The organism is Rhizobium rhizogenes NBRC 13257 (assembly GCF_000696095.1).
GTDB classification, from domain to species: Bacteria; Pseudomonadota; Alphaproteobacteria; order Rhizobiales; family Rhizobiaceae; genus Rhizobium; species Rhizobium rhizogenes.
This window is the reverse complement of record NZ_BAYX01000009.1, coordinates 112434-167121: the sequence shown is the minus strand read 5'-3', so window position 1 is coordinate 167121 and position 54688 is coordinate 112434. Positions and strand designations below refer to the sequence as shown.

Here is a 54688-nt window from a genome sequence, read left to right as displayed (position 1 = left end):
AAGAATGACGTCAATTATCGCTCTCCGCTCGCTCAGGCCGACAGCGGCCGCAACCGCAAGACGGAAGTAGAGCAGACGGCAGCCTATCGTGCCGCGCGTCAGGATCAGGCCGGCACCTACGATCAGCGCCGCTATCTGATCGATCCGCCGCAGCAGTATCGCCAGGTCTCCGACCCGGCCGCACTGAGCGACGTCGGCACGCCCGAAAGCAAGAAGGAAAAGCAGCGCAAGAAGGACGCCGAGGCAGCGCAGCAGTCCAACAGCAGCAGCTGGTGGAAGCCGTTCCAATAAGTCTTTCCGAGCATGAAGCGGCGGCCTGAACCGCCGCTTTTTTAGTCTTCCTGCCGTTTCAGTTGGAAGAATTCCCTGAGAATGTCGGCCGCATCCCGTTCGGCAATACCCGAATAGACCTCCGGCGCGTGATGGCAGGTCGGCTGGCGATAGAAGCGCACGCCATTGTCCACTCCGCCACCCTTCGGATCTTCCGCGCCGTAGTAGAGGCGGCGGATGCGGGCAAATGAGATGGCCGCCGCGCACATGGTACAAGGCTCCAGCGTCACATAGAGATCGGCGCCCGTCAGGCGCTCCTGGCCGAGCGCCTCGCAGGCGATGCGGATCGCGGCGATTTCGGCATGAGCGGTGACGTCGTTGAGTTCGCGGGTGCGGTTGCCGGCCTTGGCGATGACGGCATTGTCGAGCACGAGGACGGCACCGATCGGCACTTCACCACGCGCTCCGGCGCTGCGTGCTTCGGCGAGCGCCAGCTTCATGAAGTGATTTGTATTCGCCATTTAAGATTTTCCACTTAACCGCAGGGGCGTGACCTGATAGGAACACGCCTTAAAAATTCAGGCAAACAACAAATGACAATGAATGACAAGCCCAAGCGGCCTGGGCCAAAACCCTTTACCCGCGACACCAACACGAAGCCGGCGATGAAACGCGACGACGCCAAGCCGCTGAAGGCAGCGCCCGCCAAGGCGGCGGCTGAGACCGACGGCGGTGACGGAAAGGCCGAGCGCATTTCCAAGTTGATGGCGCGCGCCGGCGTGGCGTCCCGCCGCGACATCGAGCGCATGATCATGGACGGCCGTGTGCGGCTGAACGGCGTACTGCTGGACAGCCCGGTCGTCAACGTGACGCTCGCCGACAAGATTGAAGTGGATGGCATGCCGATCCGCGGTATCGAGCGCACGCGCCTGTGGCTCTACCACAAGCCGGCCGGCCTGGTGACCACCAATGCCGATCCCGAGGGACGCCCGACCGTCTTCGACAATCTGCCGGAAGAATTGCCGCGCGTCATGTCGATCGGCCGTCTCGACATCAACACCGAAGGCCTGCTGCTGCTCACCAATGACGGCGGCCTTGCCCGCGTTCTGGAACTGCCGACCACCGGCTGGCTGCGCCGCTACCGCGTGCGCGCCCATGGCGAGATCGATCAGGACGCACTCGACAAGCTGAAGGAAGGCATAGCCGTCGACGGCGTGCTCTATGGCTCGATCGAAGCAACGCTCGACCGCACGCAGGGATCCAACGTCTGGATCACCATGGGTCTGCGCGAAGGCAAGAACCGCGAAATCAAGAACGTGCTCGGTGCGCTCGGCCTCGAGGTCAATCGCCTGATCCGCATTTCCTATGGCCCGTTCCAGCTCGGTGACTTGCCGGAAGGCCGGGTGCTGGAAGTGCGCGGCCGCACGCTGCGCGATCAGCTCGGCCCCCGTCTGGTCGAAGACGCCAAGGCGAATTTCGATGCGCCGCTCTACAACGCCTCGGCGCCCGCCGGCGAGGATGAGGCTGAGGCCAAGCCGGAGCGTGCCGCGAAAGAGGAACGCCCGAGGCGCGACCGCGAGCGCCCCGAGGATAAGCGCGAACGCGCCTTGGGTCGTCTCGACACCAAGCGCGACGATCGTCGTGACGAAGGACGCCGCGAAGGCGGCCATAAGGAAGACGACCGCCCGAAGCGGCCACCGCTCGGCGCGCGCCGCAACGCCAATGTCTGGATGGCGCCCGGCGCCCGTCCGCTCGGCGAGAAGGCTGCCGCGAAAGCGGCCAAGAATACCAGGACTGCCGCTAAGCGCGGTGAGCCCGAGCGCCCACAGCGTAGCGGTTTCGACCGTCCGGACGAAGGCCCGCGCGTTCGCGTTAACCGCGTTGCCGAGGCGGATGGAGAATGGATCCGCTCGAGCGAGGAAGCACCGCGCACGGGTCGTGGCGATGACGACGGCTTCGACCGCAAGCGCTCCGACCGTCCCCGTGGCGATCGCCCGCCGCGCGGCGACCGGCCTTTCGGCGACAAGCCCCGTGGTGATCGCCCCTATGGTGATAAACCTCGTGGAGATAAAGCATTTGGCGATCGTCCGCGCGGCGAACGTGGCTCGCGGCCAGAGGGTAGCGATCGCCCCCGTGCGAAATCATTCCAGGGCGAAGCACGCTCTGAACGTCCGCGTGGCGATCGACCCTTCGGTGACAAGCCGCGCGGTGACCGCCCTTATGGCGACAAGCCCCGTGGTGACCGTCCGTATGGTGATAAACCCCGTGGCGATCGTGCGTTCAGCGATCGTCCCACCGGCGACCGTCGGCCGCGCGCCGAGGGTGACGAGCGTCCTCGCGCCCGGTCTTTCGATGGCGAGCAGCGCTCGGAACGTCCTCGCGGCGATCGCCCATTCGGTGATCGGCCGCCGCGTGGAGACCGCCCGCAGGGTGATCGGCCGGCTGGCAAGTCTTTCGGCAAGAAGCCGGGCGGCGGAAAGTCCTTTGGTGGCGGCAAACCGGGTGGAAAGCCCGGCGGTGCACGGGGCTTCTCGGGCAAGCCCGGTGGCGCTGGACGTCCGTCGGGTGGTGCTGGCCGGAGCGGTCCGAGCCGTGGCGGCCCCGGCAAGGGCGGCCCCAAGGGCGGAAGGGGTTAACGCGCGGTGCGGATCGTCGGCGGTGAGTTTCGCGGTCGGTCGCTTGCGGTTCCGAAGTCGAACGATATTCGTCCGACGGCGGACCGCACGCGCGAGAGCCTGTTCAATATTCTGACCCATGCCTATCCCGAGGCGCTCGATGGCACCCGGATGATGGATATCTTTGCCGGCACCGGTGCGGTCGGCCTGGAAGCCGCCTCGCGCGGCTGCCGTCATGTCCTCTTCGTCGAAAGCAGCGTCGAGGGCCGTGGCCTGCTCTGGGAAAATATCGATGCGCTCGGCCTTCATGGCCGCACGCGCATGATGCGGCGCGACGCCACCGATCTTGGAAGCGTCGGCAATCTCGAGCCTTTCGATTTTCTCTTCGCGGATCCGCCCTATGGCAAGGGGCTGGGTGAGAAGGCCTTTGCGGCGGCTGCCGCCGGCCGCTGGCTGGTGCCGGGGGCGCTGGCGATCCTCGAGGAACGCGCCGACGTCGCGGTGACCGTCGCCCCGGATTTTCTCTTCCTCGAAGAGCGGACCTTCGGCGACAGCAAGATGCATTTCTTCCGTTATCAGCCCCGGCAGGCCTAGCGGCGGAGGGAGACGACCATGGGCGATTACGCTGATTTTGTCGGGAGCGACCATACGCTCGCGACATCAAGCACGCCGAGCGTCGCGGTCGCCTTCGGTTGCGGCGGCGCGCGTGGTCTTGCCCATATCCACATCATCGAGGCGCTGGACGAACTCGGCATTCGCCCGGTTGCGATTGCCGGCGCCTCCATCGGCTCGATCATGGGCGCGGCGATGGCGGCCGGCATGAGCGGCGCGGAAATCCGCGATTATACGCTCGCAACCGTCGGTAATCGCCCGGCCGTGCTCAACAAGATCTGGAGCCTCAGGCCCGCGAGCGTTCGTAAATTCCGGTTCGGCCAGTTCAACCTCGAACGCATCCTGCGCGCCTTCATGCCGCCGGCCTTTCCCGAGGATTTTTCCGAGCTGCACATCCCGCTGAAGGTGGTGACGACGGATTATTACGACCAGACTGAAGTGGTGACCGAAAAAGGCGAGCTCTTCCCGGTGCTGGCCGCCTCCGCGGCTATTCCCGCCGTCTTCATGCCGGTCAAGGTCGGCGAGCGCGTGATGATCGACGGCGGCATCATGAACCCGGTCCCTTACGAACATCTGGCCGGGCTTGCCGATATCATCATCGGCATCGACGTCGTCGGCGGGCCGGAAGGCGACGGCACCCAGTTTCCGAACCGCATCGAGAGCCTGTTCGGCGCCGGCCAGCTGACCATGCAGTCCAACATCGCCTTGAAGCTGCGGCTGCTCGCCCCGCAAATCTTCCTGCGGCCGTCCGTCGGCCGCACCGGCGTGCTCGATTTCCTGAAGGCCCGCGAAATCCTCGCCATGTCGGCCGGCGTCAAGGACGAGTTGAAGTTCGCCCTTGACCGGGTGATCACCGCGAAGAATTAAGCCCGTTCCGGCTCTTCCTCCGGTAATGCCGAGAGATCGTCGTCGTCGCTGAAGACGTCGGCAGCGCGCTTGGGTTTGACGAGCGGTTCCGGCTTGACCGGCCGTGAGTAGAGCATGTCGCGGCCTGCCTGCAGGCCTTCGCTTGCCTGCAGCACCAGCCGCTGTTCGTCACGCTTGCGGATATCCTCGCCGATCTCAAAGGCCTCGGCTTCACTGACGCCGAGGGCTTCCAGCGTGCGGCGGCCGAAGAGCAGGCCGGATTCCAGCGTCTCGCGCAGCTCGTAATCGACGCCCTTGTTGCGCAGTTCGATCGAGTGGATGCGGTCATAGGAGCGGACGAAGAGGCGTGCATGCGGATAGTCCGTCTGCACCAGTTCGACGATCTTGTCGGTGATCTCGCGGTGATGCGTGCTGACGACGACGATCTTGGCGTGGTCGATGCCGGCCGAGCGCAGCACATCCTTGCGGGTACCATCGCCGAAATAGATGCGGAAGCCGAAGTTGGAGGCCTGGCGGATACGGTCGGCGGAAAAGTCGATGACGGTAACGTCACGGCCACCGGCCAGCAGGATTTGTGCGGCGATCTGGCCGAAACGCGAGAAGCCGATCATCAGCACGTCGGAGCCCGCACCCTCGAAATCCTCGTCCAATTCCTCATGCGTATCGCCGCTGAGCAGGCGCTTGGAAAGCGCCGAGCCGAGCGGCGTCAGCGCCATCGAGAGCGTCACGATTGCGATCAGCATCGAGGCTGTGCTGGCCGAGAATAGCCCACCGCTTGCGCTGGCCGTGCTGAACAGCACGAAGCCGAATTCACCGCCTTGCGGTAGCAGGCAGGCGATGCGGATGGCGTCGTTGTGCGAGGAGCCGGTCACGCGGCAGAGCACGTAGATGACCACGCCCTTGATGACCATCAGGACCGGGACGGCAAGCACGATCAGCACCCAGTTGTCGACAATGACGTCCAGCTTCAGCGACAGGCCGACGGCGATGAAGAAGATGGCGAGAAGCACGCCGCGGAAGGGCTCGATATCCGCCTCCAGCTCGTGGCGATAGGAGGATTCGGCCAGCATCACGCCGGAAAGGAAAGCGCCCATGGCCATGGAGAGGCCGGCGATCTGCATCAGGGTCGCCGAACCCATGACGACCAAAAGGGCGGCCGCAATCATCGCCTCGCGCGCGCCGGTGCGGGCGATGACCTGGAACAGCGGCGTCAGAAGGTAACGGCCGGCAATGATCATCGCCGCGACCGCGCCAACGGCAATGGCAAGGTCCGGTATCGGATTGGTAGCTTCCTTCGGTCCGTCGAGCACGGTGACGAGGGCAAGCAGCGGCACGATCGCCAGATCCTGCAGCAAGAGCATGGAGAAGGAGCGCTGGCCGTATTTCGTGTTGACGTCGCCCTCCTGTTCGAGGATCTGCATCGCGAATGCCGTGGACGACAGCGCCAGGCCGAAGCCGACGATGATACTGCCACGCCAGCCGGTGATATTGGCGAGATAGGCGGCGAGCGTCAGCGCCAGTCCGCTGAGTACGACCTGCGCGGTGCCAAGGCCGAAAATGTCGCGCCGCATCTGCCACAGGCGCGACGGCTTCAATTCCAGGCCGATGATGAACAGCAGGAAGACGACGCCGAGTTCCGCCACCGCAAGCACGGCTTCGCTGTCACCGATGCCGTGCAGCACCGGGCCGATGACGACGCCGGCGGCGAGATAGCCGAGCACGGTGCCGAGCCCCAATTTCTTGAAGATCGGCGCCGTGACGACGGCGCCTCCGAGCAGCATAAGGGTTTCGGTAAAGAGGGCATTCGGCGCGGACATCGTCTGTTTCTTTCTGTGGGGCAGGCGGTGTTGCAGTACATGATCGTCGGAAACAACCATGCGTGACGACATTCGGACAAGAATCGGCTTCGCCGCCCTTGTAGCTTTATGTAGTGCACAATAAATGGAACGCGAAGGAAAGGCCAAATCATGTCCTCAGAAATCGATTCCGCCACTCTGCTTTCCCGCGCCAGCCAATTGATCGACTTCGCCCGGAAAGCCGGGGCGGATGCGGCCGATGCGGTCGTCGTACGCTCGCGTTCGCAATCCGTCAGCGTTCGTCTCGGCAAGGTCGAGGGTACCGAATCCTCCGAAAGCGATGATTTTTCGCTGAGAGTGTTCGTCGGCAATCGTGTCGCCAGCGTTTCGGCCAATCCCGGCTTCGACCTGCAGGCGCTCGCCGAGCGTGCCGTCACCATGGCCACGGTCTCGCCGGAAGATCCCTTCGTCTGCCTCGCCGACGAAACTGATCTCGCCAAAACCTATCCCGATCTCGACCTGTTCGATCCGACCGAGGTTTCGTCGGCCGAGCTGCGCGAGGCGGCCCTTGCAATGGAAGAGGCGGCGCTTGCCGTTCCTGGCGTCAGCAATTCTTCCGGCTCGGGTGCATCAGCCGGCATGGGCGGCATGGTGCTTGTCACGTCGCATGGTTTTGCCGGTCACTACATGGGCTCGCGGTTCAGCCGCTCCGTCAGCGTCATTGCCGGCGAAGGCACCGGCATGGAGCGGGATTATGATTTCGACAGCCGCCTCTATTTTGCCGATCTGGATGCGTCCGAGGAGATCGGCCGCCGCGCCGGTGAACGAGTGATCAAGCGCGTCAATCCGCGCCAGGTTCCGACCGGCAAGGACGTGACCGTCGTTTTCGATCCGCGCGTGGCGCGCGGCTTCGTCGGGCATATCGCCGGCGCGATCAACGGCGCGTCCGTTGCCCGCAAGAGCAGCTTCCTGCGCGACAAGATGGGCCAACAGGTGCTGAAAGCCGGCCTGTCGATCACCGACGATCCGCTGATCGTGCGCGGTTCCGCCTCGCGTCCTTTCGATGGCGAAGGTGTAACCGGCAAGCGGCTGGTGATGATCGAGGACGGCGTGCTGAAGCAATGGTTCCTGTCCACCTCGACGGCCCGCGAAATCGGTGGTCTCAAGACCAACGGTCGCGGCGCGCGTGGCGGTACCTCGGTGTCTCCGTCTTCTACGAATCTGGCGCTGGAGCCGGGCGACATCTCGCCGGAAGAGCTGATCCGCAATGTCGGCAATGGTTTCTACGTCACCGAGCTGATCGGGCAGGGCGTCAACATGCTCACCGGCGAGTACAGCCGCGGCGCCACGGGCTTTTGGATCGAGAACGGTGAATTGACTTTCGCGGTTTCGGAGGTGACGATCGCCTCCAACCTCAAGGACATGTTCATGCGCGTGACGCAGGCAAACGATATCGACCGCGATTTCAGCGTTGCCGCGCCGACACTCGCCATTGAGGGCATGACGCTGGCCGGGCGTTGACTGTGATCCCGAAAAGCGCGCAGTGGTTTTCGGACAGGATCATGGCCAGCACATAGCAAGCCGGAGATTGGAATCTGGGAATGAACGATAGCCGGAAAGGTGACGCTCTGAGCGACCTGAACCTGATCGTCGAGGCGGCGCGTCAGGCCGGCGAAGTCGCTCTTGGCTTCTTTCGGCAGTCGCCCGAGGTCTGGTGGAAGAACGAGGGCCGGTCGCCCGTCAGCGCCGCCGATTTTGCTGCCAATGAGACGCTGGCTTCCATCCTGCGCCCGGCGCGGCCCGGCTATGGTTGGCTTTCCGAAGAGACCGACGACGATGCCGAACGGTTGGCGCATGAGACCGTTTTCGTCGTCGATCCGATCGACGGCACGCGCGGCTTCCTGTCTGGGCTTGATTTGTGGTGCGTCAGCGTCGCCGTGGTCACCAATGGACGACCGACCGCGGGCGTGCTCTACGCACCGGCATTGAACGAATTGTTCGTGGCAACCACGGACGGTCCGGCGCTGAAGAATGGCGAGCCTATCGCCGTTTCCGACCGGACGGGGGAGGCCGTTCATAGGCTGGCCACCACCGAAGAAGCACTTCACGGAGTAAGCCCGGATTTTCGCAAGACCATCCAGCGGGCGAAGCATGTACCCTCGCTCGCCTATCGTCTTGCCATGGTCGCCGACGGCCGGCTTGAAGGGACGATCGTCAAGCGCAACTCCCACGATTGGGATTTGGCCGCCGCCGATCTTATCCTGGAACGGGCGGGTGGCGCGCTGGTCGACCTCTCAGGGCAACCGCTCAATTACAACCGCGCCGATGTCTCCCACGGCGAACTCTGCGGCGCACCGGCTGTCCACTTGTCGGAGCTCCTGCGCCAGCTTGCCCACAGACGAGACAGTTGACGTTTGGGTCAAAATCCCGCAGAGGAAGTGCGGAGGGGGACGACAGCAGAAAGAGACGAAAATGACTGTTACCAGCGACAAAAAACAGCTCCTGCACCTCGTATTCGGCGGGGAATTGGAAAATCTCGAAGAAGTACAGTTCCGCAATCTGAACGAGCTCGACATTGTCGGCATGTATCCCGACTATGCGACCGCGCTGACGGCCTGGAAGTCGAAGGCGCAGCAGACGGTCGACAACGCTCATATGCGTTATTTCATCGTCCATCTGCATCGTTTGCTTGATCCGGACAAGGCATCCTAAAGCCGCGTTTCGCTCCATTTAATATTTGATATTGCCGTCCGGAGGGGCATTGTTGCTTTCAATCCGGTTATCACACGGTATTTTTGACGCAATCGGAACCAAGAATCGGCCGAACTTTCGGCCGTTGAACAATTGGGATTTGGCATCGATGACGATCAGCTTGGATCGGAGGCAGTCGAGATGAGCAGCCTCAGGGCGCGCCTCGCTTTGGGTGCCTACCGCTTTGGCGGCATTGCGATCTATCCGCTGATCGGACCTTATCTCGCGTTCCGCGCCGCCAAAGGCAAGGAAGACAGCTCTCGCCGGCTGGAGCGATCCGGCTATGCCAGCGCCAACCGCCCGCAGGGGCCGCTGGTCTGGTTCCATGCCGCAAGTGTCGGCGAAACTTCGGCGGTCGTTCCGTTGATCCGCGAAATCCGCCGCCGCGATATTCACGTCATTTTGACCACGGGAACGATGACGTCGGCCAAGGTGACGAAGGAACGTCTTGGCGACGAGGTCATCCACCAATATGTGCCGCTGGACCTGAAGCCGGCCGTCAGCCGCTTCCTCGAATACTGGCAGCCTGATTGCGCCATTTTCGCCGAATCCGAGATCTGGCCGGCAACCGTGCTGGAACTCGAGCGCCGGCGCATTCCGCAGATCCTCGTCAATGCCCGCATGTCGGATCGCTCCTTTGCTCGCTGGAGCGGCCATCCGTCACTCTCCGAGGCGCTGTTCGAAAAGCTCGCGCTGGTCGTTGCCCAATCCGATCTCGATGCCGAACGCTTCCGCGATCTTGGTGCACTGCAGGTCATCAAGTCCGGTAATCTCAAGGTGGATACCGACGCGCCGCCCTATGATGCGCCGACGCTCGCCCGCTATATGAAGCAGATCGGCAGCCGCAAGACCTGGGCCGCCGTCTCGACCTTCGAGGGCGAGGAAAATGCCGCCGCCGTCGTCCACAAGACGCTGACGGAGCATGACGGCCAGCTCACCATCATCGTGCCGCGCCATCCCGAGCGCTGCGACGCGATCGAGGCGATGCTCGTCGAGCAGGGGCTGAAGGTTGCCCGCCGTACCCGCAACGATGTGCTATCGCCGGATGTCGATGTTTTTCTCGGCGACACGATCGGCGAGATGGGCCTCTATCTGCGCCTGACCGACGTTGCCTTCATGGGCAAGTCGCTTTTGAACGAAGGCGGGCAGAACCCGCTGGAGCCGGCCATGCTCGGTTGCGCCATCCTGACGGGCGGCCATGTCCAGAATTTTCGCGACGCCTATCAATTGCTCGCCCGCCGTGGCAGCGCCCGCATGGTGCGCGACACCGAGATGCTGGCGCGCGGCGTGCACTATCTTTTGACCAACGACGCGGCGCGGCGCGGCATGATCGATGCCGGCTTCATCGCGGTGCATGAGATGCGCGGGGCGCTGGCCGCGACCATCAAGGGGCTGGAGCCCTACATCAATCCGCTGACCGTGAAGGCGCGGCTGATGCCGAAGACAATGGCGCAGGGGTAAGAGGGGAGCATTCCATGGGAGCGGTGAAGCTGGAGGCGATCGCGGGCATTCTGTTCGACAAGGACGGCACGTTGCTCGATTATGACGCGAGCTGGTTGCCGGTCAATCGCGAGCTTGCCCGCATCGCGGCTCAAGGTGACGCAGCGCTTGCCGATCATCTGCTTTCAGCCTGCGGCATGGATCCGGTTACCGGTCATATCGTGCCCGACAGCCTGCTTGCCGCCGGCAATACCCGCCAGATTTCGGAGGGTCTCGTTGCCGCTGGTTCCAAGGTGGACGTGGCGGAGCTGACGGAAAAGCTCGATGCGCTCTTTTCCCATGCTGCCGATTTCTCCGCGCCAGTCACCGATCTCGCCGCGTTCTTCCGTCGGCTGCATGAGCGGGGCTACAAGCTTGGCGTCGCCTCCAGCGACAATGAGCGCTCGATCCGCCAGACGGCCCGCCGCTTCGGCTTCTTGGATTATGTCGATTATATCGCCGGCTACGATAGCGGTTTCGGCACCAAGCCGGAGCCAGGCATGGTGCTCGGTTTTGCGAAAGCGACCGGTCTTGCCCCCGTGCAGATTGCCGTCGTCGGTGACAACAATCATGATCTTCACATGGGGCACAATGCCGGAGTGGGCCTGAAGGTCGGCGTGTTGACGGGCACCGGCTCGCGCGAATCGCTGGCCGCCGCCTCCGATTATTGCCTGAACGACATCACCGAGCTGGAAAGCCTGTTGCCGGCCGCCCAGCCGGCGTAAGTTCGGCACAGGCTTGCTTTTTCATCTGATCTGCCCTTTGTTGCCGCCTTGCTGAGATCGTATGGGGCAACAGCCTACGCGAGACGGGATTAGAGCATGGTATCGGAAGCACCGCCGTTCTGGTGGCGGAAGCCGGATTGGCGGGCCTGGGGGCTTTCGCCCTTTTCCTTCCTGTACGGCCGCGTGGCCGGCCATCGCATGGTGCATGGCCGCCGCGCCTCCGTTCCGGTGCCGGTCATCTGCGTCGGTAATTTCACGGTTGGCGGCGCCGGCAAGACGCCGACGGCGCTGGCGCTTGCCCGCGCTGCCAAGGCCAAGGGGCTGAAGCCCGGCTTCCTCAGCCGCGGCTATGGCGGTTCTCTCGACGTGACGACCGTAGTCGATCCCCATGATCACCATGCGACCGCCGTCGGCGACGAACCGCTGCTGCTCGCCCGCGAGGCGCTGACGGTGATCGCGCGCCGCCGTGCCGATGGCGCGGAGCGGCTGGTTCGCGAAGGCGCCGATCTGATCATCATGGATGACGGTTTCCAGAGTGCGCAGCTCGCCATCGATTATGCCTTGGTCGTCATCGACGCCACGCGAGGCATCGGCAACGGGCATCTCGTCCCCGGCGGTCCGGTGCGCGCGCCGCTGCGGACGCAGCTGGGTTACACCTCGGGACTATTGAAAGTCGGCGATGGCAATGCCGCCGACCGGATCGTGCGGCTGGCGGCAAGAGCCGGGAAGCCATTCTTCTCCGCATCGATCAAGACGCTGGGGCAGGAGGATCTGCGCGGACGCAAGGCGCTCGCCTTCGCCGGCATCGCCGATCCCATCAAATTCTTCCGCACGGTCGAGACGCTGGGCGCCGGTATCGCGGTTCGCCGCTCTTTCGGCGATCACGAGCATCTGGAAGAGGATGAGATCGCCGATATTCTCGACGTTGCAGATCGAGATGATCTCGAGATCGTCACCACCTCCAAGGACTATGTCCGTCTGATCGGCCACCACGGTCGCGCCGACGAACTCCTGGCACGCTGCCGCGTCATCGAAATCGCGATGGTCTTCGATGACCCTCACGCGCCGGAGCTGATCATCGACCGGGCGATCGCCGCGGCACGGGAACGCCGGCTGCGGGAAGGTTGGACTGGAAAAACCCTTCTCCCCAGCGGGGAGAAGGTGCCCAATAGGGCGGATGAGGGGGGCGAGGTGCCATAGCGCCGCGCGACCTTATTTCCGGTGGAGAAAGAGACTACCGCTTCTGGTTCGGAAGCACGCCGGCGCGTTTGTCGGCTTCGAGCGACGACATCACGTCGGCATAGGGTTCCTGCCGGGCGACGCTCCAGTAGCGCAGCTCGTCGAGCGCGATATGCTGGCCGGTCATGGCGCAAACGACATAGGACCCCGGCATGAGGATCTGGAAATCGCCGTCGAGATAGCGAACCTTCGCCTCGCGGTTTCCATGTCCCTCAAAAAGATTCATCTGCTGCCGTCCTCAATATTGGTCACTTGTTTGCCATAACGCGCCAAGCCGGACTTTTCCAGCTCTTTTGACGATACTGGTGCTCAGCTTCGTCCGAACAGCCGTTCGATGTCCGAGAGCTTCAGCTCAATATAGGTGGGCCGGCCGTGATTGCACTGGCCAGAGCCCGGCGTTGCCTCCATCTGGCGCAGGAGCGCGTTCATCTCCTCCGGCCGCAGCCGCCGGCCTGAGCGCACCGAGCCGTGGCAGGCCATGGTGGCGGCGACATATTCGAGCTTCGCGGCAAGACCGGAGGCCGTGTCCCACTCGGCGATCTCGTCGGCCAACTGCCGGATCAGCCCTTGCGCATCCACTTCGCCGAGCATGGCCGGCGTCTCACGAACCGCGATTGCGCCGGGGCCGAAGCGCTCGATGGCAAGGCCGAGCTCGCCCAGCTCATCGGCAAACACCATCAGCCGGTCGCAATCCTCTTCCGGCAGATCGACGATCTCGGGAATGAGCAGGACCTGTGAAGACAGGCGCTTGGAATGCAGCGCCTTGCGCATCTCCTCGAACACCAACCGCTCATGCGCCGCGTGCTGATCGACGATGACGAGGCCGTCATCGGTCTGCGCGACGATGTAATTCTCATGCAACTGGGCGCGGGCAGCACCGAGCGGAAAGCGGGCCGGCTCTTCTGACTGCGTCGGCTCGACGAATGGCGTGCTCTCGGCGCGGGCGGTCGGCATGGTCAGGCCGTCGAAGGCGGCTTGCGGCCGTTCCCTGAAACCATATCCGTTGGTCGCCGCCGGCTGATAGGGCCGCGATGGCGAAGCCTCGGGCGTCCAGGGCGCGCTCGGAACGGATGGCCGCCATCCCGGCTGGAAACCGGAGGTGAAGGCACGCAGCATACCGTCGGCGCCTGTCGTGGCGGCGCGGTCGCCCTCGCGCGCTAAAGCCTCGCGGATGGCGCCGACGATCAGGCCGCGCACCAGGCCCGGATCGCGGAAGCGGACATCGGATTTCGCCGGATGCACGTTGACGTCGAGGAGGGCCGGATCGAGGGTGATGGACAGAACGGCAATGGGATAGCGCCCGGACGGGATGGTCTCGGCATAGGCACCGCGGATAGCCGACAGGATCAGCTTGTCCTGCACCGGCCGGCCGTTGACGAAGGCATATTGATGCGCCGAGTTGCCACGATTGAAGGTCGGCACGCCGGCAAAGCCGGTGAGGCGCACATCTTCACGTTCGGCGTCGAGCTCGATCGCATTGTCCTTGAAGTCCTTGCCGAGCACCTGCGCCATGCGGGCGAGACGGTCGTCGCCGGTCGCGGGGAATTCCAGTGTCGAACGGTCGCTGCCCGACAGGACAAAGCGCACCTGCGGAAAGGCGATCGCCATGCGCTTGACGACTTCGGTGATCGCCGCTGCCTCAGCCTTTTCGGTCTTCAGGAATTTCAGCCGCGCCGGTGTCGCAAAGAACAGATCGCGCACCTCGACGATCGTGCCCGGATTGGCCGCGGCCGGGCGCAGATGCAGCACCTTGCCGCCCGCCACCGCGATCTCGGCACCGCCGGCGCTGCCGACCCTGCGGCTGGCGATCGACAGCCGCGCCACCGAGCCGATGGAGGGTAGGGCCTCGCCGCGGAAACCGAGCGTACGGATATCGTCCAGAGTGTCGGAAATCTTCGAGGTGCAATGCCGCTTGATGGCAAGCTCAAGATCCGCCTGTTCCATGCCGGAGCCGTTGTCGCTGACCCTCAGCAGCGCCTTGCCGCCACCGGCCGTCGCGATTTCGATGCGGGTCGCGCCGGCATCCAGGGCATTTTCGATCAGTTCCTTGGCAGCGCTCGCCGGCCGCTCGATGACTTCGCCGGCGGCGATCTGGTTGATCAGGGTTTCCGAGAGTTGTTTGATGGTCATCTTTTCATTTTCGTGGATTCGCGACGAACTGGAAAGAGAAAACGCTATTAGCCTTTCGTCATCCACCCGATTCAGGTTGGGGGCTTTGTTCACCAATTTAATCAATGATTAAGGGAAAGATGACAGGTTGCCCTTGGAAAACTTGAAATGATTGCAGGTGGCGCGCTTTTTGCGCGCATACGGCTCTTGGCGGCAGGTTGGTGGCCGTCATCTCTTCATGAGCCGGCTTCCGCCTGTTTCAAGCACCCATGCCAGCATGATGTTTCCACAAATTGATCTCGAGAGCTATCGCGGCTCTCAAGCTTTGGCGTGCCGTAATCGGATAGATGTAGGAAGCGGACGAATGACTGCCGAGATTGGCAAGGCAGCCTTTGCAGTGATGACTGAAGATGTGCCGTCGGACGGCAATCTGCAGGCGGCGCTGTTCGATGCCGTCTGCGACGGGCTTTCCAGCGCCGTCCTCGTCTATGACAAGAACGACCTGCTACTGTTTGCCAGCCGCCACGTCCTGAGTTTCTTCCCGATCCCGCCGCAATTCCTGCAACCGTCGACACGTCTGCGGGATTATCTCGGCGCGGTTTTCGATACCGGCGTGCGGCATCCGAACGGCCAGACGAAATCGACAGTGACGCGCGACGATTGGATCTCGCAGCGCATTGCCTCCCATTGGCGCGAGCGGTTCGAGACGACGGAGCGCCTCGGCGCGGATCGCTGGGTCCGCTTCGTCAAGCGCCGGTTGCCATCGGGGTTTGGCGTCTGCATTCTCTCCGACATTTCCGAGGTGAAAAAACGCGAGGAGCAGTGGCGCATCGATATGGAGCGCGTGCAGCTCACCGAGGATATTCTCGATAACCTGCCGTTTCCGCTGTTCGTCAAGGACTGCAACATGGTCTATGTCGCAGTCAACAAGGCTTTCAGCGACAAATACCAGACCACGCCGGAAGAGGTGCTGGGCCGGAAGGGCGCCGATCTCTTCTCCACCGACCTCGCCAATCGTTTCGAGGAAAGCGACCGGCATGTCATCGAGACCGGCGAAATGTCGATCACGCACCAGCGGCAGATCTCCCGCGATGGCATCGAGCGCGACGTGGTCACCAGAAAGCAGCGCATCGGCAAGCCCGGCCGTTATTTCCTCATTGCCACTATGCAGGACCTGCCGAAGGACGGAGCCGATTTCGACGAATTCGCACTCGCCTCGGAAATCAAGGAGAATAGCGACCGCTCCTACCGGCGCGCCTATGTGCCGATGGCAGCACTTCAGACCTTATCGCGCCGCCCTCCGGCCATGGAGACCTTCGTTCCAGAGAATTTCTCCGGCCGCAAGATCCTAGTGGTGACCAGCGATCTCGCCGCCGAAACGGCCGCGCTGAAGATGCTCGCCAAATACGGCTTCGACACCTGCTCGGTCCACAATGAAAACGAGGAGGCGGCGTTCCTGGATGTCGCAAGTTCCCTCGGGGTCAAGATCGATCTGGTGATCGTCGACAACCAGCTCGGCAATCGCGGCGTCGAACTAGCGGAGCGTCAGAGTATCCCGGCGCTGTCGCTGGACGGCTCGCAACTCGCCTCCGAACTCACCTTCCTGATTGCGCGGCACTTCAACCGCAATATCCGCCGTAAGCCGGGCGAGAGTGCTGAAGGCGGAGTGGAGGACTGGCAGATCGCGGCCGGCGGAGAAGAGCACGGCTTGCAGATCCTGGTCGCGGAGGACAACGACATCAACCAGATCGTCTTCTCGCAGATCCTGGAGGGGCTCGGTTACCGCTACATGATCGCGCCGAGCGGCGATGAGGCCGTGCGGCTCTGGAACGAGCATCGCCCGGAGCTGGTCCTGATGGATATTTCCCTGCCGGGTCTGAATGGTTTTGAGGCGGCGCGGCTGATCCGCCGCAGCGACAAGGAAGGTGGAACACACACGCCGATCATCGGCGTATTGACTCAGGCTTTCGAGCGTGACCGCAAGGAATGCGCCGATGCCGGCATGGACGATGTCATCCTGAAGCCCGTCAGCCCGGATATTCTTGAAACCGTGTTCCAGAAATACATGCGTGGCAGCCGTAAAGCTCAGGCCAGGCAAGTCTCATAACTGCCAGCCCCAATGAACAGATATCGCCCGTATGGAATGACCGAAGTCTTGCCATCCTTTGTTAAGACTTCGTTGTCATGCTCTTTGGCGGGTGGAGAAAATGTCGGGACTGAACATGAAATCGGCTGAAATACCGCTCGCGCCAGTCAGTCAGAACGAGCTGCAGGCGATGGCTTATACCGACCCGCTGACGGGTTTGGGTAATCGCCACCGCATGCGCGATCGGGCACGGCTGCTTTCGGTCGAGCGTGCCAGCGATCCCGCGCCCTTCACCATCGGCATCGTCAACCTCGATTCCTTCAAGCCCATCAACGATCTCTTCGGCGTCGAGGCCGGCGACGAAATCCTGTGTCAGGTCGCCCACCGCCTCAAGGCCTGTATTCCCGACGGCGCCACCGTGACGCGCCATGATGGCGACGAATTCGCCTTCGTGCTGCCGCTGGTCTTCGAGCGTGTCGGTGCCGAAAAGTTCGGGCAGATGATCCGCGAAGTGCTGTCGGCGCCCTATGATCTCGGCGATCGCAACGTTCGCCTGTCCGCCTCTTTCGGCTTTGCCATCTATCCCTTCGCCGGCGAGGAATTCGACGATCTGCTGAAAAACACCGAGACCGCGCTCTATCGTTCCAAGCGCCGCGGCCGTGGCCAGATCACTGTCTATTCCAAGGAAATCGCCCAGGAGATGAAGCGCGCGACGCAGCTCGAACAGGCGCTGCGCAATGCCATCATTTCCGACGCCATCGACGTGCATTTCCAGCCGATCGTCTCGCTTGCCAGCAGCGCGGTTCTCGGTTTCGAGGCCTTGGCGCGCTGGAACGACGCCGATCTCGGCTTCGTCTCGCCCGCCGTCTTCGTGCCGCTCGCCGAGGAGCGCGGGTTCATCGATGCTCTCTCCGAGACCTTGCTGCGCAAGGCGGCCGAGGCGGCGCTCTCCTGGCCGCGCGAACTGTTCCTCTCCTTCAATCTGTCCTCGGCACAATTGATGGATCCCGGCACGAGCAGCAGCATCCTTGCTATTCTCGGCCGCGTCGGGCTCGATCCGCATCGCCTGGAGCTGGAGATCACCGAGACAGCCGTCATGAGCTCGGCCGAAACGGCAAACCGCATCATTGCCGACCTCAGGGCCGCCGGCGTCCGCATTTCGCTGGACGATTTCGGCACCGGTCAATCCAGCCTCGGCCGCCTGCGCGAATTCATCTTCGACAAGGTGAAGATCGACCGCGCCTTCGTTTCGCGCATCAATTCGGATCGCGCCTCCGAACACATCGTCAAGGCGGTCCTTGCCATGTGCGAGGGGCTCGACCTTGAAGTCGTCGCAGAAGGCATCGAGGACCACGCCGAGGCGGCAAAGCTCAAATCGCTCGGCTGCGCCATGGGGCAGGGCTACTATTACGGCAAGCCCGCCGATAGCACCGCCACCCTGCGCTATCTCCACGGAAATTGATCACAAGCCGGGCGGTGCCGCGCCTCGGCGCGTCCTGAAGCCTATGGTAATGGCAGTTCGTGGCCCTGCTTGATTGTTTCCATTGGAACGTCGGTCTTGACGCTCTGGACGCTGGGTATGCGTGTCAGATGGTCAGCCTGAAAACGCCAATAGCTGTGGAGATCGGCGGTAACGATCCGCATGATGGCGTCGCATTCACCGGTCGTCAGGTAGCATTCGACGACCTCGGGGAACTTTCTGACCGTCTCCGCAAACTGATGGGTAATCTCGGCGTCCTGCGTTTTGAACCAAACGCGAGCGAACACCGTAAGGCCCATACCGACTTTTGCCGGATCGAGCACGGCAACATAGCGATCGATGACGCCCGATTCTTCCAGCAGCCGTACCCTGCGCAGGCATGGCGAGGGTGAAAGTCCTACTTCCTTGGCCAGTTCCACATTCGGAATTCGCCCATTGCGCTGAAGCGCGCGAAGTATGCGCCGATCGATAGCGTCAAGTGTTGGTGGCATCATCTGCTCCTATGTTCGGCATAGACGCTATAATATGCCAACATCATGCAGGTTTGCGACTGTCTTCGCAAGCCAATTGCGTCAGCTTTGGCCTATCGTTCCAAGGTATCAACACTGGGAACGAAAATCACTCATGGTCAAAGATATCAAGAAGATCGTGCTCTCCTATTCGGGCGGCCTGGACACCTCGATCATCCTCAAATGGCTGCAGGAGACCTACAAATGCGAAGTGGTGACCTTCACCGCCGATCTGGGGCAGGGCGAGGAGCTTGAGCCGGCGCGCGCGAAAGCTGAGATGCTCGGGATCAAGGACATCCGCATCGTGGATGTACGTGAAGAATTCGTGCGCGACTTTGTCTTCCCGATGTTCCGCGCCAATACCGTGTATGAAGGCCAGTATCTGCTCGGTTCCTCCATCGCCCGTCCGCTTATCGCAAAGCATCTCATCAAGATCGCCCAGGACGTGGGTGCCGATGCCATCTCCCATGGCGCCACCGGCAAAGGCAACGATCAGGTCCGGTTCGAATTGACCGTCAACGCGCTCGACCCATCCATCAAGGTCATCGCACCTTGGCGCGAGTGGGACATTCAGTCCCGTACCCAGCTCATCGGCTATGCCGAACGGAACCAGATTCCAGTCCCCAAGGACAAGCGCGGCGAGGCGCCATTCTCGATTGACGCGAATTTGCTGCACACCTCGTCCGAGGGCAAGGTTCTGGAAGACCCGGCGGATATCGCGCCGGACTATATCTATCAGCGCACGGTCGATCCGGTGGACGCGCCCAACGTGCCGGAGATCATCACCATCGGCTTCGAGAAGGGTGACGCGGTTTCTCTCAACGGCGTCAAGCTGTCACCGGCGACGCTGCTGACCAGGCTCAACGAACTGGGTGGCAGGCATGGGGTGGGGCGGATCGATCTGGTCGAGAACCGGTTCGTCGGCATGAAATCGCGCGGGATATACGAGACGCCGGGCGGTACGATCCTGCTTGCCGCGCATCGTGGGATCGAATCGATCACACTCGACCGTGGTGCGGCTCACCTAAAGGACGAGATCATGCCGCGCTATGCCGAGCTGATCTACAACGGTTTCTGGTATGCGCCGGAGCGGGAAATGCTGCAGGCGCTGATCGACCGGAGCCAGACCCATGTTGCCGGGGAGGTGACGGTAAAGCTCCATAAGGGCTTGGCCAGCGTGATTGCGCGCAACTCCTCCAATTCGCTCTATTCGATGGATCTCGTAACGTTCGAGGAGGGTTCGGGCAGCTACGATCATCACGATGCCGAGGGCTTCATCAAGCTCAACGGGCTCCGACTGAAGACCTTGGCGGCGCGCAACAAGAGATTGGGACATTAAAGGCCAAACGGCGGCCCATGAGGGCCGCCGTTTTTCACTGTTGCGCGAGAACCTTCGTTACTTATTGGTCGTCGACGAGGTCGTCGTGCTGTCGGTTCCAGGCACCGTCGTGGTTCGTGTCTGTGCGGCCTTCTCGGAGGCCTGCGCGGCAAGCGTCTTGAACTCGGGCGCTGCCTTCAGCGCATCGGCTGTTTCGGTGGTCGTCAGCTTGACGCTGCCGTCCTCGACATTCTGCGTAGCCGTGATCTTGTCGAAGGGAACGGCGACGTTCTTCTGGCCCATGCCAAGGAAACCGCCGACGCCGACGACTGCAGCGACAACACCGCCCTGCTTCAGCAGGACCAAGTCGTTGATGCTGCCGATGCTTTCATTCTGACCATTATAGACCGACTGGCCGATATAGGTCTTGGCGCTGATCTGATCCGCCGACTGCTCGGTCAGATAGCCACCGGCCTGCGCCGTCGTGGTTGTCGGTGTCGTGGCTGGCGCCTGGGCATCGCTCTGCGGCATCTTGGGTGCCGGCTTGGTGGTGTCGGGCGTTGCCGGTGCAGTCTGCGTCAGCGGCGCGTTGTTGCCGGTCGACGGTTGCTGTGCCTGGGCGAAGGCCATGGGTGAGAGGACAGATGCTGTGGCAAAGACCGCGCCAACAGCGACGGAGGTAAATAGTTTGCCGGTCATCGTGAACCTACCTTTCATTCAGATGGGCATGCTCCCCGGCTCGGGCGGCGCCACTTTTTTGGCTGACCATCATCGTGCCGGTTCGGTAGAGGAACTGGTCGAGGAGGGGTTTGGTTCCGGAAAAAGTTGCAGAAAACGGCACTGCATTGCCCTGAGGTGGAAAAAATATAATGGAAAATCAATTTGTTATGAAAGGATGGGTGCAACTAAAAGAAGGCGATCGGATAGGCCGGTTGCGGCGGGGATGCTTCGGCTCCTGGCGCAGGGCGGCTCTATCCGAGCGCCCTGGCCTGTGTTTTCCAGCGTGCCGTCCTCGCGGTGATCGCGACCGCTGGAGAGACGGCAAACTCGATCAGATCTTGTAGGGCGGATCGAAAACGCCTTTGACTGTCGGGCCGAGCTCAAGAAGCGCTCCGGCCTGTGGTTGTGTCGAGCGGGCGTCTTCATCGAGACCTTCCCAGGCCGTCGTCACCGCCAGGCGATCGGCATCCTTTCCGACAAAGGCAGGGCAGGAGGGTTGCGCGGCCGGCACGCGATAGCGCTCGATACGCAAGCCGTCCGGGCTGTAGCGATCGACGAAGCCTGAACCCCAGCGCGCGTTCCAAATATAGCCGTCGGCATCGCAGACCGAGCCGTCAATGCCACCCGGATCCTCCATGCTGTCAACCAGAACGATGGGCTCGCCCGTCGGAAGCCCGGTTAGAGGGTCGACCATTACCCGCATCAGCTGGCTGACGCGCGTATCGGTGAAGTAGCCCATGGTGCCGTCGGGAGAAAAGCAGATCGAGTTCGGAATGCTGATCTGATCGAAAATCTTCGTCACCTTGCCGCCGGCGACGTGATAGATGGCGCCCGCCTGCATTTCGGCGCGCTTGCCCATGGTGCCGATCCACAGCGAACCGGAGATATGCGTACGCCCGTCATTGGAGCGGTTCTCCGGCTTGTCCGCCTCGATGGCGGCATAAAAGGTTAGCTCGCCGGTCGCGACGTCGCGTAGAAACAGGCCTTCTTCGGTGGCGATCAACTGCCGCCCGGCATCGATGCGGGCCAGCACGCTCGCCATCATCGGCAGCTCGTGCACCTGCTTCTTACCGGTCGCAAGATGCAGCTCATGCAATTCCTTGCCGAGAATGTTGAACCACCAGACCGTATCGGTATCCGGATCATAGGTCGGCCCTTCGCCCAGCACCGAAGCGGTGTCGGAAAGAATGGTGCCCTGGAAATCGTGAATCGCGGTCATATGCTCAAGCTCCTATGGCGGCGTCATAGGCGTAAATGGTGACCTTGGCGCGTTCGGCAACCTCTGCCGTCGTCATTCCCGGCTTGTAGAGGCTGGTGCCGAGACCGAATGCGAGGATGCCGGCCTTGGTGTAATCGGCGAAATTCTTGTCCGAAACGCCGCCAACAGCGGCGATCACGAGTTCCGGCGGCAGCACGGCGCGGATGGCGGTGATGCCGGAGGCGCCGAGCACGCCTGCCGGGAAAAATTTAAGGCCCGTCGCGCCGGCGCGGGCCGCGGCTAGCGCTTCCGTGGCGGTGAAGACGCCGGGCATCGTGACCATGCCCTTGTCGCGACCACGGCTGATGACGGCGGGTTCGACATTCGGCGTCACCAGCAGCTTGCCGCCGGCGGCATCCAGCCTATCGACATCTTCGACCGTCAGCACCGTGCCGGCGCCGATCAGGCAATCGGCGGGCGCCAGCTTGGCGGCGATCTCGATCGAGCGGAAAGGCTCCGGCGAGTTCAACGGGATCTCGATTGCCGTCAGGCCGGCCTCGATCAGCGCGCTGACGATATCAGCGGTTTCCTCCGGCTTGATGCCACGGAGGATGGCAATGAGAGGGCGCTTCATGGAAGGGAAGGGGACTCGGGTCGTCATCAGCGTGTTCTTTCGTTGTTCGGCCAGATTGCCTTGGCGGCGGCGGAAAGCCCGCGGCGGACGGCGGCATCGGCGTCGACAGTCGTATAGGTGAGGGACAGGGTGCGGAAGGCATCCTCATAGAGCGCCTGCAGGCGTCCGGAGGCGACAAGGGTGATCGTTGCCCCTTGGCCGGCGGATGACAGCGCACCGGCGATTTCGGCGCCGATCAGCGTGCCGGAAATCAGCGCCTGCGCACCGGCTGCCGTCAGGCCATGCAGAAGCTGGCCGGCACGGGCGGTGAAGAGCAGGTTGGTGGCGAGCGACGGCTTCTTGAAGGCAGCCTTGATCGCGGTTTCGAAGGCTGCACTATCGGCCGGCAGCTCGGCGGCGCCGGCAACGGCGTGGGAGAGGATGCTGTGCTTGGTGATGACGTCGAACAGCTCACCGGTCATGAAGGTCGAAAAGCCGATGACCTGGCGATTGACCACGCGCACCCATTTCGAATGCGTTCCCGGCATGCAGACGATCTGCTCGCCCTTGGCATCGGCCGGGATCGCGCCGAGCAATTGCGTTTCCTCGCCGCGCATGACGTCCGGCACATCCTTGGCGCGCTGCGCAAGGCCCGGCAGAATGCGGACATCCCGCGCTTGACCGGGCACGGAGACGGCGCCGGTGAGGATGGCGGCAAGCGATGTCGGCGTATCGATATAGCCGGCTTCCACCCAGCCCTGGCGCGCGCCGGCCATGCCGCAGACGATCACGGGAAGGTTGTCGGGTGCGGAAAGGGCGGTCAGATGCGATTGCAGCACTCGGGCAAAGCCGGTCTGCGCCGCCGATGTCATGCCTTCGCCGCTGCGGCGCTCGCCGAGAACGCTATCGTCCTCGCCGATCAGCCACAGCCGAAAACTGCTGGTGCCCCAGTCTACCGCTACATATGCGGGCCTTGTCATTAGAATATGCCTCCGTCGACAATGATGGACTGCGCGGTGATGCTGCCCGAGCAGTTGGATGCGAGAAAGAGAGTAGGGCCGACCAGATCGGTGGCCTTAAGCACATGCTTGAGGCACTGGCGCTCGATTGTCTTGGCGATGCCTTCCTCGGTGAGCCAGAGTTCCATCTGCCGTTCGGTGACGACCATGCCCGGCAGGATGGCGTTGACGCGAATGTTTTCCGGGCCAAGACGACCGGCGAGGCTCTTGGTGAGGCCAATGACACCTGCCTTGGCCGTTGCATAGGAGGAAAGCTGCGGCTGGTTCATCTTGATGACGATCGACGAGAAATTGATGATCGACCCGCCGCCGGAAGCCCGCATGCCGGGTGCCGCCGCCTGCGAGACGAAGAAGACCTGCTTGAGGTTGATCGCCTGGCTGTTGTCCCAGTATTCCTCGGTCGTCGTATCGAAGTCGTGGCGGTCGTCCCAGGCGGCATTGTTGACGAGGACGCCGATCGCGCCGAGATCGGATTCGACGGCGGCAACCGTGCTTTTGATATTGCCGACATCACGCAGGTCGGCATGATAGAAGGCGACGGGATGCGCCGCTTGCGCTGACAGCCGGGCAGCAAGAGCCTTGCTCGGCTCCTCGGCAATGTCGATGAAGGCGACTTTGGCGCCCTGTTGCGCGAAAGCCTCGACAAGTGCTGCGCCGATGCCGGAGCCACCGCCGGTGATCAGGACGGTGCGATCCTTCAGATCGGGAAATTGTGCCTGTGCCTCGGTCAAATTCCTCTCCCTCCCTGGATCGGTAATAGATTCTGGTGTTTCTTTGCTGATAGTTCCATTATTCGGAACCAGATTTGACTATGTGGAATTATCGGATTACCCTTCGACCATGTCAAGGACGTGACGGAGCGCCGCTGACACAATGAGGCGATCGTGAATGTGAAGCAGGACGATACTATGGGCAATGCCCGCCGCGTCCGGGAGACCGGTACGCTCGGCAAGCTTATGGCGCTGCTCGACCTCGTTGCGCTAGCTGATTATCCCATGCGCTTCACCGACATTCTATCGCTGTCCGACCAGCCGCGTGGCACGCTGCATCGGCAATTGTCGCACCTGGTCGAGGAGGGGTTGCTGGAGATCGATCGCGATGGGCGTTATCTGCCCGGTATCCGGCTCTTGAGCCTCGCCTCGCGCAGCTGGGCGCGCAATGAATTCCGCGCCATTGCCGAGCCGCATCTGCGGCTTCTGCAGGAGCGGACTGGCGAGACCGTACATCTCGGTGTCCTGCGCGGCATCGAGGTTATCTATCTCGACAAGGTCGAGGGACGGCAATCCGTGCGAATGTATTCGCAGATCGGCAACGCCTCGCCGGCCTATTGCACCGGCGTCGGCAAGGCGGCGCTTTCCGTGCTGGACGATGCCACCATCGAGGCCAGTCACGCCGGTCTTCAGTTTCACGCCTATACCGAGCATACCCATCGCGGCGTGGCGGATCTTCTTGCGGATATCGCCGCCATCAGGGTGCGCGGCTACGCTTTTGACCGCGAGGAACACGAGAGCGGCATATGCTGCGTCGCCGCGCCGATTCGCTCGGACGACGGCAATATGCTGGCCGGCGTCTCGGTGACCGGGCCTGCTTATCGCGTCACGCCCGAAAAGTTGGAGGAATGGGCGCCTCTGGTCAGGGTTGCCGCGGCTTCGATCATGCAGGATATGCACAGCCGTTTGGGTCCGAAGCGCTAGTTTTGCCGCTTTTTCTCGATACTCATGCGAAATCGATTGATTTTACGTTTACGTGCACTGGACCTTGGCCGGTTTACACGTTTATTCTGTATTCTCTGTAAAGAAGCGCCGATGAACTGTACTTCTGGACGAATACCTGGGCCATCTTCGGGGGGAGTTTGGCGAAATGCTTTACCGGGCGCCGTCGGAAAGAATGCCGCAGCGGGCGAGATCTTTATTTATATTTCATCAAGCGCCGATGTTTCGACGTTTGTGTGATGGCCCGGAGGCGTGGGGGCAGCGAGTTCGAACTTCTTCCCCTGTCTCTCCTTTATGTAAAGAAGACTGACGATGGCAGCATTGGTGCAGGTAGGACGGTCCCCTCGCGGTGAAGATTACATTGACGAAATCGCCGGTCTGAAAACTCAGTTCGACGTTTTTCGCTTCATGAAGCGCGTGACCGATGCCTATCGTTGCCGGGCTTTCATGGTCGTGAACCTGCCGTCGCTTACGTCATTCGAGCTGCAGAGCAATTCGGTGATCAACAACTGGCCGGCCGAACTGCTGACGGTCTATGACCAGGAAGGGCTGTTGCGCAACAGCACCGTGTCGCGGCGCCTGCGCGTTTCGACATTGCCCTTCGTCTACGACACCGCGGCAAACACCAATCGCGATGACAGCAAGATTCAGCTCAGGGCTTCTTTGTTCGAACGTTTTCGGATGGCGCGGAGCATCTGTTTGCCGACCCATGACGCATCCGGCATTCGCGGCGCTGTCATACTCTCGGGCGATCGCGAAGCCTTCACGGCTGAGGAGACCAAGGACCTCTGCTATATCGCGATCCATGTCTTCGACAGGCTCGCTGAAATCCGCAACCTTGACGTCCGTATCGTCGATACGCTGACCGACCGTGAGCTCGATTGCCTGAACTGGACGGCGGCCGGCAAGACCAGCGCCGAAATCGCCGAAATCCTCACGCTCTCGGAACATACGGTCAATCATTACCTGAACCGTGCAACCAAGAAGCTGGATACCGTCAACCGCACCCAGGCGGTCGCCAAGGCGTTGCGTGTCGGGTTGATAAAATAGATAGCATGCAAACAAGTATGAGGCCGGACGGAATTCGGGCAGTTTTCTGCGCGAATTTTGTGCGCTGCCTATAAAATTTGCCTGCATTGTTTGCGACGCGCCATGGGCCGAAATTGCCAGCGTCTGGTCAACCATTTGAAAAAGAATGATTTTTCAAAATCATCGAAACTGGCATGCTTTCTGCATCGCGATATGCAGAGGTCCAGAGGGGACTTTGATAACAGCGCCAATGAATGTGCGCGGATCAGGCAGCCGTCGTCGATACCATAGTCGTTGCTTCTCCCGGCGACAGGTCTTGACGGCGGCTGTTGCTTATTTGGCACGTCCTTGAGTTCAACGGACATTGCGAAGCGATTTTTCGCCGACTTGCCCTATTCCTTTCCAGACTTTGCTTTATCTCGGCCCCCGCAAATCTTTTGCGTCTCCAAGCGAGCGTTGCGGCTGGTAGGGTTATAAAACCCGGCGGACCTGCCGGCCGCAACGAACTCAGCCACTTTTGTCGATCGTCCCCCTGAATTTTGTTTGGCGAAGCCCCGCCACTCCACTATCTAAGCCTGAGAGATCCGGAGTGCTTGCCCGATGCGGCGCGCAGAGGATCGAAATCGCGCAGTGAGGATGGAATGGCTGGCATCACCAAGGAACAGGTTCTGGATACGCTGAAGACCGTTCGCGGACCGGACCTGGAGCACAATATCGTTGAGCTCGGCATGGTGTCGGATGTCTTCATCTCCGACGCCAAGGTGTATTTCTCGATCACCGTTCCGGCCGAGCGCGCCAAGGATCTGGAACCGATGCGCCTTGCGGCCGAGCGCGTCATCAAGGAAATGCCCGGCGTCAAGGGTGCCATGGTCGCGCTGACCGCGGACAAGAAGGCCGGCGGCGCACCGACTGCGCGTCCCGCTCCACCGCAACCACAGTCGCACGCTCATCCTCATTCGTACGCGCCTGCTCCGCAACAGCAGCCCCGCGCCGGCAAGATCGGCGTTCCCGGTGTTGGCGCCATTATCGCCGTCGCTTCCGGCAAGGGCGGGGTCGGCAAGTCGACCACAGCGGTCAATTTGGCGCTTGGATTGCTGGCCAACGGCCTGCGCGTCGGCATATTGGACGCCGATATCTACGGCCCGTCCATGCCGCGCCTCCTGAAGATCTCCGGCAAGCCGTCGCAGATCGATGGCCGCATCATCGTTCCCATGGAGAATTACGGTCTCAAGGTCATGTCGATGGGCTTCCTCGTGGAGGAGGAAACGGCGATGATCTGGCGCGGGCCGATGGTTCAATCGGCGCTGCTGCAGATGCTGCGCGAAGTGGCCTGGGGCGAACTCGACGTTCTCGTGGTCGACATGCCGCCGGGCACCGGCGATGTGCAGCTGACCATGGCGCAGCAGGTGCCGCTGGCCGGCGCCGTCATTGTCTCGACGCCGCAGGATCTGGCGCTGATCGACGCCCGCAAGGGCCTCAACATGTTCCGTAAGGTCGAGGTTCCGCTCCTCGGTATCGTTGAAAACATGAGCTATTTCATCGCTCCGGACACCGGCGCCCGTTACGATATCTTCGGCCATGGCGGCGCGCGCAAGGAAGCCGAGCGCATTGGCGTCCCCTTCCTCGGCGAGGTGCCGTTGACCATGGGCATCCGCGAGACGTCCGATGCCGGCACGCCGCTGGTTGCCTCCGACCCCAGTGGTATTGTTGCCGGCATCTATCGCGATATCGCCGCCAAGGTCTGGGCGCAGGTCAGCAACACGCCTCTGCGCGCTGCACCCTCCATCGTCTTTGAATAATTCGTGAAGGTTCGTGCCGGCGACGATCGGCGTGATTGCCTTGCCCGCATCATGTGCTATGACTTCGCAAATCGGAAAGCTGCGGTGAAAACGCGCATTGAAGGGGTTGTGGCTTGATTCTTTGCGCGCTTTGCTGCATATGCGCCGCCGGCGTGAATTTGGTCGGGCATATTGGATGATGGCCGTCCGCCGCATGATGTCTTCGTCTCGCCCGAGCGATCGGCGTTGTTTATGACGAGCGAAGAATTGGTACAGCAGCGCAATCAGCATGGACACGGATTCCCAGCCGGTTTGGCGGGATACGCCCGGAGTTTTATGAGTTTTCTTCATTGGCCATTGGTAGGATCGCAGCCGGAGCGCATAAAGCGCCCTAGCTATAGCTTTGCCTGCGCCGTGCCGGGAGCGATGCGTTGATCACGGCCTACTGTTCCGACTGTACCTCGCTCGAACTGACAAACCTTTCGACCCTTGCCCAATTGCCGGACAATGCCGTCTGGATCGACATGGTCGAACCGTCTCGCGAAGAGGAAACCAATATCGAGCGCCTGCTGGGGCTCGAGGTTCCGACCCGCGAGGATATGAAGGATATCGAGCCATCCGCCCGGCTCTATGTCGAGAATGACGCGGTCTTTCTGACGGCTTCGCTGCTGTGGAAGGCCGATACCAATCTACCGATGCTGACCGACGTCGCCTTCATCCTGACAGGGGACCGCCTAGTTACCATCCGCTATGCCCGGCCGAAATCCTTTGCGCTGTTCATCGCTGCCCTGCAGCGGATTCCGAACGAACGGATGACCGGCACCTCGCTGCTGGCCAAACTTCTCGAAACAATTATCGATCGCACGGCCGAGGTTCTTGAACAAACGGTTGCGGGCATCGATATATTGTCGGTGCATGTATTTGGCGACCGCGTGAAGAAAATCCGTCGTCCGGCAAACTACCTGGAAGAGAAGCTGAAGGATATTGCAGGCTACCATCGTACACTCAGCAAGGTGCGGGATAGCCTGAGTTCATTGTCGCGGCTTTTAGTCTTCCTCAATACCATACCTGCCATGCAGCAGGATCAAGAGGCCAAGGAATTGTGCCGTAACGTCGCGCGGGATGTGCAGTCTCTATCCGAGCATGCCTCTTTCGTGGCTGGCAACATTACCTTCCTCCTGGATGCGTCGCTTGGCCTGATCAATATCGAGCAGAACTCGATCATCAAGATTTTCTCGATCGCCTCCGTGGTTTTCCTGCCCCCGACGCTTGTGGCGTCGGTCTATGGTATGAACTTCGAGCTCATGCCGGAATTGCATTTTGCCTACGGATACCCGGCATCGTTGTTGCTGATGGTGGTGTCCGCCATCGTTCCGTTTTTCTTTTTTCGCTGGAAAGGCTGGCTCTGAGAGTCTAGTGATCCTGAATGTCTGACGAAACCCATCATTCTCCCGACGGGAAAATGAGCATACGCAAACTGTCCTACCTCGCCGTCGGGTCCGTCGGCGTCGTGTATGGCGATATCGGTACGAGCCCGCTTTACGCCTTTCGCGAGGCGCTGAAGCCGGTGGCCGCCGATGGTCTGACGCGCGGCGAGGTCATCAGCCTCGTGTCGCTGATGTTCTGGGCGCTGACGATCATCGTCACCATGAAATATGTCCTTTTTCTGCTGCGCGCCGACAATGACGGCGAAGGCGGCACGCTGTCGCTTCTGGCGCTGCTGATGAAGACGGCGAACGGCCACACCGCCGTTCTCATGCTGCTCGGACTTCTGGGCGCGGCGCTGTTTCTTGGCGATGCGATGATCACGCCGGCCCTGTCGGTTCTTTCCGCCGTCGAGGGTCTGAAGCTGGTCACGCCGACGCTGTCGGACTATATCGTGCCGATCTCGGTCGCGATCCTGGCGCTGCTCTTTGCCATCCAGTCGCATGGAACGGGCGCGGTCGCCCGCTTCTTCGGCCCGATCACGGCGATCTGGTTCATCGTCATGGGCCTTGCCGGCATCATGCACATCGCGGATGACTACGGCATCCTGGCCGCTCTCAATCCCTGGTATGCGGTCAACTTCCTGATGAACGAGGGCTTTCTCGGCGTCGTCGTGCTCGGCGCGGTCTTCCTGACCGTCACCGGCGCCGAAGCGCTTTATGCCGACCTCGGTCATTTCGGCCGGCGGCCGATCCAGTGGGCCTGGTTCGTCCTGGTCTTCCCGTCGCTGACGCTGAACTATCTCGGCCAGGGTGCGCTGGTGCTGCGCGAGCCGCTCGCCATGTCCGATCCGTTCTTCCTGATGTATCCGCATTGGGCGCTTCTGCCGGTGGTCATTCTCGCCACCATGGCAACGATCATCGCCAGCCAGGCGGTCATCACCGGAGCCTTCTCGCTGACGCGCCAGGCCATCCATCTCGGCTTCCTGCCGCGCATGGAAATCCTCATTACCTCCGAGACCAATACCGGCCAGATCTTCCTGCCGTCGGTCAACGCCATACTCTTCTTCGGCGTCATCTTCCTGGTGCTGAGCTTCAAGACTTCGGATGCGCTGGCGACGGCCTACGGTATCTCGGTAACCGGCGCCATGGTCGTCACCTCGATCATGGCCTTCGAATTCGTTCGTGTTCGCTGGAACTGGACGCTGCCGATGGCGATTGCCGTACTGACGCCGCTGCTATTGCTGGAATTCGTCTTCCTCGGCGCCAACCTGCTGAAGATTCACGACGGCGGCTATGTTCCGGTGCTGATCGCCACAGCCTTCACGGTGATCATGTGGACCTGGCGTCGCGGCAGCGCGATCCTGATGGAGAAGACGCGGCATACGGATATCCCGCTATCGTCCTTCGTCAGCTCGATCGAGCGCAAGAGCGATCACTCCCCGGCGCATGTGCCGGGCACGGCGATCTTCCTCACCAGCGATCCGGAATCGGCGCCTGCGGCCCTGCTTCATAATCTGAAGCACAATCACGTCCTGCACGACAAGAACGTTATCCTGACGATCCGCACCACCAACAAGCCGCGTGTCCCCCAGGAGGACCGCTACTCGGTCGAGAAGGTCTCCGACCGCTTCTCGCGCGTCGAGCTGCGCTTCGGTTTCATGGAATCGCAGAACGTCTCGCAGGCGCTCGCGACCCTGCGCAAGACCGGCCTGAAGTTCGACATCATGTCGACCTCCTTCTATCTCGGCCGCCGCAAGCTCGTGCCCGACGCCAAGTCCGGTATGCCGCACTGGCAGGACCGGCTCTATATCGCGCTCGCCAACGCCGCGACCGATCCCTCCGACTACTTCCGCCTGCCGGCCAACCGCGTGGTGGAACTGGGTTCGCACGTCATTATCTGAGGCGAACCAGAGCATCGTTTTAAAAAAAGAGGCCCGGTGGATTTCTGCCGGGCCTTTTGCTTGCTGATTTTCAGAACGTGCGCGCGGCCATGCAAAAGCCCGAATTAACCATCCATCAAGGTTAATGGGAGATTATTCCGGCTCCTAATCCCGAGTGCCGTTTGGAGTCCGGTATTGCTTCGTCCGCGTCGTGTTTTCCGCAAGTTTGGCCTGTTGCCGAAAAACTGGACGTCTCCTGCCGTCTTCGGACTTTGCGCATGGCTGATCTTCCCGTCGACTGCGGCCTATGCCGACCTTGCCGGCCTTTTGGCGGGCATTGATAGAGGCAGCAGCAACTGGCGCATGGTGATCACCAATTCGCCGGCCGGATCTACGCATCAGGCCGAGCTTGCCTTCGGGAATGCATCGACAGCAGCCGCCATCGGCGATGGTGGCCTCGTCCTGCCTGACGGCCGCCGCGTCGCCTTCCTGTCGGAAGAGAAGGGGAGCGACCCCAAGCCGGACGAAGAGCGCATCAATCGTGAGGACAAGAAGGGCCGGGTGGTCGCTGTGGCGCCGATGCAGCCGCCGAAGGATTTCTCCGCCGGTTCCGTGCTGCAGCGCCAAAGCATGCTGCTCCGTCCGGAATTGGACACCAAGGACAGGACCGCTTTCCTGAAACCCAGGATTGGCGGCAAGGAAATCCAGATCGCCACGGCGTTCTATAAGAAGCAGCCGCCGAAGCCGGACGACAGCGTGCCGTCCTATCTGGCGAGCTTGGTGACCAGCCAGGATGCCGACGTTCTCGCCGCCGCCTATGCATCACCGGCGCCGGACTATGCCCGCGTCTCACCTTTCGATTCCATTCTCGCCAAGGATCAGGACAATGACGGCCGCTTCGTGCCGCAGATCGGGCCACAGGATCATGCCTGGGCCGCGAGTGTCCTGCCGCCCTCGGTCTTTTCCTCCGACGAGCAGCAATGCCTGGCGACCGGCATCTACTTCGAGGCGCGCGGGGAATCGGTGAAGGGGCAGGCGGCCGTCGCCCAGGTCATCCTCAACCGCGTCCGCAATCCGGCCTATCCGAAAACCATTTGCGGCGTCGTCTACCAGAACGAAGATTGGCGCAATGCCTGCCAGTTCTCCTTCGCCTGCGACAACGTCAAGGAGCGGGTCAACTCGCCGGAACATTGGCGAATTGCCCGTCAGGTCGCCATGGCGGTGACCGCCGGCAAGATCTGGCTGCCGGAAGTCGGATCCGCCACGCATTACCATGCCGTCTACGTCAGGCCGAAATGGGCAGCCGAGATGGTGAAGGTCGGTCGCATCGGCATGCACATCTTCTATCGCACCTATGGCGGTGGCTGGAGCTGAGGGTGGTTGCTGGGAGCGGGGCGTCCGCCACCGCAGGTGATGGGCGGCAGGCAAAAAAGCCGCGGTAATGCACGGCCTGAAGAGGATTCTTCGGCTCAGATTTCGCCCGGTACCGCACATTCGCGCTAAGGTTATGATTTAATTCGGCTAATTTATGGCTGGACAGATGACGTCTACGCCTTGACTATGCTTTTTCCTAAAACTATGTTGCGCGCGACTTCAAAACGGGCCGAAAGGTGGGGAAACCTCCTGTTCGTTTACGCGTTGACCGGGGAAATGGGACTGCGCGCAGCGAAAAGGGGGAGGATATCACCATGACGGACGACCGCGACGAAAGTCTGGAAGAGCGACGGGAGCACTTGGGAGCCGAATTGGCGAGCAAGCGTGCCGAGATGAAAGATGATGAACGCGCGGAGGTTCGCGCCGAGGTCAGCCGCAAAGGCTATGCCCAGGCGATGAAGCTTTCCAGTGAATTTATCGCTGCAATCATCGTTGGTGCTGTTTTGGGCTATGTTTTCGACCGTTTTGTTGGTACGGCGCCGTGGGGCATGATTATTTTGCTGCTTCTCGGATTCTGTGCCGGCGTGCTGAATGTTCTGCGCTCCGCGGGCAAGGTGGCGACACCCATGCTCGAGAAGCACGGGCTTGATAAAAAATGAGGCGGAAGCGGCGCTGAGGCGCGGTTTCCTGGTGAGAGGCATCCGCTCGATCGAGCGGGAAAATGAAAGAGAACAAGCGGTGGCAAACGGTCCTACCCATCAGTTCCTGATCTTCAAGATTATCCCGATCGATATCGGCGGAATTGATTTTTCGTTCACCAATGCTTCGCTGTTCATGGTTGCTTCGGCAGTGCTGTCCGCCGGCTTCCTGTATTTCGCGACCTCGGCGCGCAGCGTCATTCCGGGCCGCTCGCAGTCCGTGGCCGAAATGGCCTACGAGTTCATCGCCTCGATGCTGAAAGAAGGGGCGGGAACCAAGGGGATGAAGTTCTTCCCGCTGGTCTTCTCGCTCTTCATGTTCGTGCTGACGGCCAACCTGCTCGGCATGGTTCCCTATTTCTACACCGTCACCAGCCAGATCATCGTCACCTTCGCGCTGGCGCTTCTGGTTATCCTGACGGTCATTCTTTACGGCTTCATCAAGCACGGTTTCGGCTTCCTCAAGCTCTTCGTGCCGCAGGGCGTTCCCGGCATTCTTCTGCCGCTTGTGGTGATCATCGAAATCATCTCCTTCCTGTCCCGGCCGATTTCGCTCTCCGTTCGTCTTTTCGCCAACATGCTCGCTGGCCATATCACGCTTAAGGTGTTCGCAGGCTTCGTTGCCTCGCTCGGAACCCTTGGCGCGCTTGGTATCGGCGGCGCCATTCTTCCCCTGATTATGACCGTCGCCCTCACCGGTCTCGAGTTCCTCGTAGCCTTCCTTCAGGCCTACGTCTTTGCGGTACTGACTTGCATGTACCTCAACGACGCGGTCCATCCGGGCGGCCACTAAGGATTAAGACATTGGCGTCTGCAGGGCGTCAGTCATTCACCGCAACAACCATTTCAAAGGAGTTCAACATGGACGCGGAAGCAGCAAAGTTCATCGGCGCAGGTTTGGCTTGCTTTGGTATGGCCGGCACGGCTCTCGGCCTCGGCAATATCTTCGGCAGCTACTTGTCCGGCGCACTGCGCAATCCGTCTGCCGCTGACAGCCAGTTCGGCCGTCTGGTATTCGGTTTCGCCGTTACGGAAGCTCTGGGCATCTTCTCGCTGCTCATCGCTCTCCTCCTGCTCTTCGCCGTCTGATATTCAGCGGCGTTTAATAGATCACGGTTCGCGAGACAGCGAGCCGTGATTCTTTGTATTTGCAGACCACCTGGAGGTGAGCATGTTTGTGACCCCGGCTTACGCTGACGAAGCACCGCCGGCAGCCGGCGCGGTGCATACGGAAACCGGTGCGCCCGAACAGGGCCATCACGCAGGCGTATTCCCGCCGTTTGACCATACGACCTATCCGTCACAGCTGCTTTGGCTGGTGATCACCTTCGTCATCTTCTATCTGGCTATGCAGAAGATCGTTATTCCGCGTGTCGGTAGCATTCTGGAAAGCCGGCATGACCGTATCGCCCAGGATATCGAGGAAGCTTCGCGCCTGAAGTCCGAGGCCGATGCGGCTGTCGCGACCTATGAAAGCGAATTGGCTGCTGCTCGCGCCAAGGCGAATACGATCGGTGCGACCGCTCGCGATGCGGCCAAGGCCAAGGCTGAGGAAGACCGCAAGGCGATCGAAGCCAGCCTTTCGCAGAAGCTGAAGACCGCTGAAGCGCGCATCGGTGAAATCAAGACCAAAGCCTTTGCTGATGTCGGCGCGATCGCGGAAGAAACCGCTTCCGCCGTCGTCGAGCAGCTCGTCGGCAACGTCGCTGGCAAGGCTGATGTCGCTTCGGCCGTTGCCGAAGCATCCGCCAAGCGGGAGGGTTGATCATGTCATTTGCTCTTGACGAAACTTTCTTTGCTTTCGTTGCGCTGCTCCTGTTCATCGGTCTCGTCGTCTATCTGAAGGTTCCGGGCATGATGGCGAAGTCGCTCGACGACCGCGCCGATCAGATCCGCAACGAGTTGGCCGAAGCCAAGCGCCTGCGCGAAGAGGCCCAGCATCTGCTGGCCGAATACCAGCGTAAGCGCAAGGAAGCCGAAGCGGACGCGGCGAACATCGTCGCTGCTGCCGAGCGTGAAGCCGAAATGCTGACGACGGAAGCCCGCAAGAAGACGGAGGAATTCGTCGCCAACCGTACGGCACTCTCCGAGCAGAAGATCAAGCAGGCGGAAGCCGATGCGATGAAGGCGGTTCGTTCCGCCGCCGTCGATCTGGCCATCGCCGCTGCCGAATCCGTGCTCGCCAAGAAGGCCGGCGGCAAGGTCCAGTCCGAGCTGTTCAGCAATGCTGTCAGCGAAGTGAAGACCCGGCTGAACTAAGCGTTTAAGCAATCGATGTTTAAAGAGCCCCGCTTCAGCGGGGCTTTTTGTTTTTGCGGTCCTGTCGCGCCGCATTTGACGGTGGCTGGCGATCGAAACTAGATTGCGGGGGGTAACGGGGGAGTAGACGGTGCTGACGATGGAGGAGGGCGACGGCCCGTTTCGTAGGGGCGATTTCATCCTCCGGCCCGTTCGTCCATGGACGGCGGCCGTGCAGGGATTGCTTGCGGCGCTTCATCGACATGGTTTTCCATATGCGCCGATGCCTGCCGGTTACGACGCCGTTTGGGAGAAGGTGAGCTTTCTCCCCGGCATGACCGGCGATCTGGATGACAGCGAGGCTATGAGATCCGAGACGGCTTTGCGGTCGGCGGCGTCCCTGTTGCGGTGCTATCACGATTGTACGGCCCTGTTTCTGCCGGAGATGGCAGCACAGCAACAATGGCAATTATCGCCTCGCGCGCCGATCGAAGTCATCTGCCACGGCGATTTCGCGCCCTACAATGTCGTTCTGAATGAGGGCGTCGTAACAGGCATCATCGATTTCGAAGCGGCCCATCCCGGTCCGCGCGGTTGGGATCTTGCCTATGCTCTCTATCGCTGGGCACCTCTGTCCACCGGTATTGCGGCGGAGAGCCTCGGCGGGCTGGACACGCAAATTGGTCGTGCCCGCATTTTCCTCGACGCTTATGGCTTGGAGATGGCGCAACGGCTGGCATTGCCTGACATGATCATCGAACGGCTGGATGCCCTCGTTAGCTTCATGGAAAGCGAAGCGGCGCGTGGCGTCGAGAAATACTGCCGCGATCTTCTGGACGGCCATGACCGCATTTACCGAAACGATATTGGCTATATCAGCGAGAACCGGGAGAAGATCGTCGTCGGCCTTGTCGGATGACAGCCGTCAGGCCTCATCCCTTCGAAGAGGCCGAAAGCTCATGCGATGCAGCGAGCAGGGGCCGTGCTTCTCGATGCCGGCGCGATGCTGAGCCGTTCCATAGCCGGCATGGGCGGCAAAACCGTAGGCGGGAAAGACGATGCCAGCGCGCGCCATCATCCTGTCACGCGTCACCTTGGCGACGATCGAGGCGGCTGCAATGGAAAAGGAGCGGGCATCGCCCTTGACGACGGCCTTTCCGGGGCAGGCAAGTCCGGCTGGCACATCCAGCCCGTCCGTCAAGACGTAGCTCGCCGGCATGGCAAGGCTGCAGATCGCACGGCGCATGGCATCGAGGCTCGCCTTGCGGATATCGGTGACATCGATGCGGCCAGCGCTCGATGAGGCGATGGAGACGGTCGCTGTCGCCAGGATCTCGGCAAACAGCGCTTCGCGCCGGGCGGCGGAAAGCTGCTTGGAATCGTTCAATCCTTGGGGGATACGTTCGGGATCGAGAATGACGGCGGCGGCAACGACCGGCCCCGCCAGGGGGCCGCGCCCCGCCTCGTCGGCACCGGCAACGGGCCAATGTCCAGCACGTCGGGCAATCAGCTCCAGTTCGAAGGTCGGAACGATCGGGCCTTCGTCGAAAAGCATGGGAGAATCGGGTGGTCTGCGTGGCATGCGGCAACGCTCGCACACCACCCGATCTCCTGCAAGCCCCCGGTGGATCATGGCGGCGAACCGGGGGGCTCTTCCAGCGGGCAGGGAAACCCGCGGGGAAAGGGTCAGAGCAGCGAGAGCTGCACGCCGCTGCCATCCGGCGGCACGAACAGGTCGTCGCGCAGCGCGATATTGCGGCGCGTGAGTTCCAGCCGCCTGGTCGCCATTTCGAAGCGGCGGCTGATCTGCCAGGCATAGGGGCCTGCGCCCTTCATGCGCTTGCCGAAATCGGCGTCGTAATCCTTGCCGCCGCGCATTGAGCGGATCAGCGACATGACGTGGCGATAGCGATCCGGATAGTGCTGCAGCAGCCAGTCGCGAAACAGCGGGCTGACCTCCAGCGGCAGGCGCAGGATGACATAGCTCGCCTCCATGGCGCCGGCCACCTTGCCGGCATCGAGGATGCGCTCGATCTCATGGTCGTTGAGGGCAGGGATGATCGGCGCCACCATGATTGCGGTCTGGATGCCAGCCTCGCTGAGCGCCCGGATCGCCTCCAGCCGCCGCTGCGGCGTCGCCGCGCGCGGCTCCATGGTGCGGGCGAGCTTGCGGTCGAGCGTCGTCACCGAGAGACCGACCCGCACCAGGTTTTTGGCAGCCATTTCCTTCAGGATATCGATATCGCGCATGACCAGCGCCGACTTGGTGACGATCGCGACGGGATGGTTCGCCTTGTTCAGCACTTCGAGAATCTGGCGCATGATCCGCCATTCCTTCTCGATCGGCTGATAGGGGTCGGTATTGGTGCCGATGGCGATGACGCGCGGCTTGTAGCCGGGCCTTGCCAGCTCCCGTTCCAGCAGTTTCGCTGCATCCGGCTTGGCAAACAGCTTCGCTTCGAAATCGAGCCCCGCCGACAGGCCCATATAGGCGTGCGTCGGCCGCGCGAAACAATAGATGCAGCCATGCTCGCAACCGCGATAGGGATTGATGGAGCGGTCGAAGGGAATATCGGGGGATTCGTTGCGGGTGATTGCCGTGCGCGGCTTTTCAATCTGCACTTCTGTCTTGAAGGGCGGTAGCTCTTCAAGCGTCTGCCAGCCGTCATCGAATGTCTCGCGCTGCTGCGGCTCGAACCGGCCGCTCGGGTTCAGCCCGGCGCCACGGCCACGCCGGCGGTCGATCTCGACCCTGAGACCGGTGTCGGCGATCAAAGCATTGGCAATATCTGCCGTATTGGCAGGCGCAAACGCGGCCTGCCCTGCAAGGGACTGCTCGTTCATCGGTAACTCCGGGGGCGGTTTATGACATTGCATGCCGCGTCTAGGCTGATTAAATTCCTATCTGACAAACGAGAACATTGCAAGAACAAAATGCAGAGAGTTACCCTCATTCGAGAGATGGGCGGAGGCCGGAATGGCAATTTCCAAGTTGCATATGATTCTTTTCTTAAACGCTCTGGTTTTCGGCTTAGCCGCTGGCAATAAATTGTGCGGCGCTCTATAAATGGGCAATGTTGACGGTAATCATCGAATGCCAGGACCAGGAACCTGAGCTGGCACAGACATTGGCGGCATTGGTGGTGGGCGCGATCGAAGGGCTCGTCTCCGATGTCGTTGTGCTCGATCATGGCTCGCGCGACGGCACCTCGCGGGTTGCCGACGCCGCCGGCTGCCGTTTTTATTCGCAGTGGGATATCAAGGACATATTGCGCTCGGCGCGGGGCGAGTGGCTGCTTCTGGTCGAGCCTGGCGCGCGACCGCAAGCCGGCTGGATCGATGAGATCGCCGAATATGTCTCGCTGAACAAGGTGCCGGCCCGCTTTACGGCGTCGCGCGGCTATCGCCGGCCCCTGTTGCAGCGCATCGGCCGCAGTTCGCCGCCGCTGGAGCTCGGGTTGCTTCTCTCCAAGCGCCAGGCCATTGCAGTCGCAAAATCAGGCATGAGGCTTGCCGAATTCGCCAAGGGACAGAAGGGCCGCCGCCTGTCGAGCGAGATCATCCCCTCCTGGGTCGCGCGCGCGGCGCGGTAGGCTTGGCCCTGCCGCCAATCCAGATTCCATTTGTAAATACTGGAATAGCTGTCATAATTTTCTCGTGGCGGCACCTTTCGCGTGTCGCGTCGGGCGGTCGACCATGAAGATGCCGGTATGCGGCAGAACAGGTCAACAGAACTCTCCTCTTCTGCCGGATTTCCGGCGAAAGGAGGTGCGTCATGGAACGCACGATGTTCAACCGCCTTATCGGAACGGCCGTCTTGGCAACGGCAATCCTTCTCCCCAATCAAGCCGCCGCACAGGCGACACTCGCTTGCGCCAAGCGCGCCGAGATTGTCGCTTTCCTTGATGGGCACTATTCCGAGAAACCCTCGGCCATCGGTCAGCTCGATTCAAAGACGATCGTCGAAATCTTTGCCGCTGAAAGCGGCAGCTGGACAATGATGATCACCGATGTCTCCGGTCGCAGCTGCGTCATTCTCACTGGTCAGAATTGGGATTCTATTCCTGTTCTTCCCGGGCCGAAGGCATAGCAATCCAGAAGGCCGGCCGCGTTATCTCAGCGAAACGCCAATCTCAGTTGGAGGCGGAGCCACGCTTAAGATGTTCGTCGAGGCGCGGCATGATTTCCACGAAATTGCAGGGCATGTGCCGATAGTCGAGCTGCGCCTTCAATATCCCGTCCCAGGCATCCTTGCAGGCGCCGGGTGATCCCGGGAGCACGAAGATGAAGGTGGCATTGGCGACGCCGGCCGTCGCCCGCGACTGGATCGTCGACGTACCGATCTTGTCGTAGGAGATGCGATGGAACACTTCGGAAAAGCCGTCCATCCGCTTTTCGAACAGCGGCTCCAGCGCCTCGGGCGTCACGTCGCGACCGGTAAAGCCGGTGCCGCCGGTGGTGATCACGACGTCGATGGTCTTGTCGCGCGTCCAGGCTTCCACCTGGCTGCGGATCCGCTCCTTGTCGTCAGGGACGATGGCGCGGGCGGCCAGCCTGTGACCGGCCTCCGCGATGCGGGCGACCAGCGTGTCGCCGGATTTATCGTCGGCGAGCGTGCGCGTATCGGAAACGGTCAGCACCGCGATGCCGACGGGAATGAAGGGTCTCGCTTCGCTTGGGCCAGCCATCATGCATCTCCCTTGATTGTTTCCGTCGCCTGGAAATACCAGTCCGGCCGCAGCCTGTGAAGCGATGCGGTCGCCGCAGTTGCCTGCTCAAGATCATGAAACAGGCCGAAACAGGTGGCGCCGGAGCCGGACATGCGGGTCAGAAGCGCTCCTTCGTCGGCGATCATCTGCGACAGCGTGGCGATTTCGCGGCAGAGCGACCGCGCCGGCGGTTCCAGATCGTTGCGCAACCCTTCGATTGCCGCGATCCATGGCGCATGATCGTCCGACGTTTGCGAGGTGAGTGCGAGAGGTGGATTGTCCTTGCGGGCAAGGTGGCGAAACACCTCTGGCGTCGAAACGCCGACCAGGGGATTGCCGAGGACCATGGCGAAGGACGGGAAATCCGGCAACAATTCGATCGCCTCGCCGATGCCGCGCGCAATCAACGGCCGGCTGGCAAGGCACATCGGAACATCGGCGCCAAGCTTCAGCGCCAGCGCCGTCATCGTGTCCAGGGGCAAGGCAAGATTCCAGAGCCTCGCCAATCCGCGCAGGGTCGCCGCCGCGTCAGCCGAGCCACCGCCGATGCCGGAGGCAATCGGCAGGTTCTTTTCCAGATGGATATGCATCGGTGGCGCTTCCAGCCCGGCACTATGGGCGGCGCGGCGCAGCAGGTCGCGCGCCTTCAGCACCAGATTGCCGCCGGCATCCGCGTCAGCGGCAAGAAGAGGGGAGAAACGTCCGGAAAGGCTGAATTCGTCGCGCTCGCTGGCACGGAAGCCAAGCCGGTCACCATGCTGCGTGAAGGTCACCAGCATGTCGAGCAGGTGATATCCGTCGGCCCGCTGGCCGGTGACATGCAGAGCCAGATTGATCTTGGCGGGCGCTTCCTCTGTGAGGTCGAAATCGCCCGCCGCTAAGATCATGGTCATCGGTGGTCTTAGGATTTCTTATCGATGGGCGGAGTATTCGTATTGGGGTCGGTTGCCGGCGGCGGAGCCGGGTCCGGCTGCTTGCTCTTGTCGACCGTCTTAGGGTCGGTGTCGAGCGCCGGCAGGCCTTTTTCGACCTTTTCCTTGATCTTCGGAATATCCGCTTCCTCCGGCTTGGAGGCGAGCGCACGGTTCCACTGATAGACCGCTTCCAGCTTGCGGTTGACGCGCCAGTAGGCGTCGCCGAGATGGTCGTTGATCGTGGGGTCGCCAGCCTTCAGCTGCGCAGCGCGCTCCAGTTCCGTCACCGCATCGTCGAAACGGTTGAGGCGGAAATAGGCCCAGCCGAGCGAATCGACGATGTAGCCGTCATCCGGCTTCAGATCGACAGCCTTGCGGATCATGTCCAGGCCCTGGTCGAGGTTGGTGTTCATGTCGACCCAGGAATAGCCGAGATAGTTCAGCACCTGCGGCTGGTCGGGATTCAGCTCCAGCGCCTTCTTGAAGTTCGGCTCGGCCTGCGGCCACTTCTTCAGCCGTTCATAGGCGATGCCGCGCTGGAAGAACACGGCCCAGTCGCTGCGCTTCGGCACGGGGCCGATGACATCGACGGCCTTGTCGTAATTGTCGGCCATGCCCTGGAAGTCCTTTGCGTCGGAAAGAACGCTGCCATAGGCCAGGTAGCTGCGGACATCCTTCGGGTCGGAATCGATCAGCGCCTTCAGGTGCTTGCGCGCATCGTCGACCTTGCCGGCCTGGGCGAGCGCGAGGCCGAGCTGCAGCTCGGAGATGCGGGCCATCGGCGAATTGTCGGGCACCTTTTTGTAGAAGGCGATGGCGCGGTCGACCTGCTCCTGTTTTTCGGCGAGCCCGCCGAGGAGAACCAGCGTATCGGCGCTCTTGGGATCGAGCGTATTGGCGATCTGCAGATAGAGCGAAACGACATCTTCGGCGCCGTCGCGGTTCAGCGCCGCACCGATGGTAAAGAGCACGGACGCAGCGCCTTGCGTGGCGTCGGTGACCTGCTGCTCTGGCTTTTCGCCCTTGTTGATGCTGTCGCGCAGCGCGTTCAACGGCGCGTAATTATTAATCAGGTTGTCGCCGACCGAAACCGTGTCCAGCGCCTTCTGCTTGTCGCCAGCCTTGATTTCGAGGCGTGCCAGCGCCATGACCGCGCGCATGAAGGTGTCGGGGGCGGTTGCACCGCCTGCCTTGTCGAGAATGGCGTCGTTCAGGTGCGAACGGGCCGATTTCACGTCGCCGATGGTGATGGCAATGGCGCCTGCATGATAGTTCTTGAAGATGTTGAACCAGTCCGGTCCCTTCATCTTGTCGATCATAGCGATGGCTTCCTTGCCACGACCGGCGCCGGCGCGTGCCCAGGCAAGCAGCAGATTGTTCATCATCCGGTCGAGATCGTTCGGACCGTTATATTTGAGGATGTCTTGCGCGGTCTTGTATTCGTGCCGGCGGATGGCGTCCATGCCGCGCACGATCGTGGTGACACGCTCGACGGAAGGGTCGCTCTTCAGTTCGTTGGCGTATTTCACGCCCTCTTCGAGATTGCCGTTGAGCAGCAACGAGATCATCAGGCGCTGACGGATTTCCAGATTGCCCGGCTCGAGCATCAAAGCCTTTCTGTAGAGCGCGATCGCCGTATCGTAATCATGGTCCACGTCGGCGGTACGGGCGGCGAGAAAGGCGCCCGCGAAGGTGTCGACGGCTTCCGCGTCGAAGACCACCTCGTTCTTGATGTCCGGCGTTGCCGGAGCATCTTCCGCGCGCGCGCTATTCAGCGCCGACACCGAAAGGATCGCCGCCAAGGCTACGCCCGAGAGGAAACGGATGGCAAGTCTCTGCCGCATTAGAATGCCTTTCATCAAGGGATTGCCAGCGAAGGCGCCGGCGACACAAAGCGTTCGTGTCAACTGATTCACAACAGGATGGCTTTTTTGAAGCGGCGGTGCAAGAAATTCGGGCCGCTGCCGATCAGTTCACACGTTCGATGCAGAAATCGATCACTTCCATGAGTGCCGATTTCCACGGCGTTTCCGGAAGCGGCGCCAGCGCGTCACGGGCGATGGTGCCGTAGTGAACGGCGCGGGCAATCGTGTCGTTGAGCGCGCCATATTTGGTGATCAGACCCAGTGCCTTTTCCAGGTTCTCGTCGCTGTTGTTGCCGGTCTCGATGGCCTCGCGCCAGAAGGCGCGTTCCTTCTCAGTGCCGCGGCGATAGGCGAGAATGACGGGAAGGGTGATCTTGCCTTCACGGAAGTCGTCGCCGACATTCTTGCCGAGATCGGCGGCCTTGCCGCCGTAATCCAGCGCGTCGTCGACGAGCTGGAAGGCGAGACCGAGATTGGTGCCATAGGATTTCAGCGCGTTGCGCTCGGCCTTGCCGGCATTGGCGACGATCGGGCCGACTTCGGCGGCGGCTGAAAAAAGCGCCGCCGTCTTGGCGCGGATGACGGAAAGATAATCGTCTTCGGTGGTCTCCATGTTCTTGGAGACGGAGAGCTGCAGCACCTCGCCCTCGGCGATGACACAGGCGGCTGACGACAGCACGTCGAGTGCTTCCAGCGAGCCGACTTCGACCATCATACGGAAGGCCTGGCCGAGCAGAAAGTCGCCGACCAGAACGCTGGCCTGGTTGCCCCAGATCATGCGGGCCGTAGACTTGCCGCGGCGCAGATCGCTTTCATCCACCACGTCATCGTGCAGCAAGGTCGCTGTGTGCAGGAATTCGACCGAGGTCGCGAGCTTGATGTGATTGTCGCCCTGATAATTGTAGAGCGCGGCGGAGGCGATGGTCAGCATCGGCCGCAGGCGCTTGCCGCCAGACGAGATCAGGTGCTCCGCCACTTCCGGAATCATCTGCACGTCGGAACCGGCTTTCGACAGGATAAGCTGGTTCACGCGTTCCATATCCGCCTTGGTCAGGTCCACCAATGGCTTGATGGATGCCTGTTTATTCTTGCTTTCTTCAAGCGGTATCACGACGCCCAACTGTCCGGACTCCTGTTCATTTTTCACAAAGCACAATAAGAAGGGGCGCAAGGGGCGGCAAGAGGCGAATTGTCTCGTCGCGTAAATTTGACAGGAAACCCGAGGCTTATGCACGAACTCATCCGCACGAACGACCCGGTTCTCCTCTCCTTTGCCGAGAGTCTGATGAAGGATGCCGGGATTCATTGCTTTGTCGCGGATCAGGCCATGAGCATTCTCGAGGGTTCGCTCGGCATGCTGCCACGCCGCTTCCTGGTGGAGACCGACCGCGCCGATCAGGCCCGACGCATCCTCATCGATGCCGGTCTCGGCGACGAGCTGCGCTCCGCGGGCGACTGAGGTTTTCGTCATGACCGGCCCTTCCTCCGAAACGATCGACGCTTTCCATCGCGGTGCCTTTCATGTCGTCCAGCCGAAGGGCAGGGGGCATCGCTCCGGCATGGACGCCATGCTGCTCGCGGCTCTGGTGGCCGATGAGCGCGGCATCAGGGTGGCCGATCTCGGCGCCGGCGCGGGTGCGGCCGGAATGGCCGTCGCCTCGCGGCTGGAGCAGGCCGAGGTGGTGCTGTTCGAGCGTTCCGCGGAAATGGCCGAGTTTGCCCGCAAGAGCCTCGCCCTTATGGAAAATGCGCGGTTTGCGGACCGCGTCTCGGTGATCGAAGCCGATGTGACCCTGATCGGCAAGGAGCGCAACGCCGCCGGTCTGATCGACGACAGTTTCCACCATGTCATCATGAACCCGCCCTTCAACGATGCCAGCGACCGGCTGACGCCGGACGCGTTGAAGGCCGAGGCGCATGCCATGACCGACGGCCTGTTCGAGCGCTGGGTACGCACGGCGGGCGCAATCATGATCCCCGGCGGCCAGTTGTCGCTGATCGCCCGGCCGCAATCGATCGGCGAGATCATCGCCGCCTGCGGCCGCCGCTTCGGCGGCATCGAGATCACGCCGATTCATCCGCGCGACGGCGAAAACGCGGTTCGCATTCTGGTGACGGCGATCAAGGGCTCACGGGCTCGGCTGGCGTTGCGGGCGCCGCTGACCATGCACGGCGAAGGGGTGCACAAGTTCTCCGATTTCGTCGATTATCTCAACAATGGCCGCGCCGCCTACGCCCGGAAATGACCTGTCGCCCTCGACAGGTTTGATGAGCCCGCGATTCGCTTGCGGCAAGAATAACCATTCCCGATTTTACTCATTTCGGTCAAGGCATTGGTATAATCCGTGATAACGGAGGAATATCTGCGATAGCGGCCTTTGCTCGACATCAAGCGGACATGTTTCCATTCTGTTGGAGGAAAGATTATTGGAACGTTTTTTTACCTTGAACGTTATTTTTAGTCGTTCTACCTCAATTCTCATTGAAAGCCGAAATACGGCCGAGCACCGGAGATGACCCAGATGAACCCCGCCATGAACATGATGCCGATGATGAACCCGATGATGGGTGGTATGATGAACCCGATGATGAACGGCATGATGATGCCGATGATGAATCCCATGATGGGCGGGATGATGAACCCGATGATGGGTCAGATGCCGATGATGAACGGCATGATGCCCATGATGCAGATGATGATGAGCAAGATGACCTGCAAGATGACGCCGAAGGGCATGGTCTGCGAAATGATGCCGATGGAAGGCATGGACAAGGACATGTTCATGGAATGCTGCAAGCGCATGATGTCGTCCGGCATGCCGATGATGATGATGTGCGGCAACATGATGATGTGCTGCATGATGGAAGCAGCCTAATTCCAGAGGGCATCCACCCCCGGAATTAACAAGCAGACCTCCATCTGCCTCAGGCCGTCCGCAAGGGCGGCCTTTTTGCGTCTCCAGGCAAGTGTGCCTTAGCCGCGAACTTCCTCGACATAGGTCGAGACCAGATAGAGCACGGCTTCGCTGCTGGTCATGTTGCGGTAGCTGTGGACGACATCGGCGTCGAAGATCACGGCATCGCCTTCGCCGAGGATCTGTGGCGGATGCTTGCCCGCGACGATTTCGACCGTACCCCGCGAAACCACAAGATTTTCGATTGTACCGTGATGATGCGCCTCGGCGATCTCCGTATGATAGGGCGCGATGCGCAGCTCGTAGAACTCGACCTTGCGGTCGCTTTCATAGGGAAAGAGCGCCCGCGTCTGGAACTTGCCTTCGGAGGCGGACAGCACCTTCGCCTTGGCGTGCGTCAGTACCTGCAACGAGGTGTCGTGCGGCTGGGCGATCAGCGAGCCGCAGGGAACATCCAGCGCGGCGGCAATCTTCCAGAGGATGCTGATTGTCGGGCTGCTTTTGCCGGTTTCGACCTGTCCGAGCATGGCACGGCTGACGCCGGAGATTTTTGCCAGCCGATCCAGCGAATAGCCGCGGCGCGTGCGCAACCGGCGAAGGTTTTGGCCCGTCAGCGACGAGATTTCGTCGACCGATTCGGCTCTTGGGAGCACATGCAGCGGCTCGATGGATTCAAGCGCCATAGTTCGGGTTGCCAAGCGGCATCACCGGGACAAAGCCCATGAAAGGGACCCACATGAGGAAAGGCTGCTGGGGCCACACGGAAACGGGAACCTGCTCGACCGGCATGCTTTTGACGCGGGCGTCACGATAGGCCTGGAAATCGATGATGTTGGCAGCCTGGCTGGACATGCGATGCTCCTGCAGTTCAATGCCACAAATCTATTTTTTTGATCGCCAGATGTAGAGGGCGCAGCGCCCAATCTTGAGGGACACGGAGGAATGTTTTTGCGGCGCCGTGCGCTTGCGGCGAAAGCGCGTCCTCTCCTGTCATCGATGGAAAACACGTCGTGCGGAGCAATCCCGGCGCGAAAGTGCAATGATGGACGCGCAAGGGCTACGGAAGGACAATGTATGGCAACATTATACATGTTAATGGGGCTGCCAGGGGCGGGGAAGACGACAATCGGCAAACGCCTTGAACGGGAATGCCCTGCATTGCTGCTGTCTCCGGACGTATGGATGGCGCGAATTGTTGGGGACGGCTACGATGCCGACAGGCGACGTGCAGTACAGCAATTGCAATTGGAGTTGGCTGATAAGGTTCTTCGTCTGGGGCGCGACGTGGTTCTAGAATTTGGATTCTTCCGTCGAACAGAGCGAGACGATGCGCGAGCGCTGGCGTCAAAGGCAGGCGCCGAGGCCCGACTAATCTTCCTGGACCCGCCCTTTGAGGAACTGGTCAGCCGCGTCGAGGCGCGTAACCAGGACTTGCCGCCCGACACATTTTTTGTAACGCGGGAGCACCTCGAATTGTGCGCCTCGTGGCTCGAGAGGCCGCTGCCGGAGGAGGAGGCTTCCATATATCGTTAGCGATCGATGTTGCATTTGCCATTTCCATGCATACATCACGGCAGCAAACATCATGATTCAGGGACGACGAATGGCTGGTTTTTTCAAGCGCATGATTCCGAAGCGGTTTCGCAAGGAAAGAGTCGTCATCCCGGTCGTCCGGCTGAGCGGCGCCATTGCGTCCGGCGGCGGTCCGCTTCGCCAATCGCTCAGCCTCGCCGGCATCTCGCAAGCATTGGAAAAGGCCTTCGAGATGAAAGCCGCGCCGGCGATCGCGCTCGTCGTCAATTCGCCCGGCGGCTCGCCGGTGCAGTCGCGGATGATCTATAACCGTATCCGCGATCTCGCGCAGGAAAAGCAGAAGAAGGTGCTGGTCTTCGTCGAGGATGTCGCGGCATCCGGCGGCTATATGATCGCTCTCGCCGGTGACGAGATCATTGCCGATGCCACCTCTATCGTCGGTTCCATCGGCGTCGTCTCCGGCGGGTTCGGTTTCCCGGAGCTTTTGAAGAAGCTCGGTGTCGAGCGCCGCGTCTATACTGCCGGCGAGAACAAGGTGATCCTCGATCCGTTCCAGCCGGAAAAGGAAAAGGACATCGAATATCTGAAGAGCCTGCAGCTGGAGATCCACAAGGTCTTCATCGATATGGTGCGCGAGCGTCGGGCGGGTAAGCTCACCGACGACGACACCGTATTTTCCGGCCTCTTCTGGACCGGCGGCCGCGGTCTTGAACTCGGCCTGATCGACGGGCTCGGCGATATGCGTCAGGAGTTGAAGAAACGCTTCGGCGAGAAGACCAAGCTGGTGCTGGTTGGCACGCCGCGCAGCCTCTTCGGCCGCCGCGCGCCCGGCGTTTCGCTTGCGGGCATGGACGGCATCGGCGCTGGTCTTGCGTCCGGACTTGCGCAAGCGGCAGAGGAAAAGGCATTGTGGGGACGGTACGGATTGTAATCGGGAGCGCTGCGTAATGCCGCAGATTATATTCTTCGCCGTCGTCATCGGCGGCATCTGGTGGCTTTATCGACGCTTCGTGCGCGACGCGCAAAAGCTCACCGAAAAGTCGCGCAGGGCCGAAAACGAGCGGCGGACGGGTGCTGTCGGGACCTTGGTGAAGGATCCGAAGACGGGGGAGTATCGGGTGAAGCGGGATGACGAGTAACACGGACAAGACAGAGCGGCGCAAGCGGGCTTTGGAGATGGTAAAGTCATTCCGATTGGGGCTCCCCGCCAATTGGTGATTTGATCGCGATCAAGCCAACATGCGCGGCGATGCGCGGATCTCAGCGCCGTTCTTTTACCCGAGACATCCAATCCGCACCCGCATAGCTGATGCAGATAATGCGGATGACCTTGGTGGCATCATCCACAGTGAAGCACACGACCGCTTTTTCTGAAGCAGGAATTACCCTCAATGTTGGCGCCATATCGGCGCGTACTGTGCCTATGTGCGGAAAGTCGGCAAGCCTGTCGATGAATTCAGTGATTTCATCGGTCTTGGCTAGTCCAACTTCGATGCCTGCATAGTTGGAAATGAAGTCGACGATGTCGAAGAGATCGTGTTCGACAAGCGGATGCTTGGTTATCACATAGCGCATGAGCTAACTTATTTGGCGTATTTCTGGCGCAGCTTGTCTTTCACCCTGGAGGCCATTTCCTTGCCGTCCCAGGGTAACCATTGGTCAGCAGGCAATTCCATGCGCCGACGAATTTCATCCACCATGCCGGACACCATGTCATCGGGCGTGCCATCATGATGGGTCGTCTGGTCAATCTGCTCGATCGCCGCCTCTACGAGGCTGGAGATCGAAGGAAATGCGCCTTCCTTGACCATCTTTTCAGCAAGGCGGAGATGGTGCTCGGATAATGTGATTTCGGTTTTGACGTTCATATCCTTCTCCAAGTCATCGCGGAGACGCATCGCCATATCTATACGTCATCTCTTGACCCTTGTCTTCCATCGTGGCACCTGTCCGCCAAACCGTTCGTTACCTGAAGAAATCAATCCCATGACCGCCACCGTGCCCGACCATATGAACCCGAAGCGCTCCTTTCAGGCGTTGATCCTGACCCTGCATAACTATTGGGCCGACAAGGGTTGCGCGGTTCTTCAGCCCTATGACATGGAAGTCGGCGCCGGTACGTTTCATCCGGCGACCACGCTGCGCGCGCTGGGACCGAAGCCATGGAAGGCTGCCTATGTGCAGCCGTCTCGCCGCCCGTCTGACGGTCGTTACGGCGAAAACCCGAACCGCATGCAGCATTACTATCAGTATCAGGTCATCCTGAAGCCCAATCCGCCGAACCTGCAGGAGCTTTATCTCGGTTCGCTGGCGGCGATCGGTCTTGATCCGCTTGTGCACGACATCCGCTTCGTCGAGGACGATTGGGAGAGCCCGACGCTCGGCGCCTGGGGTCTCGGCTGGGAGTGCTGGTGCGATGGCATGGAAGTGTCGCAATTCACCTATTTCCAGCAGGTCTGCGGCATCGAGTGCTCACCGGTCGCCGGCGAGCTGACCTATGGCCTCGAGCGGCTTGCGACCTACGTCCAGGGCGTCGACAGCGTCTATGACCTGAATTTCAATGGCCTCGAAGGTGACGAGAAGATCACATACGGCGATGTCTTCCTGCAGGCCGAGCAGGAATATTCCCGGCATAATTTCGAATATGCCAATACTGAGATGCTGCATCGTCACTTCATCGATGCCGAAAAGGAATGCCTGGCGCTTCTGGCCGCCGGCGCGCCCGGCGACAGCGACAACCAGCGTCTGCACAAATGCGTCTTCCCGGCTTATGACCAGTGCATCAAGGCAAGCCACGTCTTCAACCTGCTCGACGCACGCGGCGTGATCTCAGTCACCGAGCGCCAGAGCTACATCCTGCGCGTGCGTACGCTCGCCAAGGCATGCGGCGAGGCCTTCCTGCTGACGGATGCCGGCGGCATCAACTGGGGCAGGCAGGCCGCCTAAGATACTGCCCAGACAGCGAAAGCGGGTGACAATATCCGCGAAGCCGCATAGTGTCCCCTTGATTGTAATCGCAACGGGGGGTTCGCGATGTATGTTATCCTGGCGGTCATCGTCCTTGCCGCTCTGTATGCGGTTCTCGTCTATAACGGGCTCGTCCGCGCCCGGCAGGTGGCCGAAGAGGCATGGTCCGGCATCGACGTGCAGTTAAAGCGTCGCGCCGATCTGATCCCCAACCTGATCGAAACCGTAAAAGGCTATGCCTCTCATGAGCGCCAGACGCTGGAAGAGGTCGTCGAGCTGCGCAACAAGGCGCAGGCCGTGCCGGCAGGCGATGTCGCGGGCCGTGGCGTGGCCGAGGGCCTTCTCGGCCAGGCGCTTGGCCGCGTGATCGCCCTTGCCGAAGCCTATCCCGATCTGAAGGCCAATACAAACTTCCTCGAATTGCAGCGTTCGCTGGAAGGCATCGAAGGCGAGATCCAGATGTCGCGGCGCTATTACAACGGTGCCGCCCGCGACCTGAACGTCAAGGTCGAGAGCTTCCCCTCCAATCTCATCGCCGGTCAGTTCGGTTTCGCCAAGCGCGCTTTCTTCGAGATCACCGACGAAGCCGACCGCGCCGTTCCAACCGTCAAGTTCTGAGATTCCCGCTATCGGTTTTGCATGTGAGGCGGTAAAGGAAGCCGACCGCTGGCCATCGGCCGCTTTCCTGACTGACCAAAGAGAATGATGATGGGTAGAGCCAAACTCACGATTATCCCGCCGGGCAAGCCACTTGTCGGCCGCGCCATGCCGCCGGGATCGAAGTCGATCACCAACCGTGCGCTGCTGCTCGCCGGCCTTGCCAAGGGCACGAGCCGGCTGACCGGTGCGCTGAAGAGCGACGACACGCGCTATATGGCCGAAGCGCTGCGTGCCATGGGCGTGACTATTGATGAGCCCGACGACACCACCTTCATCGTCACCGGCAGCGGCAAACTTCAGCCGGCGGCGGAACCGCTTTTCCTCGGCAATGCCGGCACCGCGACGCGCTTCCTGACAGCCGCCGCCGCCCTGGTCGACGGCAAGGTCGTCGTCGATGGCGATGCCCACATGCGCAAGCGGCCGATCGGCCCGCTGGTCGAGGCGCTGCGCTCGCTCGGTATCGATGCATCGACTGAGACCGGCTGCCCGCCGGTCACGGTCAATGGCACGGGCCGTTTCGAGGCGAGCCGCGTGCAGATCGACGGCGGCCTCTCCAGCCAATATGTCTCCGCCCTCCTGATGATGGCCGCCAGTGGCGATCGCCCGGTTGATGTCGAGCTGCTCGGCGAACATATCGGTGCGCTCGGCTATATCGACCTGACGGTTGCCGCCATGCGCGCTTTCGGCGCCAAGGTCGAGCGTACTAGCCCGGTCACATGGCGTGTCGAGCCGACCGGCTACCATGCGGCGGATTTCCTCATCGAGCCGGATGCCTCCGCCGCGACCTATCTCTGGGCGGCGGAAGCGCTGACCGGCGGCAAGATCGATCTCGGCACGCCGGCGGCGGAATTCTCGCAGCCGGACGCCCGCGCTTATGAGCTGATCTCGCAATTCCCGCACCTGCCCGCCGTCATCGACGGGTCGCAGATGCAGGATGCCATCCCGACGCTTGCCGTCCTTGCCGCCTTCAACGAGACGCCGGTGCGCTTCGTCGGCATTGAGAACCTTCGCGTCAAGGAGTGCGACCGCGTCCGGGCGCTGTCGAGCGGCCTGTCGCGGATCGTCCCCGGTCTCGGCACCGAAGAGGGCGATGATCTAGTCGTCGCTTCCGACCCGAGCCTTGCGGGTAAGGTACTGCCCGCCGAAATCGACAGCTTCGCCGATCACCGTATCGCCATGAGCTTTGCGCTCGCCGGTCTGAAGATCGGCGGGATCACCATTCTCGACCCCGATTGCGTTGCCAAGACCTTCCCGGCCTATTGGCAGGTACTGGCTTCGCTGGGTGTCGCCTACGACGACTAATGCCCCGCTCCCTGGGAGCGTGGATTTACGTTCATGCTATGCAGCGCCCTCAACAGGGCGCTGCCGGGATCACATGGGGGTGTGATGATGCGTTGGCTTTCCGGGCTTTTCCTGGCCTTGATCCTGCTGTTCTCCGCAACGGCGGCCTTGGCCGCCGAAGTCATCACAAACTTTGCCCAGACGATTGCCGTCAATCGCGACGGCTCAATGAACGTCACCGAGACCATTGCCGTGAATGCCGAAGGCCGCGCCATCCGTCGCGGCATCTTCCGGGATTTCCCGCTGACCTTCATTGATCCGGCTGGCCGCCAGGCGCAGGTGGATTTCGATGTCGTCTCCGTCGAGCGCGACGGGCAGCCCGAGGAGTGGCGCAGGGAACGTATCGAGGGCGGCACGCGCATCTATATCGGCCGGGCGGATCAAGGCTCGACGCAATTCCTTCTGAGCCCCGGCCCGCATACCTTCCGCATTACCTACAACACCGATCGGCAGATCCGTTATTTCAACGATCACGACGAGCTCTATTGGAACGTCACCGGCAATGGCTGGCTCTTCCCGATCCTGCGAGCCTCGGCCACCGTTACCCTGCCGGATGGGGTACTGGCGCAGCAGCTTGCCTATTACACCGGCCCGATTGGCGGCAAAGGCCAGGATGCAAGCGCCAGCCAGCAAGCAGGCAGAGTTACATTCGCCACGACGCGGCCCTTGGCGCAAGCTGAAGGGCTGACGATCGCCATTAAGCTGCCGAAGGGGGTGATCCTGCCGCCGAGCAGTGGCCAGCAATGGCGCTGGTTCATCGCTGATCATCTCGACGCGATCATTGCTATCGGCGGTCTGATCCTGCTGTTTGCCTATTATCTCAGGAGCTGGCTCGCCGTCGGGCGCGATCCGCCGCGGGGCGTCATGGTTCCGCGCTGGGATCCGCCGGATGGCGTCTCGCCGGCGTTGGTCAACTATATCGACAACAGAGGCTTTTCAGGCGCCGGATGGACGGCGCTGTCGGCGACGGCGATCGATCTTGCCGTGCGTGGTTACGTCACTCTAGACGATCTGAAGGATAAGGTGATCCTCAAGGCGACCGGCAAGACGGCCGGCCGCGATCTGGGCAGCGGCGAGAAAGTGTTGTTCGGCGCAATCGGCCCGTTCACGCCGCTGGTGATCGACGCGGCGAACGGCGCGGCCGTCCAAAAGCTCGGCCAGCAATTCCGCAGCGCCATCGAGCGCGACCATCGCGACGAATACTACAAGGCCAACCGGCTCTATATCGTCATCGGCATTGCATTGTCGGTGCTGATCCTGGCGGCCATCGTCATCTTCGGCCGCTTGCATGAGAATGCGCTGCCGCTCATCGTGGTGCCCGGCTTCCTGTCGATCGTCGTCACCGTCTTTGCCGGCGCCATAGGCCGGATGTTCCTTCGCCATGATGCCGGTCTTGGCCGCCGAATTTTTTCAGTACTGGTCTTCGCCTTCATCGGCTTCGTCATCGTGTCTGTCGTCACCAGTATTTTCGCGGCTGTCGTCGTGCCGCTAATGGAAGCGGGCGAGTTGCCGCTACTGGTCGGGATCGTGGGCATTTTCGCCCTCAATGTCGTGTTCTTCTTCCTGATGGGCGCGCCGACGCCGACCGGGCGGAAGATGATGGATGGCATTGCCGGGCTGCGGCAATATCTGACGCTTGCCGAACGCGACCGCATGAACATGCAGGGCGCACCGCAGATGTCGCCGCAGCATTTCGAAAAGCTGTTGCCCTACGCCGTCGCGCTCGGCGTCGAAAAACCTTGGTCAAGCGCCTTCGATGCCTGGCTGGCAACGGCCGCGGGTGCCGCGGTCGCCGCAAGCTACGCTCCCGGCTGGTATGTCGGGAATGTCTACGGTGGCAACCTTGGCGGCCGGATCGGCGAATTCTCCTCCTCCATGGCCTCGACCATCGCCTCCACCATCCCCGCGCCAGTCTCCAGCTCCTCCTCCGGTTTTGGTAGCGGCAGCGGCGGCGGTTTCTCAGGCGGGGGTGGCTTCTCCGGTGGCGGAGGTGGCGGTGGTGGCGGAGGCGGGTGGTGATTGAACACCTCCCCCTTGAGGGGGGAGGTCGCCGCAAAGCGGCGGGTGGGGGTGACAATTGGCTGGCTGCAGAGGTTGCCGCGATCACCCCACCCCGGACCTTTGGTCCGACCATCCCCCTTAAGGGGAGGGTGCTTGTGGCCGCATAGAGATTTTCTATTTCAATAGGTTAGAGATCGCCTATGCCAAGAAACCCTCCAAACTTGATCGCTTCAAAATCGCG

Annotated in this window: 57 protein-coding genes (1 of these 57 running past the window's edge); 37 read left to right on the top strand and 20 right to left on the bottom strand. The window is 61.3% G+C overall.

The annotated features are described in order from the left end of the window. A protein-coding gene (locus RRH01S_RS21580; RefSeq protein WP_007699796.1) for a hypothetical protein crosses the window boundary here: on the top strand, nt 1–291 show its 3' end. It extends 342 nt beyond the left edge of the window; the window shows 291 of its 633 coding nt (coding positions 343–633); the start codon falls outside the window, past its left edge; it ends in the stop codon at nt 289–291. A gap of 41 nt (nt 292–332) precedes the next feature. On the opposite strand, the gene RRH01S_RS21575 is transcribed toward RRH01S_RS21580, so the two are convergent. Then, a complete protein-coding gene (locus RRH01S_RS21575; RefSeq protein WP_007699793.1) occupies nt 333–791 on the bottom strand; it encodes a nucleoside deaminase in 459 nt (152 codons plus the stop codon). 72 nt (nt 792–863) lie between these two features. Here RRH01S_RS21575 and RRH01S_RS35115 point away from each other — a divergent pair, with 72 nt between their 5' ends. From RRH01S_RS35115 to RRH01S_RS21560, 3 genes are read left to right on the top strand one after another with little or no spacing between them, the layout of a single operon-like run. After that, complete coding sequence (locus RRH01S_RS35115) at nt 864–2906, top strand: pseudouridine synthase (RefSeq protein ID WP_110924647.1); 2043 nt, start codon at nt 864–866, stop codon at nt 2904–2906. A 6-nt stretch (nt 2907–2912) separates the two neighbouring features. Next, nucleotides 2913–3479 carry a 16S rRNA (guanine(966)-N(2))-methyltransferase RsmD gene (rsmD, locus tag RRH01S_RS21565; RefSeq protein ID WP_007699787.1) on the top strand — a complete coding sequence of 189 codons (567 nt, stop codon included), beginning with the start codon at nt 2913–2915 and terminating at the stop codon, nt 3477–3479. An 18-nt stretch (nt 3480–3497) separates the two neighbouring features. Next, nucleotides 3498–4364 carry a patatin-like phospholipase family protein gene (locus RRH01S_RS21560; protein WP_007699784.1) on the top strand — a complete coding sequence of 289 codons (867 nt, stop codon included), beginning with the start codon at nt 3498–3500 and terminating at the stop codon, nt 4362–4364. On the opposite strand, the gene RRH01S_RS21555 is transcribed toward RRH01S_RS21560, so the two are convergent. Next, nucleotides 4361–6181 carry a monovalent cation:proton antiporter-2 (CPA2) family protein gene (locus RRH01S_RS21555; protein ID WP_034520532.1) on the bottom strand — a complete coding sequence of 607 codons (1821 nt, stop codon included), beginning with the start codon at nt 6179–6181 and terminating at the stop codon, nt 4361–4363. The two genes, RRH01S_RS21560 and RRH01S_RS21555, sit on opposite strands and share 4 nt — an antisense overlap. A gap of 150 nt (nt 6182–6331) precedes the next feature. Between RRH01S_RS21555 and RRH01S_RS21550 the strand changes: the two genes are divergently transcribed. The 6 genes from RRH01S_RS21550 (at nt 6332) to lpxK (ending at nt 12315) form a co-directional block, all read left to right on the top strand. Then, complete coding sequence (locus tag RRH01S_RS21550) at nt 6332–7681, top strand: TldD/PmbA family protein (RefSeq protein WP_042474162.1); 1350 nt, start codon at nt 6332–6334, stop codon at nt 7679–7681. An 80-nt stretch (nt 7682–7761) separates the two neighbouring features. Beyond that, complete coding sequence (locus RRH01S_RS21545; RefSeq protein ID WP_042474159.1) at nt 7762–8571, top strand: 3'(2'),5'-bisphosphate nucleotidase CysQ; 810 nt, start codon at nt 7762–7764, stop codon at nt 8569–8571. 61 nt (nt 8572–8632) lie between these two features. Next, entirely contained in the window at nt 8633–8872 is a 240-nt protein-coding gene (locus tag RRH01S_RS21540; protein ID WP_007699772.1) for a DUF4170 domain-containing protein, read from the top strand. Between the two features lie 180 nt (nt 8873–9052). Next, on the top strand, nt 9053–10372 hold the full coding sequence (waaA, locus tag RRH01S_RS21535) for a lipid IV(A) 3-deoxy-D-manno-octulosonic acid transferase (protein ID WP_007699769.1): 1320 nt from the start codon (nt 9053–9055) through the stop codon (nt 10370–10372). A gap of 14 nt (nt 10373–10386) precedes the next feature. Then, the gene (locus RRH01S_RS21530) at nt 10387–11115 is read left to right on the top strand and encodes an HAD family hydrolase (RefSeq protein WP_007699766.1); all 729 of its coding nucleotides are present in this window, start codon (nt 10387–10389) and stop codon (nt 11113–11115) included. 96 nt (nt 11116–11211) lie between these two features. Continuing rightward, nucleotides 11212–12315 (top strand): tetraacyldisaccharide 4'-kinase, encoded by a 1104-nt coding sequence (gene lpxK / locus RRH01S_RS21525; protein WP_042474156.1) that lies wholly within the window; start codon nt 11212–11214, stop codon nt 12313–12315. Nucleotides 12316–12349: 34 nt separating this feature from the next. Here lpxK and RRH01S_RS21520 read toward each other — a convergent pair whose 3' ends face one another. Beyond that, complete coding sequence (locus tag RRH01S_RS21520) at nt 12350–12580, bottom strand: DUF2093 domain-containing protein (RefSeq protein ID WP_007699749.1); 231 nt, start codon at nt 12578–12580, stop codon at nt 12350–12352. Between the two features lie 83 nt (nt 12581–12663). Then, nucleotides 12664–14484, bottom strand: a complete 1821-nt coding sequence (mutL, locus tag RRH01S_RS21515; protein ID WP_042474154.1) for a DNA mismatch repair endonuclease MutL — start codon at nt 14482–14484, stop codon at nt 12664–12666. Between the two features lie 343 nt (nt 14485–14827). On the opposite strand from mutL, the gene RRH01S_RS21510 reads away from it, so the two are divergent. Both RRH01S_RS21510 and RRH01S_RS21505 read left to right on the top strand, forming a co-directional pair. Continuing rightward, nucleotides 14828–16570 carry a response regulator gene (locus RRH01S_RS21510; protein ID WP_042474150.1) on the top strand — a complete coding sequence of 581 codons (1743 nt, stop codon included), beginning with the start codon at nt 14828–14830 and terminating at the stop codon, nt 16568–16570. Nucleotides 16571–16685: 115 nt separating this feature from the next. Further along, nucleotides 16686–18011 (top strand): putative bifunctional diguanylate cyclase/phosphodiesterase, encoded by a 1326-nt coding sequence (locus RRH01S_RS21505; RefSeq protein ID WP_007699742.1) that lies wholly within the window; start codon nt 16686–16688, stop codon nt 18009–18011. A 41-nt stretch (nt 18012–18052) separates the two neighbouring features. On the opposite strand, the gene RRH01S_RS21500 is transcribed toward RRH01S_RS21505, so the two are convergent. Beyond that, entirely contained in the window at nt 18053–18520 is a 468-nt protein-coding gene (locus tag RRH01S_RS21500) for an Lrp/AsnC family transcriptional regulator (protein WP_034520405.1), read from the bottom strand. Nucleotides 18521–18653: 133 nt separating this feature from the next. On the opposite strand from RRH01S_RS21500, the gene RRH01S_RS21495 reads away from it, so the two are divergent. Next, nucleotides 18654–19877 (top strand): argininosuccinate synthase, encoded by a 1224-nt coding sequence (locus RRH01S_RS21495; protein WP_034520406.1) that lies wholly within the window; start codon nt 18654–18656, stop codon nt 19875–19877. A 57-nt stretch (nt 19878–19934) separates the two neighbouring features. On the opposite strand, the gene RRH01S_RS21490 is transcribed toward RRH01S_RS21495, so the two are convergent. The 5 genes from RRH01S_RS21490 to RRH01S_RS21470 all read right to left on the bottom strand — a co-directional run bounded on the left by RRH01S_RS21490 (nt 19935) and on the right by RRH01S_RS21470 (nt 24137). Further along, nucleotides 19935–20555, bottom strand: coding sequence for a PRC-barrel domain-containing protein (locus RRH01S_RS21490; RefSeq protein WP_042474147.1), 621 nt, complete (start codon nt 20553–20555; stop codon nt 19935–19937). A 352-nt stretch (nt 20556–20907) separates the two neighbouring features. Further along, nucleotides 20908–21795, bottom strand: coding sequence for an SMP-30/gluconolactonase/LRE family protein (locus RRH01S_RS21485; protein ID WP_034520410.1), 888 nt, complete (start codon nt 21793–21795; stop codon nt 20908–20910). Between the two features lie 4 nt (nt 21796–21799). After that, the gene (locus RRH01S_RS21480; RefSeq protein WP_007699727.1) at nt 21800–22435 is read right to left on the bottom strand and encodes a 2-dehydro-3-deoxy-6-phosphogalactonate aldolase; all 636 of its coding nucleotides are present in this window, start codon (nt 22433–22435) and stop codon (nt 21800–21802) included. Next, the gene (locus RRH01S_RS21475) at nt 22435–23367 is read right to left on the bottom strand and encodes a 2-dehydro-3-deoxygalactonokinase (protein ID WP_034520413.1); all 933 of its coding nucleotides are present in this window, start codon (nt 23365–23367) and stop codon (nt 22435–22437) included. Before RRH01S_RS21475 ends, RRH01S_RS21480 begins: the two co-directional genes overlap by 1 nt. Next, nucleotides 23367–24137 carry an SDR family NAD(P)-dependent oxidoreductase gene (locus tag RRH01S_RS21470; RefSeq protein ID WP_034520415.1) on the bottom strand — a complete coding sequence of 257 codons (771 nt, stop codon included), beginning with the start codon at nt 24135–24137 and terminating at the stop codon, nt 23367–23369. Before RRH01S_RS21470 ends, RRH01S_RS21475 begins: the two co-directional genes overlap by 1 nt. Nucleotides 24138–24314: 177 nt before the next feature. On the opposite strand from RRH01S_RS21470, the gene RRH01S_RS21465 reads away from it, so the two are divergent. The 12 genes from RRH01S_RS21465 to RRH01S_RS21410 all read left to right on the top strand — a co-directional run bounded on the left by RRH01S_RS21465 (nt 24315) and on the right by RRH01S_RS21410 (nt 36461). Further along, complete coding sequence (locus tag RRH01S_RS21465) at nt 24315–25100, top strand: IclR family transcriptional regulator (RefSeq protein WP_034520418.1); 786 nt, start codon at nt 24315–24317, stop codon at nt 25098–25100. A 330-nt stretch (nt 25101–25430) separates the two neighbouring features. Continuing rightward, nucleotides 25431–26168 (top strand): helix-turn-helix transcriptional regulator, encoded by a 738-nt coding sequence (locus RRH01S_RS21460; protein WP_007699714.1) that lies wholly within the window; start codon nt 25431–25433, stop codon nt 26166–26168. 620 nt (nt 26169–26788) lie between these two features. After that, nucleotides 26789–27946, top strand: coding sequence for an Mrp/NBP35 family ATP-binding protein (locus RRH01S_RS21455; protein ID WP_007699713.1), 1158 nt, complete (start codon nt 26789–26791; stop codon nt 27944–27946). A gap of 410 nt (nt 27947–28356) precedes the next feature. Next, on the top strand, nt 28357–29334 hold the full coding sequence (locus tag RRH01S_RS21450) for a magnesium transporter CorA family protein (RefSeq protein ID WP_007699712.1): 978 nt from the start codon (nt 28357–28359) through the stop codon (nt 29332–29334). A gap of 53 nt (nt 29335–29387) precedes the next feature. Further along, a complete protein-coding gene (locus tag RRH01S_RS21445; RefSeq protein ID WP_007699710.1) occupies nt 29388–31253 on the top strand; it encodes a potassium transporter Kup in 1866 nt (621 codons plus the stop codon). Between the two features lie 174 nt (nt 31254–31427). Then, nucleotides 31428–32606 (top strand): cell wall hydrolase, encoded by a 1179-nt coding sequence (locus RRH01S_RS21440; protein WP_007699704.1) that lies wholly within the window; start codon nt 31428–31430, stop codon nt 32604–32606. Between the two features lie 314 nt (nt 32607–32920). Beyond that, nucleotides 32921–33265: an AtpZ/AtpI family protein gene (locus RRH01S_RS21435; RefSeq protein WP_007699702.1), complete on the top strand. Its 345-nt coding sequence runs from the start codon at nt 32921–32923 to the stop codon at nt 33263–33265. Nucleotides 33266–33344: 79 nt separating this feature from the next. Further along, nucleotides 33345–34097 carry a F0F1 ATP synthase subunit A gene (locus tag RRH01S_RS21430; protein WP_012651026.1) on the top strand — a complete coding sequence of 251 codons (753 nt, stop codon included), beginning with the start codon at nt 33345–33347 and terminating at the stop codon, nt 34095–34097. Nucleotides 34098–34165: 68 nt separating this feature from the next. Beyond that, nucleotides 34166–34393, top strand: coding sequence for a F0F1 ATP synthase subunit C (locus RRH01S_RS21425; RefSeq protein ID WP_004109844.1), 228 nt, complete (start codon nt 34166–34168; stop codon nt 34391–34393). An 82-nt stretch (nt 34394–34475) separates the two neighbouring features. Next, complete coding sequence (locus tag RRH01S_RS21420) at nt 34476–35069, top strand: F0F1 ATP synthase subunit B (RefSeq protein ID WP_007699693.1); 594 nt, start codon at nt 34476–34478, stop codon at nt 35067–35069. Nucleotides 35070–35071: 2 nt separating this feature from the next. Then, nucleotides 35072–35563, top strand: coding sequence for a F0F1 ATP synthase subunit B (locus RRH01S_RS21415; RefSeq protein WP_007699689.1), 492 nt, complete (start codon nt 35072–35074; stop codon nt 35561–35563). Nucleotides 35564–35702: 139 nt separating this feature from the next. Beyond that, nucleotides 35703–36461 (top strand): phosphotransferase enzyme family protein, encoded by a 759-nt coding sequence (locus RRH01S_RS21410; RefSeq protein WP_012651027.1) that lies wholly within the window; start codon nt 35703–35705, stop codon nt 36459–36461. Between the two features lie 6 nt (nt 36462–36467). Here RRH01S_RS21410 and rnhB read toward each other — a convergent pair whose 3' ends face one another. Together rnhB and RRH01S_RS21400 are read right to left on the bottom strand one after the other, a co-directional pair. Continuing rightward, nucleotides 36468–37124, bottom strand: a complete 657-nt coding sequence (gene rnhB / locus RRH01S_RS21405; RefSeq protein WP_007699682.1) for a ribonuclease HII — start codon at nt 37122–37124, stop codon at nt 36468–36470. Between the two features lie 104 nt (nt 37125–37228). Beyond that, nucleotides 37229–38386: a PA0069 family radical SAM protein gene (locus RRH01S_RS21400; RefSeq protein ID WP_007699680.1), complete on the bottom strand. Its 1158-nt coding sequence runs from the start codon at nt 38384–38386 to the stop codon at nt 37229–37231. Nucleotides 38387–38616: 230 nt separating this feature from the next. On the opposite strand from RRH01S_RS21400, the gene RRH01S_RS21395 reads away from it, so the two are divergent. Together RRH01S_RS21395 and RRH01S_RS21390 are read left to right on the top strand one after the other, a co-directional pair. Continuing rightward, a complete protein-coding gene (locus RRH01S_RS21395; protein WP_007699677.1) occupies nt 38617–39135 on the top strand; it encodes a glycosyltransferase family 2 protein in 519 nt (172 codons plus the stop codon). A gap of 182 nt (nt 39136–39317) precedes the next feature. Then, the gene (locus tag RRH01S_RS21390) at nt 39318–39632 is read left to right on the top strand and encodes a hypothetical protein (RefSeq protein WP_007699674.1); all 315 of its coding nucleotides are present in this window, start codon (nt 39318–39320) and stop codon (nt 39630–39632) included. Between the two features lie 43 nt (nt 39633–39675). On the opposite strand, the gene moaB is transcribed toward RRH01S_RS21390, so the two are convergent. The 4 genes from moaB to RRH01S_RS21370 all read right to left on the bottom strand — a co-directional run bounded on the left by moaB (nt 39676) and on the right by RRH01S_RS21370 (nt 44150). Then, the gene (moaB, locus tag RRH01S_RS21385) at nt 39676–40230 is read right to left on the bottom strand and encodes a molybdenum cofactor biosynthesis protein B (RefSeq protein ID WP_007699669.1); all 555 of its coding nucleotides are present in this window, start codon (nt 40228–40230) and stop codon (nt 39676–39678) included. Then, nucleotides 40230–41144, bottom strand: coding sequence for a 4-(cytidine 5'-diphospho)-2-C-methyl-D-erythritol kinase (locus tag RRH01S_RS21380; protein WP_007699667.1), 915 nt, complete (start codon nt 41142–41144; stop codon nt 40230–40232). The genes moaB and RRH01S_RS21380 overlap by 1 nt, the downstream gene beginning before the upstream one ends. Nucleotides 41145–41152: 8 nt before the next feature. Continuing rightward, nucleotides 41153–43009 (bottom strand): tetratricopeptide repeat protein, encoded by a 1857-nt coding sequence (locus RRH01S_RS21375; protein ID WP_007699664.1) that lies wholly within the window; start codon nt 43007–43009, stop codon nt 41153–41155. Between the two features lie 124 nt (nt 43010–43133). After that, the gene (locus RRH01S_RS21370) at nt 43134–44150 is read right to left on the bottom strand and encodes a polyprenyl synthetase family protein (protein ID WP_034520421.1); all 1017 of its coding nucleotides are present in this window, start codon (nt 44148–44150) and stop codon (nt 43134–43136) included. A 108-nt stretch (nt 44151–44258) separates the two neighbouring features. On the opposite strand from RRH01S_RS21370, the gene RRH01S_RS21365 reads away from it, so the two are divergent. From RRH01S_RS21365 to RRH01S_RS34475, 3 genes are all read left to right on the top strand, one after another. Continuing rightward, nucleotides 44259–44489: a putative signal transducing protein gene (locus RRH01S_RS21365; RefSeq protein WP_007695186.1), complete on the top strand. Its 231-nt coding sequence runs from the start codon at nt 44259–44261 to the stop codon at nt 44487–44489. Between the two features lie 10 nt (nt 44490–44499). Further along, on the top strand, nt 44500–45276 hold the full coding sequence (locus RRH01S_RS21360; protein ID WP_007695184.1) for a tRNA1(Val) (adenine(37)-N6)-methyltransferase: 777 nt from the start codon (nt 44500–44502) through the stop codon (nt 45274–45276). A gap of 267 nt (nt 45277–45543) precedes the next feature. After that, on the top strand, nt 45544–45906 hold the full coding sequence (locus tag RRH01S_RS34475; RefSeq protein ID WP_051696832.1) for a hypothetical protein: 363 nt from the start codon (nt 45544–45546) through the stop codon (nt 45904–45906). 98 nt (nt 45907–46004) lie between these two features. On the opposite strand, the gene RRH01S_RS21350 is transcribed toward RRH01S_RS34475, so the two are convergent. Both RRH01S_RS21350 and RRH01S_RS21345 read right to left on the bottom strand, forming a co-directional pair. Further along, nucleotides 46005–46628 carry a helix-turn-helix domain-containing protein gene (locus RRH01S_RS21350; RefSeq protein ID WP_007695177.1) on the bottom strand — a complete coding sequence of 208 codons (624 nt, stop codon included), beginning with the start codon at nt 46626–46628 and terminating at the stop codon, nt 46005–46007. Continuing rightward, nucleotides 46618–46797, bottom strand: a complete 180-nt coding sequence (locus RRH01S_RS21345; RefSeq protein ID WP_007695176.1) for a hypothetical protein — start codon at nt 46795–46797, stop codon at nt 46618–46620. The genes RRH01S_RS21350 and RRH01S_RS21345 overlap by 11 nt, the downstream gene beginning before the upstream one ends. 222 nt (nt 46798–47019) lie before the next feature. Here RRH01S_RS21345 and RRH01S_RS21340 point away from each other — a divergent pair, with 222 nt between their 5' ends. The 3 genes from RRH01S_RS21340 (at nt 47020) to RRH01S_RS21330 (ending at nt 48617) form a co-directional block, all read left to right on the top strand. Next, nucleotides 47020–47478, top strand: a complete 459-nt coding sequence (locus RRH01S_RS21340; RefSeq protein ID WP_034520424.1) for a P-loop nucleotide/nucleoside kinase family protein — start codon at nt 47020–47022, stop codon at nt 47476–47478. A gap of 70 nt (nt 47479–47548) precedes the next feature. Next, nucleotides 47549–48409 carry a S49 family peptidase gene (locus RRH01S_RS21335; RefSeq protein ID WP_042474139.1) on the top strand — a complete coding sequence of 287 codons (861 nt, stop codon included), beginning with the start codon at nt 47549–47551 and terminating at the stop codon, nt 48407–48409. A 16-nt stretch (nt 48410–48425) separates the two neighbouring features. After that, entirely contained in the window at nt 48426–48617 is a 192-nt protein-coding gene (locus RRH01S_RS21330) for an NfeD family protein (protein ID WP_007695172.1), read from the top strand. 121 nt (nt 48618–48738) lie between these two features. Here RRH01S_RS21330 and RRH01S_RS21325 read toward each other — a convergent pair whose 3' ends face one another. Together RRH01S_RS21325 and RRH01S_RS21320 are read right to left on the bottom strand one after the other, a co-directional pair. Continuing rightward, entirely contained in the window at nt 48739–49053 is a 315-nt protein-coding gene (locus tag RRH01S_RS21325) for a type II toxin-antitoxin system RelE/ParE family toxin (protein ID WP_012651034.1), read from the bottom strand. 8 nt (nt 49054–49061) lie between these two features. Continuing rightward, nucleotides 49062–49346, bottom strand: a complete 285-nt coding sequence (locus tag RRH01S_RS21320; RefSeq protein WP_007695170.1) for a hypothetical protein — start codon at nt 49344–49346, stop codon at nt 49062–49064. A gap of 118 nt (nt 49347–49464) precedes the next feature. Between RRH01S_RS21320 and RRH01S_RS21315 the strand changes: the two genes are divergently transcribed. The 4 genes from RRH01S_RS21315 to RRH01S_RS21300 all read left to right on the top strand — a co-directional run bounded on the left by RRH01S_RS21315 (nt 49465) and on the right by RRH01S_RS21300 (nt 54465). Continuing rightward, nucleotides 49465–50424: a glycine--tRNA ligase subunit alpha gene (locus RRH01S_RS21315; protein WP_007695169.1), complete on the top strand. Its 960-nt coding sequence runs from the start codon at nt 49465–49467 to the stop codon at nt 50422–50424. A gap of 87 nt (nt 50425–50511) precedes the next feature. Further along, nucleotides 50512–51063, top strand: coding sequence for a LemA family protein (locus RRH01S_RS21310; RefSeq protein WP_007695168.1), 552 nt, complete (start codon nt 50512–50514; stop codon nt 51061–51063). Nucleotides 51064–51150: 87 nt separating this feature from the next. After that, a complete protein-coding gene (locus RRH01S_RS21305) occupies nt 51151–52407 on the top strand; it encodes a 3-phosphoshikimate 1-carboxyvinyltransferase (protein ID WP_012651035.1) in 1257 nt (418 codons plus the stop codon). An 87-nt stretch (nt 52408–52494) separates the two neighbouring features. Then, nucleotides 52495–54465: a DUF2207 domain-containing protein gene (locus tag RRH01S_RS21300; RefSeq protein WP_441295934.1), complete on the top strand. Its 1971-nt coding sequence runs from the start codon at nt 52495–52497 to the stop codon at nt 54463–54465. Nucleotides 54466–54688: the final 223 nt, after the last annotated feature.

What these genes read in the sequence shown, in the direction of transcription:
- RRH01S_RS21575 (WP_007699793.1), bottom strand. Translation starts at nt 791, where the DNA reads ATGGCGAATACAAATCACTTCATGAAGCTGGCGCTCGCCGAAGCACGC.
- RRH01S_RS35115 (WP_110924647.1), top strand. Translation starts at nt 864, where the DNA reads ATGACAATGAATGACAAGCCCAAGCGGCCTGGGCCAAAACCCTTTACC.
- RRH01S_RS21560 (WP_007699784.1), top strand. Translation starts at nt 3,498, where the DNA reads ATGGGCGATTACGCTGATTTTGTCGGGAGCGACCATACGCTCGCGACA.
- RRH01S_RS21555 (WP_034520532.1), bottom strand. Translation starts at nt 6,181, where the DNA reads ATGTCCGCGCCGAATGCCCTCTTTACCGAAACCCTTATGCTGCTCGGA.
- RRH01S_RS21550 (WP_042474162.1), top strand. Translation starts at nt 6,332, where the DNA reads ATGTCCTCAGAAATCGATTCCGCCACTCTGCTTTCCCGCGCCAGCCAA.
- RRH01S_RS21545 (WP_042474159.1), top strand. Translation starts at nt 7,762, where the DNA reads ATGAACGATAGCCGGAAAGGTGACGCTCTGAGCGACCTGAACCTGATC.
- RRH01S_RS21540 (WP_007699772.1), top strand. Translation starts at nt 8,633, where the DNA reads ATGACTGTTACCAGCGACAAAAAACAGCTCCTGCACCTCGTATTCGGC.
- waaA (WP_007699769.1), top strand. Translation starts at nt 9,053, where the DNA reads ATGAGCAGCCTCAGGGCGCGCCTCGCTTTGGGTGCCTACCGCTTTGGC.
- RRH01S_RS21530 (WP_007699766.1), top strand. Translation starts at nt 10,387, where the DNA reads ATGGGAGCGGTGAAGCTGGAGGCGATCGCGGGCATTCTGTTCGACAAG.
- lpxK (WP_042474156.1), top strand. Translation starts at nt 11,212, where the DNA reads ATGGTATCGGAAGCACCGCCGTTCTGGTGGCGGAAGCCGGATTGGCGG.
- RRH01S_RS21520 (WP_007699749.1), bottom strand. Translation starts at nt 12,580, where the DNA reads ATGAATCTTTTTGAGGGACATGGAAACCGCGAGGCGAAGGTTCGCTAT.
- mutL (WP_042474154.1), bottom strand. Translation starts at nt 14,484, where the DNA reads ATGACCATCAAACAACTCTCGGAAACCCTGATCAACCAGATCGCCGCC.
- RRH01S_RS21510 (WP_042474150.1), top strand. Translation starts at nt 14,828, where the DNA reads ATGACTGCCGAGATTGGCAAGGCAGCCTTTGCAGTGATGACTGAAGAT.
- RRH01S_RS21505 (WP_007699742.1), top strand. Translation starts at nt 16,686, where the DNA reads ATGAAATCGGCTGAAATACCGCTCGCGCCAGTCAGTCAGAACGAGCTG.
- RRH01S_RS21500 (WP_034520405.1), bottom strand. Translation starts at nt 18,520, where the DNA reads ATGCCACCAACACTTGACGCTATCGATCGGCGCATACTTCGCGCGCTT.
- RRH01S_RS21495 (WP_034520406.1), top strand. Translation starts at nt 18,654, where the DNA reads ATGGTCAAAGATATCAAGAAGATCGTGCTCTCCTATTCGGGCGGCCTG.
- RRH01S_RS21490 (WP_042474147.1), bottom strand. Translation starts at nt 20,555, where the DNA reads ATGACCGGCAAACTATTTACCTCCGTCGCTGTTGGCGCGGTCTTTGCC.
- RRH01S_RS21485 (WP_034520410.1), bottom strand. Translation starts at nt 21,795, where the DNA reads ATGACCGCGATTCACGATTTCCAGGGCACCATTCTTTCCGACACCGCT.
- RRH01S_RS21480 (WP_007699727.1), bottom strand. Translation starts at nt 22,435, where the DNA reads ATGACGACCCGAGTCCCCTTCCCTTCCATGAAGCGCCCTCTCATTGCC.
- RRH01S_RS21475 (WP_034520413.1), bottom strand. Translation starts at nt 23,367, where the DNA reads ATGACAAGGCCCGCATATGTAGCGGTAGACTGGGGCACCAGCAGTTTT.
- RRH01S_RS21465 (WP_034520418.1), top strand. Translation starts at nt 24,315, where the DNA reads ATGGGCAATGCCCGCCGCGTCCGGGAGACCGGTACGCTCGGCAAGCTT.
- RRH01S_RS21460 (WP_007699714.1), top strand. Translation starts at nt 25,431, where the DNA reads ATGGCAGCATTGGTGCAGGTAGGACGGTCCCCTCGCGGTGAAGATTAC.
- RRH01S_RS21455 (WP_007699713.1), top strand. Translation starts at nt 26,789, where the DNA reads ATGGCTGGCATCACCAAGGAACAGGTTCTGGATACGCTGAAGACCGTT.
- RRH01S_RS21445 (WP_007699710.1), top strand. Translation starts at nt 29,388, where the DNA reads ATGAGCATACGCAAACTGTCCTACCTCGCCGTCGGGTCCGTCGGCGTC.
- RRH01S_RS21435 (WP_007699702.1), top strand. Translation starts at nt 32,921, where the DNA reads ATGACGGACGACCGCGACGAAAGTCTGGAAGAGCGACGGGAGCACTTG.
- RRH01S_RS21425 (WP_004109844.1), top strand. Translation starts at nt 34,166, where the DNA reads ATGGACGCGGAAGCAGCAAAGTTCATCGGCGCAGGTTTGGCTTGCTTT.
- RRH01S_RS21420 (WP_007699693.1), top strand. Translation starts at nt 34,476, where the DNA reads ATGTTTGTGACCCCGGCTTACGCTGACGAAGCACCGCCGGCAGCCGGC.
- RRH01S_RS21415 (WP_007699689.1), top strand. Translation starts at nt 35,072, where the DNA reads ATGTCATTTGCTCTTGACGAAACTTTCTTTGCTTTCGTTGCGCTGCTC.
- RRH01S_RS21410 (WP_012651027.1), top strand. Translation starts at nt 35,703, where the DNA reads ATGGAGGAGGGCGACGGCCCGTTTCGTAGGGGCGATTTCATCCTCCGG.
- rnhB (WP_007699682.1), bottom strand. Translation starts at nt 37,124, where the DNA reads ATGCCACGCAGACCACCCGATTCTCCCATGCTTTTCGACGAAGGCCCG.
- RRH01S_RS21400 (WP_007699680.1), bottom strand. Translation starts at nt 38,386, where the DNA reads ATGAACGAGCAGTCCCTTGCAGGGCAGGCCGCGTTTGCGCCTGCCAAT.
- RRH01S_RS21395 (WP_007699677.1), top strand. Translation starts at nt 38,617, where the DNA reads ATGTTGACGGTAATCATCGAATGCCAGGACCAGGAACCTGAGCTGGCA.
- RRH01S_RS21390 (WP_007699674.1), top strand. Translation starts at nt 39,318, where the DNA reads ATGGAACGCACGATGTTCAACCGCCTTATCGGAACGGCCGTCTTGGCA.
- moaB (WP_007699669.1), bottom strand. Translation starts at nt 40,230, where the DNA reads ATGGCTGGCCCAAGCGAAGCGAGACCCTTCATTCCCGTCGGCATCGCG.
- RRH01S_RS21380 (WP_007699667.1), bottom strand. Translation starts at nt 41,144, where the DNA reads ATGACCATGATCTTAGCGGCGGGCGATTTCGACCTCACAGAGGAAGCG.
- RRH01S_RS21375 (WP_007699664.1), bottom strand. Translation starts at nt 43,009, where the DNA reads ATGCGGCAGAGACTTGCCATCCGTTTCCTCTCGGGCGTAGCCTTGGCG.
- RRH01S_RS21365 (WP_007695186.1), top strand. Translation starts at nt 44,259, where the DNA reads ATGCACGAACTCATCCGCACGAACGACCCGGTTCTCCTCTCCTTTGCC.
- RRH01S_RS21360 (WP_007695184.1), top strand. Translation starts at nt 44,500, where the DNA reads ATGACCGGCCCTTCCTCCGAAACGATCGACGCTTTCCATCGCGGTGCC.
- RRH01S_RS34475 (WP_051696832.1), top strand. Translation starts at nt 45,544, where the DNA reads ATGACCCAGATGAACCCCGCCATGAACATGATGCCGATGATGAACCCG.
- RRH01S_RS21350 (WP_007695177.1), bottom strand. Translation starts at nt 46,628, where the DNA reads ATGGCGCTTGAATCCATCGAGCCGCTGCATGTGCTCCCAAGAGCCGAA.
- RRH01S_RS21345 (WP_007695176.1), bottom strand. Translation starts at nt 46,797, where the DNA reads ATGTCCAGCCAGGCTGCCAACATCATCGATTTCCAGGCCTATCGTGAC.
- RRH01S_RS21340 (WP_034520424.1), top strand. Translation starts at nt 47,020, where the DNA reads ATGGCAACATTATACATGTTAATGGGGCTGCCAGGGGCGGGGAAGACG.
- RRH01S_RS21335 (WP_042474139.1), top strand. Translation starts at nt 47,549, where the DNA reads ATGGCTGGTTTTTTCAAGCGCATGATTCCGAAGCGGTTTCGCAAGGAA.
- RRH01S_RS21330 (WP_007695172.1), top strand. Translation starts at nt 48,426, where the DNA reads ATGCCGCAGATTATATTCTTCGCCGTCGTCATCGGCGGCATCTGGTGG.
- RRH01S_RS21325 (WP_012651034.1), bottom strand. Translation starts at nt 49,053, where the DNA reads ATGCGCTATGTGATAACCAAGCATCCGCTTGTCGAACACGATCTCTTC.
- RRH01S_RS21320 (WP_007695170.1), bottom strand. Translation starts at nt 49,346, where the DNA reads ATGAACGTCAAAACCGAAATCACATTATCCGAGCACCATCTCCGCCTT.
- RRH01S_RS21315 (WP_007695169.1), top strand. Translation starts at nt 49,465, where the DNA reads ATGACCGCCACCGTGCCCGACCATATGAACCCGAAGCGCTCCTTTCAG.
- RRH01S_RS21310 (WP_007695168.1), top strand. Translation starts at nt 50,512, where the DNA reads ATGTATGTTATCCTGGCGGTCATCGTCCTTGCCGCTCTGTATGCGGTT.
- RRH01S_RS21305 (WP_012651035.1), top strand. Translation starts at nt 51,151, where the DNA reads ATGATGGGTAGAGCCAAACTCACGATTATCCCGCCGGGCAAGCCACTT.
- RRH01S_RS21300 (WP_441295934.1), top strand. Translation starts at nt 52,495, where the DNA reads ATGCGTTGGCTTTCCGGGCTTTTCCTGGCCTTGATCCTGCTGTTCTCC.